Genomic DNA, 48,916 nt, shown 5'->3' on the forward strand with positions numbered 1-48,916 from the left:
AGTTCTGGGTAAATTTTACTCCAATCCATTTCCTCCTGTTTCGGTTCGAATGAAGAAAGGAAGAAGATAATCGCCTCTGTGGTCAAACCTACCCCGATCATGATATTGGCAAATTGCCAATCGAGGATCTTGAACATCGCACCGAGGATAACCACAGCTGCGCCAATACCATAGATTTTTGGCATTACGTTACTGTAGAACTTAGCTTTAAAGGAGTTACTGTTGCTGGCCATTGAAAATTATTAATTAAGGTTAAGGTTTTTTCGTTTTTTGAAATATTATCTTCTTGTTCTTTTGGAGGACTTCACATCCATGGATCCTGATCTACCCATAAAAGTCATGGTTGTTCTGAATCCTATATGAGCCTGAGCAACATCCTGATATTCATAAGTACGAGTGGAAGTTTCAAGGTAATGTGCAATATCTTTCCAGCTACCGCCTCTTACAATTTTCCTAGGTTCGTTAGGATCGTCATACACAGGATCCAAATCCCAGGTATCTACTCTTGAGGTTGTTTTATAAGCATCCAGCACCCATTCTGCCACATTACCAGACATGTTGTATAACCCGAAGCCATTTGGTGCAAATACATCTACCGGTGCAGTGTACGCAAAACCATCATCGATGTAATTACCACGACCGGGCTTGAAATTGGCCATCAGGCAACCTCTTTTATTTTTAAGGTAAGGACCTCCCCAAGGATATTTGGCGACGTCTTTTCCTCCTTTTGCAGCATATTCCCATTCAGCTTCTGAAGGAAGTCGAAAAGAGGGTACATCAAAATTTGATTCATCATTTGCTCTGAGGTGATAGGTCCTCCACTCGCAATATTGTTGAGCCTGATCCCAAGTAATCCCTACAACAGGATAATCATCGAAAGCCGGATGATCAAAGTAGAATTCCATTAGAGGATCACCGTAGTGGTAAGAGAAGCTTGTTGACCAAACAGTTGTATCTGGCTTAAGCTCGTCAAGATTGAATGTTGGAGGATCTTTCAAAGTGGTCGGAGTACCTGTCGCCAGTTCGCCATTTTTGACTGCTTCCAAAAACTGTCTGTATTTATTGTTGGACACTTCATATTTGTCCATAAAAAATTCAGAGATCGTGATTTGCTTATTCATCGCAGACTGCGTGTAGGCTATGTCTTCATCAGATTGGCCCATCCAGAAAGTACCTGCTTTCACGGGTACCATATCAAATGGAAGGTTTTGCTGCCAACTTGCCCGTTTAGCTACTCCGGTTACTTCACCTCGTCTATTGGCTTTTTCACTCGCAGAACCTTTCTTATTAAAAAGCCCACAACCCGGTAAAAGAGTCGCGACGGCCAGGCCTAAGGTGATAGGCACTAATCGGAGATTCATTTTTTTATACATAAATGACGTTTTTGAAATCATCAAAATTATTATCAAAGTAAAATCGATACGGATATCGAAATTTAGTCGAATTACGCGCAATAATGCAAATAACCTGCCAAATAATAACCTTTTTGTAAACGAACCGTAGCAGGCTTGTTTTTAATTATTTTACTGAAACTGTTCAAATTAAAATCTAAACCTTGGTGTTCGTTGGATTACTCGCTCTATTTCTCTACCGACCGTAGGTAGAACATACCGTAGCATTAGTTCGTGACTTGTGGGGGATTTAGCTTCTAATCCGCCCACCACTAAATCAAATGCATAACCTAACTTTAAAGAGTTGTCACCGAGGAGACTATATCCAAGAATTAAGGAAATTGATTCTTCTCCACGATAAGCTATCCCTCCAGTTATTTTATCCTGATGTGTTGCCATAACGCTCACATCGTATGAAAAATTATTTAAAGAGACTGTTTTAATAAGTAAACTTGGTTCGATTCTCAATTGGCCAATTGGCCGAACTCTATAACCAAATAGGAAATAGGAGTGGTTATTCAGTTGATTTGCAAATGCTCCGTCCCCAAAATCAAAGCCTGGCTCATTTAAGTGTTTGGAACTTAGACCTAGATAATATTTTCCGCGATCGTAAAGAATACCCGCACCAAAATCCAAAGCAATTTGATTTTCCCTTCCGCTTTGGGGTATGGGCTCCGGATTTACAAAGTTTAATTCATCATAATTTAAAGAGCTGGAAAAAAATCCCACATAGCCCCCAAAGCTGATCGTAGCTCGGTTTAACTTTTTATGATAACTCCCTTTCAGGTTTATTTCAAGATTTCCAACCGCCCCGATTTGATCATTTACAACAGAAAAACCATAACCTATATTCTTAGAATCCAATCTACCCTCAGCGGTAATTAACTGCGTGACCGGAGCTCCACCCTGACCTGAAGCGGTGGTATAATTAAGCCATTGGGATCGGTGAAGCGCAGAAAAACGATAGCCACCTTCTTTACCTGCAAAAGCAGGATTGTAAAACATGCCATTATACATGTATTGGGTAAACTGTGCATCTTGCTGGCCTTGAACTATTCCTACACTTAAGAGTAAAGGAAGCAAAAACCCAAGCTTTAAAAAGTTATTCAGTCGGCTTTTAGTAGTCATTTGGCTATGGTGTATCCAATTTTAAACTAGTGTATGAATTTAAACTGAAAAACCACAATAATTGATTTTTTGATTACAGATTATTGGCCTTTTTTATATAAAGCTCCAAAGCTCCTGTCATACTCGGAGCGTTTGGCATCGGGGCCTCAATGTCTAAAATCAAATCCAAATCTCTTACAGCTTGAGCTGTGGTTGGTCCAAAAGCCGCAATTCGAGTATTCCCTTGGACGAAATCAGGGAAGTTTTGTTTTAAAGATTTGATACCGGAAGGACTGAAGAAGGCCAAGATATCATATTTCACGTCTGCCAAATCAGATAAATCTGCCGCAACTGTATGATAAATTATCGCTTCCGTGAATGCGATACCGTGCTTTTCCATATATCCCGGAATATCATCCTTTCGGATGTCGGAGCAGGGGAAAAGATATTTTTCACTTTTATGCTTTTTGAAATAATCGAAAAGATCCTCTGCGGTCTTCTGACCTACGAAAAGCTTCCGCTTGCGGATGACAATATATTTCTGAAGATAATGCGCTGTCTGGTCTGAAATGCAGAAGTATTTCATCTCTGCAGGCATTTCAATTTTAAAGTCTTTGCAGATCGAAAAAAAATGATCAATCGCATTTCGGCTGGTAAAAATAATTGCCGTATGCTTTAGAATATCAATCTTTTGCTTTCTAAATTCCTTGGGAGGAACCGGTTCAACCTTGATAAACTGCCTAAAGTCGATTTTGATTTTGTACTTCTCCGATAATTGAAGGTAGGGAGAGTTTACATCGGTGGGTTTGGGCTGGGAAACTAGAATACTTTTTACTGGCTTAAAGCGATCTTTTGGAGCTGCACTCATGCTAGTTATTTCCTTAATTATAGGTTAAATTCCTTTACTGACCTAAATCCAAAATCCATTTTGACAGGATTAGAAAGGGGATCAATTCAGCGATGCAAAGGTAGGTAAATAAATGGTATTTCTTAAAACTCAGTCTATTCATCATAATCAGAAACAATCCCAGCACGCCAATGATGTATCCCCAAAATAATCCCGAGATCAAAATGTAGAAAACTGATTCAAGCCCTTGGTAGTCGTTAAAGACGAAATATGTGCCAAATAAAATCAACAGCGTACTCCCAAATACAATCAGTCTCAGAAGGTAAAAAAAATGGGAAAATTCAGCCTTGCCCAGATCAAATAAATAAGAAATTACCCGTATACCCATGAATTTCACAATAGTCAAAAATAACACCCCAAATGCTCCGAGCAACCAAATCAACACTAGCGATGAATAATCAAGGCCGATCCAGGTTTCCAACCAATCTTTTTTGAATACCACCAAACACAGTACACTTGCTTCGGAAATCATCATCCCAACAATAAACAGAAAGAACAGGACATCGACCGAGAAGAATTTTTGAAGATTCCCACTGTCCGAAAAATCCTCTGCACTGATGACAGCCAATGGCTGAAGCATGAGCCCAAGCATATAGGGATAAGCCATTTTATACAATGCCATAAAAAACAAAATCAAAACTAAGCCCGTGAAAAAAAAATCTTTCACCGGTTGCAGTACAAATCGTTGTCCTGATAAAATTTCTCCTGAAGGTTGAGCCAACTCATTTTGCAGGTCCGCTCCTACTACCTTTTTGACACTTCCGTACATTTTGCTAAGATTGGGACTCACCAGAGTAAACGTCACGGTATCTTTCTCAAACTCTGATCTTAATTCCTCCACTCCACGATAAATGACAGTATCCAGGGTACTCAAAAGCCACAACTTCTGATCGATGAAAACTGTGGATTCGGCAGGCAACCTAATTTGAAGCGCAGACTTGGGAAAGGAGTTTAAATTAAGCTTCAGCTCAATTTGATTATTGCTGCCAAGCCATGATTCTTCTTTGGCTGATTCCCATTGTCCGTCATAATTCTCCAAGACCTGTGCAAACGAGACATAGCTCAACAGCATGAAAAAAAGGACAAACAAAAACCGAATTTTTAACATAGCTCTTAGTGGCGCTAAAATCTGGCCAGATACCCAAAATGAATTCTGGAATAGGAAAACGATATGGGCTGGGCAGATGACTTCCCTATCGCCAATACAAAACTGAATAATCCTCCGTCAGTGTCCAAATTGATACCCGTACCAAATGAAAAAGGACGGTCAATTTTAGGAGAATTATATGGGTTTTCGACAATTCCAAGATCGGCAAATACTATCAAAAAAGAATTTTGATCAAAAAACAGGCGCTGTTCAAGATTGAGATAGCCAAAATTCTTTGCGAAAAAATTTTTCTCGTTAAACCCACGAATACTTTTCAGACCTCCAAGTCGATACAGCTCATTTAAAAACAAGTTCTGATTTTGAAGGAATCCGCCCACCCCTCTTATCCACATCCCCCAGGAAGACTTAATAAATACGTGTTTTTCTCCTGAAAACCATCCCTGGTACTGCGCCGAAGATTCCTCCAGCCCGGAATAGAGCTCCTCCGGCAATCCTGTATTTTGAAGAATCCGCTTGTTACCCAGTGAAAAAGTCCCCTGAAATCTGCTCCCCCTTCTAGGCGAAACCGGTGAGTCCAGTTTGTCCCAATCCAACCCAATTCCATATTGATTCCATCGGTAATCAATTGAGGAGGGCAATTCCTGATCAAGAGAAAGATCATCCGTAGCTAATAAATCGCCTGCTTGCCGCTTGTTGAAAAAATTAAGGTATCCATCGTCCGAAACCCGATACCCAAAGTCAAACTCAAACGATCTGTTGACAAAACTGGAATCCTGCTTCAGCAGGGAGAATCCTACCGACACATCCAAAGGAGAGCGAAATACAAATGATTCTTTTGCCTTCAGTTCCAAAGCCTGCGATTGGATGTTTAGCCGCTGCCAATTCAGTGAAAAATCCCTGCCTTTGCCACCGAGGTGATACAGCTGAAGATCAACTTCGCCCGTGATCAATACCTTACCGGATTCATTCTCATTTGGCAAAAGTCCCACAACTCCATCAAACACATTGACTCTGCGATCTTGAAGGGTGAATATGGGCCTCGCTTGTTGAGTTTGAAAAGTGAGCTCCGGCTCACCTGACAGCGAAAAATAAGGCGATCTCCGGATTGTCTGTGCAGCTTTTAGCAATTGCTCCTGTGAGAATATTCCTCCCGGAGTCAATCTGGAAACCTGCTGAAGGTAGCGAACATCGGTCTTGCTATCCCCTGATATCTCCAAACTATCCCATGTAATTCTCGGGCCGGCATCAAACACCATCACTCCTGAAAGTAAAGAATCGCTGATTGTGAGCCTGTCAATTCTCAATGTTGCAAATGGTAGGCCTTGATTTTCTGCATGGGTAAGGGCTCGGTCTATCCAGAGATAAGGATCGGGGTAATGTGATCCCGGCTTCCCTAATGATCTCAAAAAATCCTCCGGAATGCCTTCCAATTCTACTTTTTCCCAGCTAAAAAGTCTTCCAAAATTCCAAAGCAAGAGGAGGGTATCGGCTTGAGGTTTCTCCTGGAAAAATCCCTCCAAAAACCCCTGTGCCTGAAATACTCTGGAAAGGGAATCCGTTATTTTCTTTGATTCTTCCTTTTCATTGAAATCTCGGATCAGTTTAACTTTCGATGTCGGAACAGCGGTCCATTCCACCCGTATCAATTCCTGTCCATGACAGATGCTCTGCCCTAAAGCGATCCAACTAACTAGCGTCAAAAAAAGTGACTTCAAGGTGCAACACGGGATTGATTACCTTTGCAAGATAACTGAATTCACTTGGCAGGCATCTACATCCACATTCCATTTTGCAGGCAAGCCTGCCATTATTGCGACTTTCATTTCAGCACCAATCTCCGGCAGGTCGATCAGCTGGTTTTAGCCATTGGCAAGGAGCTGGAAATGAGAAAAGATTACTTGAAAAATCAAGCCGTCGAAACAGTCTATTTCGGGGGAGGGACACCTTCCTTGCTCTCGGAGAGACAACTGCACTTTTTGATGGAAAAAGTAAGAAAACTGTTTCCATCTGACTGGAAGGAAGTAACCCTTGAAGCTAATCCGGATGATCTTTCGGAGGAAAATCTCAGCATGTGGAAAGAATTGGGAGTGGATCGCCTGAGTTTGGGAATTCAGAGTTTTCAGGAGGAAGTCCTTCAGTTTTACAATAGAGCCCACACAGCGATCGAAGCCATGGAGGCTATTGCGAAAAGCAGAAATGCCGGATTCAAAAAGTTTTCGATTGATCTGATTTACGGATTTCCGAAAGATAATCATGCCATTTGGGAAAAAGATTTGGGGGAGGCGATCCGGCAGGATCCCGGGCACATTTCGGCTTATTCACTGACCATTGAGCCGAAAACTGCCTTGGGAAAATGGACAGAAAAGGGAAGTTTCCGCCCGGCTGAGGAGGATTTTGTAGCTGAGCAGTTTGAGTGGCTTCAGGCCGAGACAGAAAAAGCAGGCTACATTCAATACGAAATTTCAAACTTTGGAAAGCCAAACGAATTTGCATTGCACAATACCAATTATTGGAAGGGCGTACCCTATTTGGGTGTGGGGCCGAGTGCCCATTCATTTGACGGAAAAAATCGCGGTCAGAATCCCGCCTCAAATCCGAAGTATCTCAAAGCCATCAATACCAATAAAATTATTTTCGAAGTGGAATCTCTGACTCTTGAAGAACAGGTAAATGACCGAATTTTGACCGGATTACGAACGGTTTGGGGGCTGACTCCAGAGGAATTGAGGCAAGAATTTGCAATTGATATTTTGCAAAGCAAAGAAAAAGAGATCGTAAAATTAGAAAATCAGGGTTGGCTGATATGGGATGGTAAAACCCTATCTTTGAGCAAAAGGGGAATGCTTCTGGCTGATAGTATCGCATCGGAACTGTTTATCTAATTTCAGTAAACTGGGCAAGTGATTGGTATGACTGTTATTCAACCATCGATCCAAAAAATACAGACTTGAGGTAAGAGTCACACACTGAGATGCCTCGATACCGGGAAAACCAATCAAAATTCCAATCGCCTGACCGTAGCCAGTATTGACATCAAATAAACCACAGGAAAAACACATGAGCGAGTATAATACAGGAAGAAATAAAGAAGCTGCTCCCTTAGAAGCCGCATTTAATGAATTGCTAAAAGCTTACAGACTGGAGGACAAATTCAAAGAAAAGCAGCTGATTAGCTTCTGGGGGGAGATTGTAGGAAAAACCATTTCGGATCGCACTACGGCTGTCTTTATCCGCGAAAAGAAGCTTTTTGTAAAACTGAGCTCCGGGCCAGTCAAAAAAGAATTGATGCTCAATCGCTCCAAAGTATTGACCCTGATAGAAGAAAAAGTAGGAAAAGGAGTAGTGGAAGATTTAGTATGTCTCTGAATCTTTTACAATTTTTAACGCTCCAAAGACCATTGAATTAACCACAGATCATCAGGATTACATCAGTTTCAGTATTATTGCGATAGCATTCCGATGGTCAAACTACCCTCCATCCATATCGGCAAACTAAGCCTCCTTCTTTCCATCTTAGTATGGCTGGGGTTGCTATTTGTGGATTTGGTGCGGCTATTTGGGATGATCAATGAGATCAATTCGGGCATATCTGATGAGATTACCTGGATCCTGGAGATCCTTTTTTTCTTTACCTTATATGGATTTTACAGCTACTCGATTGGCAAAAACATCCAAAGTGACTTCCTAAACCTCCTTTGGAGGGGAGCATCTACAGGGATTTTTGCAAGCGGCGTCGCGCTTTTGATAGAACTTTTTTACCTATCCCTGGGAGACAACAAACTTGCAACGGAGCCTTTTTTAAAGAATTTTTTCTACCATGTCAATTTTGCGCTCACGACTGTTTTCCTGATTTCTTCAGCCCTTCTTTGGAAGCATTTGATTCTCTATCAGAAAAGCAAACAAGTGGTCAAACAATGGCAGGCTTTTGAATTTGCCATGCTGGTGGCGATGTTTTTTGTTTTTTTCAACAAAAACAATTTCGACTACAGCTTTCTTTTTGGAATGGTTATCCTGCTGGTAATTTCCGCAGTGCTTTCCGGAAATCTGAAATGGATTCCTTACCTGACATTCAAAGAAAAGTGGAAGTCCTTACTGTTCCTGTTTATTATTCTGATCTGTATCGGATATCTGTTCAGGCGCTTCATGGCCTATTCCGAGGCGGAAACTTATCAGGTTAACCTGACTGACAATTTATTCCTGATGGCCTTGTTTGGTTTCATTTTCATTTATGCCATTTTCAGTTTCTTGGTGACTCTGTTCAATCTACCGACTTCTTCGGTTTTTGAACAAAAACTGACTGAGGCGATCAATTTTCAGCGGCTCAGTCAATCGATTCAACCCGGAGAAAATGAAGAGCAGGTACTCGATATCCTGCTTGACAGCTGCATGAGTGCCTCTTACTCAGATGCTGCATGGATCGAAATCAATCCCGAAGAACAAAAAACAGGAGCAAATCAGCTTCGGTTTTTGGATGAACCTACCAAAAATGAGCTTTCTGAATTAATCAAAACCCACAAATCCGCAACGGAATGGGCCTCCACTGATCATCCTGAGATGCTCCAGGCCCTCGCCATCAGACTCGCACATCCCCGCTACGAATCGACACTCCTAGTCCCATTGGTAATAAATAAAACTGCCATCGGCCGGATCGTCCTTTGCAAAGAAGTGCGCGATGGATTCAACAAAGAAATGGTGAATATCATCAGCACATTTGTCCGACAGGCTTGCATTGCAGTAGAAAATCACAGACTTTTGAACCAGGCGATTCTAAATGAGCGATACCAAGAAGAGCTGAAGATTGCCCAACGGGTTCAAAAGGCCTTGTTGCCTACCAAACTGGATCATCCCAAATCATTTGAAATCTGCGCATTTTCCAATGCAGCCGATGAAGTCGGGGGTGATTATTACGACACATTTAAACTGGATGAAAACCGATACGTACTCATAATCGGTGACGTGTCCGGGAAAGGAACCTCGGCAGCTTTTCACATGTCCCAGATGAAGGGGGTTTTCCACAGTTTGATCCAACTGAATCTCAGCCCTTCGCAATTTATGATCAAGGCAAATTCTGCTTTGAGCAAATGCCTTGGGAAGAATCATTTCATCACTGCTTCAATTTTTATCATTGACACCGCTGAGAAAAAAATCTGTCACTCACGCGCAGGGCACATTCCTACATTGCTTTTTAAAGCGAAAGAAGCAACATCGGAATTTATGCTGTTTGATGGATTGGGTTTGGGGATTTTAAGAAACAAGCAGTACGAAAATCACGTTCAGGAGAAAACATTCACTTATGAGTCGGGAGATATTCTGGTATTGATCACTGATGGAATCGTAGAAGCTAAAAATCAAAAAGGTCAGCAGTTTGGCTTTGAGCGCATCCGAAGTTTGGTGGAAATTCACCATGCTAAAAGCCCAAATGAGATTCAAACCCAACTTATCGATTCACTCCACGTTTTTGTCGGGGGAGTCCGTATGATCGATGATGACTACTCAATGATGGTAGTTAAATTCAACAATGACAATTAGAAACATTTCGCATAAACAACCCCTAAGCCATGCTCCGTCTGGAAAAATCAACAGAAAACAAGATTGAAATCTTAAGCCTATTTGGTGAAGTCGATGCCAGTAACTCTGTGATCCTGGATGAAGCTATCCAAGAATTGGTTGATGGGGGTGCAAAATCGATTATCGTAGACGGAGAAAAGCTAGACTACATCTCCTCGGCAGGATTGGGAGTCTTTATGTCTTATCTGGAGGATTTTAACGACAAAGGAATCAGTATGAAAATCTGTGGACTGACTCCTAAAGTTCACGAAGTATTTAAGATTTTGGGATTGGATCAACTGATCCCAATTTACGAGGATAGAGCAGCGGCATCTGCCAGTTAAACGAATGAAGCACAAGCTTAACTTTGCTTGCCAGACCTCAGCGCTTTCGGAATTGAGGGCATTCCTACAAGGGGCAATGAGCGGCGTAAGCCTGTCAGAGATAGAAAAGCACCAAGTCACCCTTGCAGTGGAAGAGGTCTGCGCCAACCTGATTATTCATTCACATGGATGCAATCCTGAGGATTACATCCATTTGGAAATAAAAGATTCCGCTCAAAAATTAGTTTTCGAAATTTCCGATCAAGGGAAAGCCTTTAATATCTTGACCTATGAAGCACCTGATCTGAAAAAAGTCATGGTGGAAAAGCGAAAAGGTGGCTTAGGCATTATTTTGGTAAAGAAAATTATGGATGAAATTGAATTTGAATCAGAAAATGGCACCAATACCTGCCGACTGATCAAATGGTTTCACTCCTAATTTTGGTTAAATACCCGAAAAATAAGGGGTTCAACCCGAATTACTGATAATTTTGTAACATTGCATCTTACATTGGCATCTCTGTTCATGAATCACCGAACCATTTCGGCACATATAGTCATTCTTCAGTTTTCCTGCATGCTTGCATGGTCTATAAGCGCGGTGGCACAGGATAGAGATCAGGCTCTTTTGACGGTTGATGGCCGACCTGTAGACAAGGACGAGTTGGTCTACCTGATCTCCAAGGGCAAAAATACCGATACGCCAATGGCAGGTGTAAGTCGTGAAGAATTTGAGGAAAACCTCGATCTTTTTATCAATTACAAACTGAAAGTCCGCGAAGCGGAAGCCTTGGGATTGGATCGTACCGAGGAGTTTACCAAAGAGTTTGAATCGTTCAAAGAAACTCTGATTTACCCCTATCTGATTAAAAATTCCCTGGAAGAGGGGGAGCTCCGCAAAGCCTATTCCCGCATGCAGGAGGTAGTCAGAGCCAGCCATATCCTATTTCAATTCCCTCCAAACGCAAGTTCGGAGGATAGCTTGATTGTTCTCAAGATGGCATTGAAAGTACGTGGTGAAATCGAAAACGGTGCCAGCATAAACGAACTCGCCGTTCAATATTCCGATGATCCCTCTGCAAAAAAAAATAAAGGTGATTTAGGCTATTTTACCAGTCTTCAGATGGTTCAGCCCTTTGAAGATGCTGCCTACAACCTTCAGGTGGGTCAGCTTTCAGATCCGGTTTTATCCAATTTTGGCTACCACATTATTCAGGTTAAAGACCGTCAGCCAAACCCGGGACAGGTTCGTGTCTCGCACATTTTGGTTCGGTTTGATGCGGAAGACCCCACACAGGAAGAAAATGCGAGAAGAAAGATTTCTGATATTTATGCTGAAATTCAAAAGGAAAGCACCATTTGGGAAGATATAGTAAAAACATTCTCGGAAGATCCAGCCACCAATCAAAGGGGCGGAATACTGCCTTGGTTTGGAGTGGGAAATATGATTCCTGAATTTGAAATGGCCGCATTTTCACTTACCGAGATCGGCGAAGTCTCACCTCCGCTCAAAACCCAATATGGCTATCATATCCTACGCCTTGAGGAAAAAAAGCCCATTTCATCCTATGAAGAAATGGAGGAGACCATTCGGTCCAGAATTTTGAGAGACTCCCGATCCGGGATGATTCAATCTCAGGTAGTTGCAATCCAAAAAGCCCGGTATGGATTTGTCGAGGATGAAAACTCAGTGGCAAATTTAGCCCGAGTCTTAAATCCAATTACCAAATCATCTTTTGAATCTGCTTTGGAAGCCAATTCCTTGGAAGATTCTCCATTATTTACACTTCAGGGAAAAACCGCTACCGCCTCAGATCTTGCTGAATTTATGAAGAATGAAGAAATCAGCCCAAAGGTAAAAGGAGGAACTTTTGACATTTGGTACGACCGTTTTGTGGCAAATACTTTGGCGAAAACAGAAGAAAACGACCTTGAAACTAACAACAAGGAATACCAAATGCTCCTCAAAGAGTACCGGGACGGCATTTTGCTTTTCTCTCTGATGAATCAGGAAGTTTGGCAAAAGGGAATTACCGATTCACTTGGTCAAGTTGAATTCTACCGAAAAAATATTGATCGATACCGATGGAAAGACCGAGTTGAAGCATTCGTGGTGAAAGTACTGGATAAAAGTCACCTTGAAAATGCCCGGAAGGCTCTAAGTGGAAATGGGTACAATCAGGGACTCATCCAAGAATTCAACGCCAATTACAAAGCCAACACACCGCTTGCCTTTCAGACCGAGTCAGGCATATTCGAATACGAAGACCACCTAGTCCTGTCCAAGGCAAATCTGAATCAATCCTATCAGGAAATTGAGCTTAATGGAACGCTTCACCTAGTCATGCTTGGGCAAAAATTCCCGGCGGCATCGCGGGAATTTGAGGAATCAAGAGGCTTGGTTATCCGGGATTATCAGGAATTCCTCGACCAGTCCCTCATCCAATCTCTGAAAAGTAAGTATCCGATTCAGATTAATGCTCAGGTCAAAGAGGAAGCATTTCTAGCCCTGAATCAATAATTAAATGATTTCCAATCTTGGGAATTAACAATCACCTATTATCATGAAATTACTAAGCCGACTTATTTTCTGCCTTTTTGGAGCGATGGCACTGAGCCAGACTATCGCCCAGGAAGCTCCGCCTACAGGACAAGTCCTGGATAAAATTGTTGCCAAAGTAGACAACAACATTGTCCTGGAATCTGAAGTCCAGAAAACCTATGTCGAAGCCCTGGCACAAGCCCAGCAGGGTCTTCCGGCTCCTACTCGATGCGAGGTTTTTGAAAGTCTGATGATCAATAAACTGATGGTTGCCAAAGCGGAGATTGACTCGGTATTGGTAACCGAACCGGAAGTATTGCTTCAGGTAGAAAATCGCTTCAATACCGTTATGCAGCAATTTGGTGGAGATGAAAGTGTGCTTGTTCAGGTATATGGAAAAACCGCCGAACAACTCAAAAGTGAGATCGAAGATGTAATCCGAGAGCAGATGATAGTCTCCAAGATGAGATCCAGAATCACTGAAGGAGTCGCAGTATCGCCAGCCGATGTACGTGCATTTTTTAATAGCATTCCGAAAGATTCACTCCCCCTGTTCACCTCAGAAGCCTCAGTGGGCCAAATTGTCAAAAAGCCTGAGGTTAGCCCAGAGGTAAGAGCCCAGCTCATCGCTCAACTTACCCAATTCAAACAAGACATCCTGGATGGCAAAGCTGATTTTGCGGAATTGGCCAAGCAATACTCAGAAGATCCGGGGTCTGGTGCCCAGGGTGGAGATCTTGGTTTTTTTAGGAGAGGGGAACTGGCTCCGGAATACGAGGCAACAGCACTCGGGCTTCGTCTGGGAGAAATCAGCGACCCGGTAGAAACCCAATTTGGATTTCACATGATCCAATTACTTGAAATTAAGGGCACTAGCTTCAATACCCGACACATTCTTCGTATTCCCAAAGCCAGTGAAGCAGATATCCAAAGAGCCGAACGCTACCTGGATAGTCTAAAAAGAGAAATCGAAGCCGGAAAGATTGACTTTGCAAATGCCGCAAAAGAATATTCCGATGATCGGGCAACCTCAGACAATGGTGGATTTTTCGTTGATCCAACGACCAATTCAAAGCGCCTGTCGCTAAGAACTTTAGAGGACCCCATTCTCTATTTTACCATTGATACCATGGAGGTTGGAAGTATTACTAAACCTATCCGTTTTGAGGATCCACGTGAAGGAGTCAAGGTTAGAATCCTATATTACCAGGCAAAATATCCTGCTCATCGCGCCAATTTGGAAGATGATTACGAAAAAATGAAAGCCGCCACACTTCGAAAAAAAGAAGACGAGATCCTTGAAAAGTGGTTTGTTACGGCAAAGGAAGATGTGTTTATTGACATCGATCCGGTATACGATCGGTGTAATCCACTCGCCAGTAAATAAAAAAAGCCCCAAAAAAGCTAGACACTCGTTGGGGGCATTTTTTGTTATTTTTTACCAAAAAGTGCCTTAATTCCTGCAAAAATCTGCCTGAAACCGTCTTTGAAAAGCCCTTTCGACTCCTGAAACTTCGGTTCTAGTTCTTCTTTTTTCTCTTTAAATTCCCGCTCCAGCATTTCTTTACCTTTGCGAAGTTCTTCTTCAAGGGAAGTTTTATTCTCCTTTAGATTCTTGATCTTCTCCTCAATCTCCTCTTTGATATCAGCGCCTGCTTCGGCACCTTTTTGGATGAGATCTTCTATTTTGGCCCCAATTTCCTGAAGGACATCTTCTATTTCCTGAGTGGTTGATTTTTTATTTTCCATAGCTAAAAGTGATAAGTAATCCCGTCAAGTTAGTCGAAAATATTGAGAATCAGCGGACATTCTATTAAAAATCAATCCTCGACAGGCTCTCCCGATTGTGTTTGCTTTTCATAGAGGTCGGCATACACTCCTTTTTGATTCATCAACGAATCATGATTCCCTCGCTCTATGATTTTGCCATCATCAAGTACGATGATATGATCAGCAAGTTTTGCAGAAGATACCCGGTGAGAAATGATCACTGAGGTGCGATTTTCCATGATTTTGCGAAGGGCAGTCAGAATAGAATTCTCTGTCTTGGTGTCTACCGCAGAGAGGCAATCATCCAAAATCAGGATTCTGGGCTCTTTGGCTATAGCCCGGGCTATGGATACACGCTGCTTTTGTCCTCCGGATAACGTAATGCCCCGCTCACCCAGCATGGTTTCAAAGCCTTTTGGGAAGTCAATGATGTTTTGATAAACATCTGCATCTTTAGCGGCTTTTTCGATCAAATCCATATCCGGATGATCTATACCGAAAGCAATATTATTGGCTATAGTATCAGAAAAGAGGAATACGTCCTGTGGAACAAATCCCATTTGTCGGCGCAAAGACGAAATGTTATAATTCCGGATATCCTGTCCATCTACTTCAATCTTGCCAGAGGTGGGGTCATACATCCGCATCAGCAGATTGGCAATAGTTGATTTTCCTGATCCTGTAGTACCGATGATGCCTAAGGTTTGGCCGGCTTTGATTTCAAATGAAACCTGGTCCAAAGCCTGAATTCCAGACTCCGGATAATAGAAAGAAAGATTCTCTACCACAATTCTGCCCTGAATCTCTGAATCCAGATTCTTCAGGCTCACAATGTCATTTTTGATATCCAAAAATTCATTGATTCTCGTTTGCGATGCCGCCGCCCGCTGCACAATACTAGTCACCCAGCCTAAGGAGGTTACAGGCCATGTCAGAATGTTGACATACAAAATAAACTCCGCGATCACGCCATACCCGATTTCCCCTTGAATCACCTGAATACCGCCTACATAGACTGTAATGATGGTGGATATCCCAACCAAGGCCATAATCAAGGGAAAAAACAAGGCATTCACCCGTGTGAGATTGATTGACTTGATTTTATATTCTTCACTTGCTTTGGTAAACTCCCTTGCAGAATCCTCCTCTCGCACAAATGCTTTCAAGACCCGAATTCCGGAAAAAGCCTCCTGAACGAAAGTGCTCAGTTCTGATAGGCTTCGCTGTATTTTTTCCGATCGTTCATTGATCAGATTATTGACAAAGTAGATACTCACAGACAATATCGGCAATGGAAGCAGGGAATAGAGGGTTAATTCTGCATTCACAGAAATCATGTAAAAAATCACGAGAGGAAATAGGATCAGCAAGTTTAGCCCATACATGATCGCAGGGCCAAGATACATTCTCACCCGACTTACATCTTCGGTAATTCTTGCCATGAGATCTCCGGTGCTATTTTTCCGATAAAAGCTCAGGGGAAGGTCTTGATAATGCTCAAAGATTTCGTTTTTCATGTCATATTCCACTTTGCGGGACATGATAATGATCGTCTGCCTAATCAGAAAAAGAAAAAAACCTCTCAATAAGGCCATCACCAAAATCAAAACCCCAAAAATAAATACGACCTGTAAGAAATTTTCTCTGGCCAAATCCCCCATTCCACCTTGCATCAAAGGCCGGTAAAGCGAAAAACTCTCCACCACATAATCTATGGCTATTCGTACAAGTTGGGCCGGAATGATTACGAATACATTGGAAATCACAGTAAATACTATACCCAAAAGCAGCAACCCCTTGTATTTATATAAATACTTATTAATTCTCCAAAGTGGCTTCACCAAATAAAAACTTTAAAATCGAGGATAAACTTATAGAAACTACGGATGCAATTCCTTTGTAGGCTGATAAAAGTATTTAATTTTGTATCAGCCTTTTCACGAAGGCTACAGCCCAAATATAACATATTCTAAAAAGCTAAGTTCAGATGTTGGAGATTAATGCAACCGAAAGCGTGCGAGAGGGATCTATCTTTGGACAGATCAGCACCATGGATCACGAGCAGCTCGTGGTCTGTCACGACCAAGCCACCGGCTTAAAGGCACTCATTGGCATACACAATACAGTGCTTGGCCCCGCCCTGGGAGGCACAAGAATGTGGCCTTACGCCACAGAAGCCGAAGCCATTACGGATGTCCTGCGACTCTCCAGGGGCATGACGTTCAAAAACGCCCTCGCCGGACTAAATCTTGGAGGAGGTAAAGCGGTCATAATCGGCGATCCCAAACTGAAAAATGAAGCTTTCTTAAGAAGATTCGGACGATTTGTAGAAAGTCTGGGAGGTCGCTACGTGACCGCCGAAGATGTCAATATGAAGACCTCGGACATGGAATACATTGCCATGGAAACCCGTCATGTCACCGGATTGCCCCAGATCAAGGGTGGAGCCGGAGATCCTTCACCCGTGACTGCCTTTGGAGTGTACATGGGAATGAAGGCCGCGGCCAAAAAAGCATTTGGTTCGGACTCCCTGAAAGGCAAAAAAATAGGTGTGCAAGGGGTGGGTCAAGTTGGAAAATACCTGATCGAATACCTGGTAAAAGAAGGTGCTGAAATTCTGATCACGGATATTTTCGAGGAAAAACTCAAAGATATAGCCAAGACTACAGGTGCTACCGTGGTAGACCCCAATGTGATCTATGACCTTCCTATGGACATCTATGCTCCCTGTGCCCTCGGCGCAACAATCAACGATCAGACGATCGATCGTCTCAAATGTGCTGTGATCGCGGGTGGTGCCAATAATCAACTTCAGGATGAAGAAAAACATGGTAAAATCCTGATGAAAAAGGGAATCATCTACGCTCCGGACTTCCTGATCAATGCAGGCGGAGTGATCAATGTGGGTGCTGAATATTATAAAGAATACCAAAAAGAAACTGTTTTTGCTCAGACTGAAAAGATCTACGACACTTGCCTGGGTATTCTCGAAAAATCCGAAAAAGCGAACATTCCTGCGCAGCAAGCTGCAATCGAAGTGGCAAAAGCCAGAATCGAAGCCATTGGAAGAGTGAAACTTCCATTCTAACCAAAATCCACAATTTCATCTAAACCATCGAAGGAGCACTTTTCGGTGGTTTTTTTTGTCCAAATTTGAATGGGTATACCCCGCTCAAATTCCTTATATTTGCGATTCTTTTAAAACCTTTATGCTAAATAGAAGAATCCTCAGAGTCAAGGCATTTCAGAATCTCTACGCCTTTGAACAATGCAAAGGATCTAATCTCAATATCGCCAAAGACTTCATAAAGGAGTCTTTTTTGCCGGATCTCAACAGTATGGAAGTACAGGATAAGCCTGCCTTGATCAAAGATACGGAAGAAGCTATCAAGCTTTTTGATCAGAATCTGGAAAATCTGAGTTTACTCAAGTCTGCTGATCAAAAACCAAAAATAAAGCAGGTAGTACTGGAGGCTTTGAAGCAGTATCACACTGCCAATGAAAAAGACCGGGAGTTTATGCTCAAAAACATGGTCGCTTCAGCGGAAAGAATCCCCCAACTGTACCTTTTGGCAATTTCGCTTTTGCAGGCTTTTGCCAAACATGTTGAAAAAGAGATTGAAAAAAAGAAAAAATTCGCGGGAGACAATCCCATAGCCTATGCAAATGAGATGAACCTCGCCAACAATAAGGTGTTGAAAATCATCCGTGAATCCCCGACCTACCGGAATGCGATCGCGCGAAATAATGTCGATCTTGACGACATCGAACTTGAAATAAAGGAGTGGTTTAGAGATTACATCAAAACATCAGAAACCTATCAAGCCTATCTTCAAATACCCAATCCAACACTGGAACAGGATTATGAAGCTGCGGATGACTTACTGAAAAAGGTAATTTTCAAAAATGAGGTGATACTCAATTACTTCTCAGAGAAAGACCTGAATTGGACAGAAAACAAATCTGTAGTACGGAGCTTAGCGTCAAAAGTACTGAAAAACGCCTCCAATCCTGACCCCAAGGAATCCGAACAGCTACCTGAGATAGCAATCAACTGGGATGAGGATAAGGAGTTTTTTCAAAATATCTTTAACTTCACGATCGAAAACATTGATTCCAGCAAAGCAATGATTGCCCAAAAAACTAAAAATTGGGACATAGACAGACTGGCTTTCACCGACAAAATCATCATCTCGATGGCGATTGCAGAAATGAAAAATTTCCCAAGCATCCCGGTGAAAGTAAGCATCAATGAGTACATTGATATATCCAAAACATACAGTACGCCAAAAAGCAAGCAATTTGTAAATGGATTGTTGGATGTTTTGGCAAAAGAACTAACCGATAGCGGTCAAATCCGTAAGAGTGGTCGAGGACTTTTAGACAATAAATAAGGAAACCATGGGTAAAAGCACAAATACACTATTCGCATTCGCACTCGGCGCCGGAGTTGGCGCCGCTTTGGGCATATTATTCGCACCTGATACAGGAACAAACACCAGAGATAAACTCTCTTTCAAACTTTCCAAATACAAGAAAGAATTGGAAGAACTTATCGGTGACCTTGTCGAAGGTAAAGAACTGCATCTTAATGAGGCAAAAACCGAAGGAAAACGAGTCATCTCCGAGGCCAAAAACAAGGCAGAAAATCTGCTGAATGACGTAAATAAACTAATCGATCAAATCAATCAGGGAAAAAGCTGATTTGAAATATCCATTTGAACTTCTTCTTGAACAAGGAAGTTTTCATCAATTGTACTGATTCGATATTACACGTAAAAAACCAAACAATAAACAAATGAAAATCAAATTGCTAAGCGTTTTCGCCTTGGTGTTGGCTATGGCCAGCTCCTGCGACCAAAAAGATGACCAAGCTGCAAAAATTCAGGCATTGGAAGACAAAATCGCCCAATTGGAAAACAACAACACCGCTGTAACTCCGGTAAATGCCCAGACTACCACTGCAGCAGATCCAAGTACTTTGGGTCAATTTCAGTTTACTGAAATGGAATACGATTTTGGTACCATCAACGAAGGTCAAGTAGTAGAGCACATCTTTAACTTCACCAACAACGGTCAGTCACCTTTGGTCATTTCCAACATCACCGCATCTTGCGGATGTACAAGTCCTGACTGGACCAAAACTCCGGTAAATCCAGGGGAAGAAGGTTTTGTGAAAGTGGTCTTCAACTCCACCGCCAAATCCGGAGCTCAGGCACCCACCGTGACTATCCAGGCTAATACGAACCCAACTGTCACCCGATTGAGATTGAAGGGTTCAGTTACACCTAAGTTGGCAGGTGCATCAGCTCCAGCCGGACCATTGAAGCGATAATCATGATCCTTACCGTATTAGCTCAAGCCGCAGCAGGTGGCAGTGGTATTCTTGGCCAGGTATTTCTTTTCGGCTCTATCATTCTGATCATGTATTTCTTTATGATCCGACCACAGCAGAAAAAGCAAAAAGACACCAAGAAATTCATTGAAGAAATAAAAAAAGGCGATGATATCGTGACCATAGGAGGTCTTCACGGAAAAGTCTACAGTGTGGACGGTGATACCGTTCAATTAGAACTTGACCGGGGACTAAAGGTAAAAATCGAAAAATCAGCCATCTCATTGGACTTCTCAAAAAAGTCAACACCAACAAAATAAACTGAGCTTTGCCGGAAACCAAAAAATCCTCCGGAAGGATTTCTTCCAAAAGACTCTCAAACCTTAAAGTGGTAGTACTCTGCGTCGCAGCGGCTACCACTTTTTGGGTTTTAAATGCCCTGAATAAGGACAATTACACCACTATTGTAGATTATCCCATTGCCTGGGACTTTGACGAGTCCAAGTATATGGCCGTAAAACCCCTTCCCGAAAGTTTCCCAATTCAGATTTCGGGAAACGGATGGGACTTGCTTAGAAAATACTTCAAGCTAAACGAGCCCCCATTTATTATAAACCTCGCAGAACCATCGTCCAAAAACTTCATCCTTACCTCTGATTTGAAGCGTCCATTGGGTGATTTCATTACCCCCACTACTTTGATCGGGACACTGGAAGATTCCATTCATTATCAGATTGACAAAATCGAAACCAGAAAATTGGATTTGGCCATTGATACGACCAGGTATAGTCTGGGCAAAAACGTGGAAATCGATGGATTAATTTCTTTTAGTCCAAGCCAGGTTACTGTCAAGGGGCCAAGTTCCTTGCTTGATGATTTTGGGGGGAAATTTTATGTCGCGATAAATGAGAATCGCATCAGCCAGAATTTCCAGAAATCTGTCAATTTGGAAATCGAAAAAAAACTGGCCGATTTCATCAGTTTGGAAGAAGAATCAGTGGAAGTAAGCTTCTCGGTTATTCAATACTTGGAAGGAAACAAGCGACTGAAAATAAAGAAGATTAATTTCCCCAGATCAGTCACCCTCGAAGATGAAGAACTTACTCCCATGATTACGTATCTGATTGATGCCAGTAAAGTCACCGAAATAAAAGATGTCGAGTTTGATGCCATACTGGATTATGGGAAAAGAAACCGGAAGGACAGCACTATTTCGATTGAAGTAAGACCCAATCCAAGTTATATCAAGGAAATCAAAGTGGAGCCTGCTTTTGTGAAGTTGAAATATGAATAATTCGCGGCCAATCCGGGTAGGAATCACAGGTGGGATTGGTTCGGGTAAATCCACCGTTTGCCGGGTTTTTAAGATTTTGGGCATCCCGGTCTACGCTGCTGATGATAGAGCCAAGTGGCTGATGTCAAATGACTCAGATCTGAAACTCCAACTGACCGAAAGCTTTGGCCCCGGGACATTTCTTCAGGATGGCACATTAAATCGAGCTTTTTTGGCACAAAAAGTTTTTTCCGATCCGGAGCGAGTAAAAATGATCAATGCCCTCGTTCACCCGGCGGTGGGGAACGATTTCAAATCCTGGGCAGAAAAACAAACGGCTCCATACCTCCTCAAAGAAGCTGCTTTGCTGTTTGAAACCAATGCATACAAAGAACTGGATAAGGTAATCAATGTCAGTTCCCCACTTAAAATCAGAATGGCCCGCATACTGATGCGGGATCCGCACCGTGACGAAAATCAAGTCAATCAAATCATCAATCAGCAGCTCCCGGATGAAAAGAAGAATGAATTGGCTGATTTCGTGATAAAAAACACGGAAAATAAGCTCCTGATTCCTCAAATTCTGGAGATTCATAAAAAACTCTCTGACGAGAATTCCTGACTTTTCAATTCCTATCGGAACTTACATTTGGCCAAGCTGAACAAAACTTGCGCATCTTCAAAAATCCCTAACCCCACCACCGATGAAAGTTTACAATCCAAAAGACTGGGTCCAGTTGATTTTTTCGATATCAAAATCAGATACCCTTCTCAAATTGGCCCCGATGATCGCATTTGTCACGGTGTTTTCTTTTGTGGTTGTCTACATTGAACTCCATGTAATCAAAATCAGTGCTGACAGCTGGGTCAGAAATCTGCCACAGATGCATAGCTTACTCAGTTTTGTGATTTCACTACTCTTGGTGTTCAGGACAAATACTGCCTATGACCGCTGGTGGGAAGGCAGAAAACAGTGGGGAGAATTGGTCAACAACAGTCGAAACCTTGCGCTGAAAATCGCAGGAATGGTAGACCCCAGTAATGAAGCGACCCGAAGATTTTTTAGAAAAACCATCCCGATCTTTTCGTTTTCTCTCAAAGACCACCTTCAATCCAAAGTCACTGAATACAGTCTTGACGACGATGCAGGTGAGCAAAAGGAAAAATTGGACTTTGAGAAGCATGTGCCAAATCAAATTGCCAAGATCATGTTTTCCAAAGTAAATCAACTCTATGTTTCCGGGGGAATCACCGGCGACCAATTGATTCTACTAAATGGAGAAATTTCCTCATTTACCAATATCTGTGGAGCCTGTGAGCGAATCAAAAACACCCCGATTCCATACAGTTACAGTTCATTCATCAGGAAGTTTATTTTGGTCTATACCCTGACACTTCCCTTGGGCTATGCCTTCACTGTCGGCTATTTAGCCGCGCCTTTGGTAGCCTTTATTTTTTATGTTCTGGCCAGTTTGGAATTGATCGCAGAGGAAATCGAAGAGCCCTTTGGAGCTGATGAAAATGACTTACCCATGGAGAAAATAGCCGAAAATATTGATCGCCATGTGGGAGAAATTTTAGATTGAACTGAAGCTCATCTGGCTTTCTCATACCAGGTTTTGTGGACAATCTTCCATTTTCCATCCACTTTCATCAGCGTCAAAAAGTCATGGTAAAAGATCCCCGGCCAGTAAAGTTCTGTCTCAACCATAGCCGTGTATCCTTCTACTCGGATTGCCTTTATGGAGTTTTGAAAATCATCAGGATTTCTCAGAGACCCTGAGACTGTCCCTGCAGCCCAGATTTCAAAAGGAGTTACCGTAATCGTTTCTCCCCGATAGCCGATCAATCGGGCATCAGAATGAAAAGCTTCCTCCAGCATTGTTCGATCGCGCTGGATCATCCCCTCAAAGTACAGGTTGACCGTTTTGGTGATAGCTTCGATTTCATTTTGCTGCGCAAAGCTGAGACTGGAAACCACCATAAAAAGTACAAGAAATCCGGCTTTCATAATGGGTTGGAAATAAAAAACCGTTGAAATTTTCTCTGCAACGGTTTTATTTTGAAGGGGTTAAATGGAATCAAAACCCAAATACGGCCAAAGCACTTTAGGCATTCGAATTCCATCCAAAGTCTGATTGTTTTCCAAAATCGAAGCTACGATTCGAGGCAGTGCCAAGGCACTTCCGTTCAACGTATGAGCCAGCTGCGTTTTCTTATCCTCCCCTTTGAAGCGTAGTTTCAGTCTATTGGCCTGGTAGGTCTCAAAGTTGGAAACTGAACTCACCTCCAACCAGCGCTCTTGCCCTGCGGAATAGACTTCCATATCATACGTTAGCGCTGAAGTGAATCCCATATCCCCACCGCATAGTCTCAAAACACGATAAGGTAATTCCAGTTTTTGCAAAAGTCCCTGAACATAGCCACTCATGCTTTCCAAGGTGTCGTAGGACCTATCCGGATGCGTGATCTGCACCACCTCCACTTTATCAAATTGATGCAGCCGATTCAATCCTCTTACATGCGCTCCCCAACTTCCCGCTTCTCTTCGGAAGCAAGGCGTGTAACCGACATTTTTGATTGGAAGATCTTCTTCAGACAAAATCACATCCCGATAAAGATTGGTAATAGGAACCTCCGCGGTGGGAATGAGATACAGCTGATCTGCTGTCGCAAAGTACATTTGACCTTCCTTGTCCGGCAGCTGCCCGGTCCCATAACCGGAGTCCTCATTTACCAAAATCGGCGGCTGGATTTCAGTGTACCCCGCTGCCAAAGCTTCATCAAGGAAGAAGTTGATCAAGGCGCGCTGAAGTCTTGCGCCTTTACCTTTGTATACCGGAAATCCGGCACCGGTAATTTTTACCCCCAAATCAAAGTCGATGATGTCGTGCTTTTTGATGAGCTCCCAGTGTGGAAGTTTTCCTTCAAAAAGCACCGGGATCGTGCCGTGCTCCAAGACCACCTCATTGTCCTCTGCGGATTTCCCCTTGGGCACTGAGGTGTGTGGTACATTGGGAATCGTGTAGAGCAAAGCCTTCAAATCTTCTTCGGCCTGAGCATAGTGAGCCTCAAGCTCTTTGATCTGCTCTTTGATCTGGGAAGTTCGCTCACGGATAGCCACTGCCTCCTCAGCCCTGCCCTCTTTCATCAGAACTCCGATCTGCTTTGAAATAGTATTGGCTTCGGCCTGAATCTGATCCCGTTGTGATTGAGTGGATTTTCTCAAATCATCCAAAGCGATGACCTGATCCAAAATTGCAGGGGCATTGTGAAAATTTCGTTTTTGCAGACCTGCTACTACACCGGCGTAATCTTCCCGGATTTGATTAACTAAAAGCATGGATAAATCATTGAAATGATGTCCAAAGATAAGGACTTATCGGACATAGATTGTCTTGGACACGGTAGAGAATGGGCCTTCCAATTCTTTACCGTCACTTCTGACCAGTTTGACATTGATCCTGTAATCCCCAACCGGCAGATTGGTCACGCGGACGGGTGCCATGTGATCAATCTCATAGCCCAGGTCGTTTACTTTAATATGGACTTTCAGCCCATCTAGCTTCATGTCACCTCCCAAAACCAAAAAATCAATAATTAACTCATCCCCTACCTGCAAAACCTCTTCATTTCGGGGCAAATGCAGCGCGAGATAAGGCTCGGCCGAATACGGAAACGCTCTCGACTCCCCTACCATAAAGTCCCGATCTATATAGTTTCCGAAGCTTTTCAAGGCATGCCCTTCCTCATCGACCAGGTAGGCCACTACCCGATAGGTTCCTTCGGTCAGTTCACGTTGGAAAATGGGCGAAAAAAAACCCACTGGATCGCCCCCGTTGAAAATCAGGAAAAGTTTTGGGTTGGCGGAGACTTGCTCCATGATTGGGAAATTCTTGATATTAAATTCAAAAGGAACTTTACCCGGCCGAAAAACCTGATTGCCCAAAGGAGTATACAATTCCAGAATTGCATCGGGAAAGGAAGAGGAATCTTCATATTGGTAAAAGGTGACCTTGGGAATCCCGGAATCAGCAGAAAGTGAGTCCTCGCCCAGTTCAACCACAGATTCATTGATCTTCCGCTTATTTTCCGAACAGGCCACAGCTAACAAACCGACTACAAGACCTAGAGATAGTAATTTCTTCATTGACCAATCCGAATTGAGTTTAAAGATATTTAATTTTGAACAATTATATTGGCACCGTAACTAATCACTAAAACAAATGGACATCTTATTCGATGAAATTCCAAGTTTAGATCTAGCTGATTTTACTTCTGGGACCCCAGCGCAAAAATCAGCCTTTGTAAAAAAATTGGGTGAGGCATATCAAAACATCGGTTTTGTTGCGATCAAAAACCATGGACTTTCCAAAGATCTCCAAGATCGGCTTTACAATTCAATTAAGTCATTTTTTGCGTTACCGGATGATATTAAAAAGAAGTATGAAAAGCCGGAAATCGGATATCAGCGCGGCTATACAGGCAAAGGCAAAGAACACGCAAAAGGTCGAAATACCGGCGATTTGAAGGAATTTTATCATGTGGGACAGGAATTGAGCCACATTCCGGACACAGATCCTGTGAAGAATGAATACCCGGAAAATCTTTGGCCTGCGGAAATCGAAGGTTTTCAACAGGATGCCGTGGAAGCTTTTCAGACACTTGAAAATGCAGGGAAATCCATGCTCAAAGCAATTGCATTGAGTTTAGATCTTCCAGAAAATTACTTTGAAGACAAAGTAGCCTACGGAAATTCCATTTTACGGCAAATTCATTATTTCCCGATCGAAAACCCGGATGAAGTACCTGCAGATGCGGTCAGGGCAGCGGAGCATGGGGATATCAATCTCATTACCCTGCTCATGGGCGCAAGTGCGGACGGACTACAGGTATTGCGAAAAGACGGCAAATGGATCCCGATAACCGCCCTTCCGGATCAGTTGGTTGTGAATGTGGGCGATATGCTGGAACGATTGACCAATAAAAAACTTAAGTCAACCATTCACCGGGTAGTCAATCCTCCACGTGAGCTGATGAACACCAGCAGATTTTCGATTCCTTTCTTCATGCATCCCAGATCTGAGATGGATCTGACGTGCCTCGAAAGTTGCATCGACGAAAATCATCCGAAGCAATTTGCAGATGCCACAGCTGGTGAGTTTCTGGATGAAAGACTGCGGGAATTAGGTTTAAAAAAATAAGATGTCGGTCCGCCAAGTCCGATATTATGTATTCCTCAAAGATGTCTTCGCGCTGTCTGTAACGGCTTTTGGGGGACCGCAGGCATTTCTGGCGATGCTCTTGGAGCGGATGGTGAAAACCCGATCTTATATTACAGAAGAAGAACTCTGGGAGCTAAATGCCCTCTGCAATATTCTCCCGGGTCCTTCTTCTACCCAACTGGTTTCTGCCATTGGATTCCGGGTTGGAGGCCCAAATTTAGCATATTTAGCACTGCTGGTCTGGATCCTGCCTGCCACATTGCTCATGACAGCGACAGCAGTGCTGATTAGTTTTTTGCAGGAAAATACACCGGGAGCATTGGGATTTGCCCGATTTATCCAGCCGATGGCGATTGGTTTTATCATTTTTGCTGCGCAAAAGACGATCAGTAAAATGATAAAAAGTACAGATGCGATGATTTTGATGTTGATCTCGGCATTCGTCTCTTTCTTCTACAGTTCTCCCTATATTTTTCCGATCATGCTGGTCCTTGGGGGACTTAGTACCTCAATAAAGTATAAAAATCAGCCTAAAGTGGCTGATGACAAACCTTTAACCATCAAATGGGCGAATTTCTATCTCTGGGGTGGAGTATTAATTTTGGCTGCGGTAGCAGGTGCGATTACCAAATTCCAACCTATCCTGCTTTTTGAGAACTTCTATCGAAATGGAAGTTTGATTTTCGGAGGTGGCCAGGTATTGGTTCCCTACCTTTATACCGAGTTTGTAGATTTTAAGCATTTTTTGAGCTCAGAGGAATTCCTGACAGGATATGCTATTTCTCAGGGGATTCCGGGACCGACTTTTTCCATTTCATCCTATGTCGGAGCGCTTTCCATGCGGGAATTTGGATTAATGGGGTTTCTCATGGGGGGGCTTATTGCAGCTGCGGGGATTTTTCTACCGGGCATATTTCTGATTTTCTTTGTCATTAGATTTTGGGATCAGCTGAAACTATACAGACCCGTACGCGCTGCACTCGAGGGAATCAATGCAGTTTCATGTGGAATGTTGATTGCGGCTGCATATCTGCTTTTTGAACCGCTGGAAGCCAATATACTTCACATCATCTTTATCCTCGGAACTTACTCTTTGCTCCAATTCAGCAAGGTATCCTCCCCCGTAATTATTTTGGCGGGTATTGTTCTGGGTATTTTGGCAAATCACTTTATGATTTGATTTTCGCAGAAAAGAACTAAAAGGAACAAGAATAGCCAAGAAAGCGTTTTGTGTTGTAAATGGATTTCCTAACTTTCTTACATGCAAGCCTACGAATTTATTAATAATCTGATACCACCGCTCAAACTAACTGATCGGGCAGGGATGGCGTTAGCTTGGATGGAGGAGATTCGTATCGATTCCCTACCGGTAACGGATCAAGGGAGATTTTTGGGATTCATCAGCGATGAGGTGATTTTTGATCTAAATGAACCGGAAAAACCAATCGGATCAATCGAGCTGGAAGCGGGTTCTTGTTGGGTTTATTCCAACAAACACATCTACGATGTACTCAGAGTGGCCTCAGAACATCAGTCAAATCTGGTAGCGGTCTTGGACAGGGAAAATACCTACTTGGGGGTCGTAACCATGGAAGACGCCATTTCAGCTTTTGCAGACAGTCTTTCCATCAAGTCCCAAGGCAGTGTCTTAATACTTTCCCTGGCGATGACAGATTACCACTTGTCCGAAATTTCCAGGTTAGTAGAGTCGGAAAACACCAAAATACTCAGCTCTTTCATTACCAATGATCCATTGGATGACAGCAAAATCAAGCTCACTCTTAAGCTTGACAAACCTGAATTGAGACATGTGAAAGCTACTTTGGAGCGTTTTGGATATTGGGTGATAGATCATTACCAGGAAGAAACCGGCGTCAGTGGCGAGGAAGACCGAATCGGTAACTTGCTTAGATTTTTAGATATTTGACCCATGAGTATGCCCTTGAGAAGGTTTTCAACTTTATAAATGATGATGAGCAGGGGCATTACAACTGGTTGAAGGAAGAAGGGAATGCCTGACGGCAATCGGTTGTGATCATTAAAGACTATGTTAAACAGATGAAATCGAGCATGCCCCCCTCGGTGACACACAGAGGGATGATTATAATTCATGCGAGATTCTCCCGAAGAAAAATCGGGACAGGCTATCTGACCAATAAAAATCAAGTTATAAACACATGAAAATCGCCCTGCACGGTCTGGCATTTAAGGCTGAGTATATCTCTGACATCGAAAAACTCTTCCAAGAGCTGACAAATCATCAAATCGAAATCCGTGTAACTGAGCCGCTCGATCGGGCAATTAAGATGTCAGGTAATAAGAATTTGAGCTATTGGCTTATTGAAAATCAGGAGGAACTTGAAGCGGTAGATTTTTTAATTTCAATTGGGGGAGATGGCACTTTGCTGGATGCCGTCTGCTTAGTTGGAAGCCTTGAAATACCCATTTTAGGACTCAATACAGGGAGATTAGGTTTTTTGGCCACAGTCGCTACGGACCGAATCGGAGAAGCCATCCAACAGCTTGTCAATGGAAACTTCCAAATCGAATCACGGTCTCTGATCTCATTGGACGCAAGTCGAAAACTGTTTAATGGGTTTAATTTTGCATTAAACGAGTTTACCATTCACAAGCGAGATACCTCTTCGATGATTACCGTACACACCTACATTGATGGAAAGTATTTGAACTCCTACTGGGCAGATGGCTTGATCGTATCCACTCCCACCGGATCTACGGGCTACTCCTTGAGCTGTGGCGGACCATTAATTACACCTGACACCAAGAGTTTTGTGATTACTCCAGTGAGTCCGCATAACCTCAACGTGAGACCGATTATCGTTTCCGATCACTGCGAGATCAGTTTTGAGATTGAAGGAAGATCAGAAAAATTCCTTGTTTCTCTGGACTCCAGATCTACCTCCATTTCCTCAGAAATAAAACTCAGCGTGAAAAAAGAGCAATTTTCAGCAAAATTGGTCAAATTGCCCCACTATCATTTCTTCGATACGCTGAGACAAAAACTGAATTGGGGTTTCGATATGAGAAATTAAAAAAAGCTCCTGATTGAGCTTAACATTAATTAACCCGTTAAATACAAAAGGGCGTTTTTTAAACGTTAGGTACTTCATAACTTGCACCGTCTTGAAAAAGATCAATTTTCAGATTATCAAACACTTACTGGTATTTAGCTTTGTCTTGTCCGGCTATCTTATTCCGACTAAGGCTCAGAAATACGAAATAGGTGGAGGTCTCGGAGTAGCAACCTATTCCGGTGACATGATCCGAAAAATTGATCCCCGTCAATTAGGACTTCAAGGCACGTTGTTTGGCAAGAGAAATTTTGACAATGTATGGAGCTTAAGAGTTGCAATCAGCGCCGGAATCCTACAGGCAGAAGACAGCCTTAGGCCATTGGACCCTGCTGCAAGAATAAGAGACGGCAGATTTCGAGGTGGTGTGATTGAAGGGAGTGCGGTGATGGAATTTAATTTCTTGGATTTTCTGAGAAATGATTCAGAATTCAGGTGGTCACCTTATGCATTCTTCGGTTTGGGATTTTCACATTTTATAATGAAAGGAAATACCTACCAGTTTGTCCCTTCAGAGCGGTATAACTTGAGTTCTGTGGTCATTCCCTTCGGAGGCGGGGTTAAATACCGGCTCAATGATCGATGGACCTTGGCTGCCGAACTGGGATTCAGACCTACGATGACAGACCTCCTGGATAAAATTGACAGTTCGCTACCTGCCATACCCAGGTACCCGCAAGCAGCAGATCCTACGACCGGGCGGATTCCTCCCTATGGTATCAACTTTGGAAATCCCAATACCAACGATTGGTACTATTTCCTGGGTCTCACCATCAGCTATACCATAGCCAATGTAAAGTGCTTTGCCTATTAATTAATTGAAGGCTAGGGCTGATTATTGGAAAAGAAATAGCATTTTTGTACCTCCAAAAATGTAGGTATCCGACCCATTGGAATGAAGGAAAAACTAGACCTAACTAACATCCCCAAACATCTCGCAATAATCATGGACGGCAATGGCCGTTGGGCCAAAAAGAAGGGCGCCATGAGAATATTTGGACATCGACACGCAATCCAAGCGGTCAAAGATGCCATCGAAGGTGCTGACAACCTAGGAATAAAATATCTGACGCTATTTTCATTCTCCACAGAAAACTGGTCCCGGCCTCAGGATGAAGTCCGAGCCTTGATGGAATTGTTAGTCAAAACCATCATAGACGAAATCTCCCTGATGATGAAAAACAACATTCGGCTGATTTCAATTGGAGATGTTTCGAGTCTTCCCGGTTCTGCTCATGAAAAGCTACTGGAAGCCCAAAGACAGACGGAGACCAATACAGGGCTCACCGTCATCTTAGCACTCAGCTACAGTGGGAAATGGGAACTGACTCAAGCTGCCAAGCGCATTGCTCAAAAAGTCTCTGAAGGAAAATTAAAACCTGAGGAAATCACGCAACAGACTATTGCAGATCATTTGGAAACGGCCGGTATACCCGACCCTGAACTGATGATCCGCACGAGTGGAGAGTATCGAATCAGCAATTTTCTATTGTGGCAATCAGCCTATACGGAGTTGTATTTTACTCCGATATTGTGGCCGGATTTCAGAATAGAGCACCTCTATGCTGCCATTGAGGATTATCAGAAGCGTGAAAGAAGATTCGGGAAGACCGGGGAGCAAGTTAAATCTTAAGTTGTCATTGAATTTCTGCTTGACCTTGTAAACCTTCGGTAATAGAATGATAATCAAGCAGGCAAAATTCCTCCCGATAATTATCGGGATGGCCTCTACAGGTCAAATTATAAGTATATGAAAAGAAGTTTATTCATTCTGTTGTTTTTGATCGGTTCCTTCCCGGCCTTTTCCCAGATTAGACTGGGGCAAAGCCGCTATGCCTCTTCAAAACCAATCGATATTCTGGAACTGAACTATGCCAAACCGCAGAAATTCAGAATAGCAGAAATCAAAGCAATGGGTCTGACCACATTGGACGAGATCGCCATCATATCCTTATCCGGACTGAAGGTAGATGATCGAATCGATGTACCGGGAGACGCCATCTCCAATGCTTTAAAAAAACTCTGGAGACAAGGAATCATCGGAGACGTAAAAATCCTGGTAACCAAAATTGAAGGGGAAGACATTTACCTATTATTGGACCTCACCGAGCGTCCAAGATTCTCTCAGGTAGAATTTAACGGCATCAACAAAACCCAGGAAGGTGAGCTCCGGGACAAAGTCAACATCCGGGGACGGGTCGTTCGGGATGATGTACTAAATACCGCGAAGCGAAATATCGAAAAATACTACCTGGACAAAGGTTACCTCAATACTGATGTCAAAATCTACCAGGATCGCGATACCACACTTCCTAACAGTGTCAAGCTTCGATTCGATATTGATATCAACTCCAAAGTACAGATTAATGAGGTCAAATTCTACGGTAACGAGGAAATCAGCGACCGTGCTCTGAAGGGCAAAATGAAAAAAACCAAGGAGCATGCACGTGTGGCCATCTTCAGAGATTTGCACACCAGAATCACCGATGCAGATGCTGAAAGCGTAAAGAATTCAATTTTCCGTACAGACTCTGCGTCCAAAGAGGATGCAAAAAGCTACATCAGCAAAAACTTCAAACTTAACTTTTTCAGCGGATCGAAGTATATCCCCAAAGAATACCGAAACGACAAAGACAACGTCATCAATTTCTACAACAGTCGTGGATTTCGGGATGCAAAAATCCTCAACGATTCCGTCTATAAATTTTCAGAAGACAAAATCAATGTGGACATCGATGTGCAGGAAGGAAGAAAATATTTCTACAGAAACATCACGTTCACGGGAAATTACATCCATAAAAGCGACGTTTTACTTGCCAAATTAGGCATTGAAAAAGGGGATGTCTATGACAAAGAAACACTGGATAAGCGCCTGAACTATGACCCTCAAAAAGGCGATGATGTGAGCTCACTCTATCAGGATAACGGATACCTGTTTTTCAGCATTGATCCTGTAGAAGTAAATGTAGTAGGTGATTCGATTGACCTGGAGATGAGAATTTTCGAAGGTCCTCAAGTCACGGTAAACAGCGTGAGTATCAAAGGAAACGACCGGACCTCAGATCACGTGGTCATGCGGGAGATACGGATCCTTCCCGGGCAAAAGTTTAATCGAAGCGCATTGGTCAGGACCATTCGAGAACTTTCCACATTAGGGTATTTTGATCCTGAGAAAATCAATCCCGACCTCAGACCAAACTTTGAAGCAGCTACGGTAGATATCACTTTTGAACTGGAAGAAAGGCCAAATGACCAAATTGAGCTCTCAGGTGGCTGGGGTGGATTCTATGGATTCGTAGGTACGGTTGGCTTGGTGTTTAATAACTTCTCAGTAAAAAACATCGGAGACTTCAGCAAGTGGGATCCCCTGCCAGTGGGTGACGGACAAAAGCTTTCCCTACGGGTTCAAGCCAATGGCCAAACGTTCCAAAACTATTCCTTGTCCTTAACCGAACCTTGGTTCGGGGGCAAAAAGCCAAATGCCCTGAGCTTTTCATTCAACCATTCTATTCAGCGGCAGGTAGATTTCTTCAATCAAGCAAATTTTGGGAATTCGCTGGGCTTCTTCAAGATCACAGGGGTGACTTTGGGATTGGCAAAGCGGGTGACCTGGCCTGATGACTACTTCAGTATCAGCAACTCTCTGCAATTTCAAAACTATGAGTTTGACCAATTTGGGACCTCTTTTGGCTTGAGTTACCCTACAGGAAATTCGAAGAGTATCACCTTTAATACCACTGTTGCCAGGAACAACGTGGACAATACCATCTATCCGAGACTGGGATCGAATATTATGCTCTCTATGGCATTGACTCCTCCATACTCATCCATGAATGCAAACATCAACGATGAATCTACTGATCAGCAAAAATATAACTGGTTGGAATATCACAAATGGATGTTTGATGCCTCATTCTACACGCCACTTCTGGGATCTACCAAGTGGGTGGCAAGTGCCAGAGCTCACATGGGCTTCTTGGGATCCTATGGTAACAAAATCGGCATCATTCCTTTGGAGCGATTCGTGATGGGTGGAGACGGGATGACCTTCAATAATTTCGCCCTTGGGCAAGAGATTATCGGCCTGAGAGGCTACGAAAATCAGGTAATCACTCCGGGAAGAGAAACCAGAGGTACGGAGAACCCGGAACCTTATGGTGGAGTGGTCTATAACAAGTTCGTGACGGAATTACGATTCCTCGTGTCTCCAAATCCATCCGCTACTATTTTCTTGCTGGCTTTTGCAGAGGCAGGAAATAACTGGGGGTCCTACAAGGATTACAATCCTTACGATCTGAAGAAATCAGCCGGACTTGGAGCTCGAATCTTTATGCCGGCATTTGGACTGTTAGGAGTCGATTGGGGTTATGGATTTGATACCGCACCAGGTGTACGGGAGCGTAGCGGAGCTCAATTCCACTTTACCATTGGGCAGCAATTCAGATAAGCTTGAAATCAAGTATTCGTTTAGTTAATTTATGCAAAAAATTAAGCCTCAATTTTACTGAATAAAGCCAACTGAAATCTAAACGGAGACATGAATAAATCGCTGAAAATTGTACTTTTGCTGTTCTTTCTGATCCAGGGTGGCACTTTAACCGCCCAAAAGATCGGATACATTGACTCAGAATACATCCTAAACAAGCATCCGGACTACAAAGTCATCCAAGATCAGTTGACGCAGTTGGGTTCAGATTGGAAGAAAGAGGCACAAAGTTTGGATCAAGAGATCAAAGAACTGACCACTCAGCTGAAGGCGGAGGAGGTTTTATTGACAGAAGAGATGTATCAGCAACGACTGGATGAAATCAAAACGAAACAAAAAGCCTCGCAAGAATTCAACAGTCGGATCTTTGGGATCGACGGAATGTATTACCAAAAGCAGGCAGAACTGCTCCAACCCTTACAATCCAAGATTTACGAAGCCATCGAGCGGGTATCAAGAAGGAACAACCTAGGTTTCTTATTTGACAAAGCCGCAGGTCCATCCGCGATCATTTACACTGATCCAAGACATGACTATTCTGAGTTTGTCCTGGAAGAATTGGGAATTGAAGACAACAATTAAATACAAACACAAAATGAACAAATCGAGCAGGTCTCAGAATATCACTCTTCGGAAAACCTAGGTACTGCGAGATTCCATATTACCATTCAAAAACAAATTTTATGAATATGAAAGTAAAAGTTATCCTATCGGCAGTTGCGTTGCTATTCGTAGGATTCGCAGCTCAAGCTCAAGAAGTAAAGATCGGCTATACGAGTGTGGAGTTTATCATGGACCTGATGCCAGAAATGGAACAAATCGGAGCAGATATTCAAGATTACCAAACTCAGTTGCAAACCAACATCCAAACAAAAGGTGCTGATTTTCAAAAACAGGTACAGGCGTATCAGCAAGCTGCCCCTACCATGACTGAGGAGGCAAGGGCTGCAAAAGAGGCAGAGCTTCAAAAAATTCAGGGAGACCTTCAAAAGTATGAGCAGGATGCTCAGGTATCCTATCAGCGTAAATTGGGCGAATTGCTCGAGCCAGTACAGACTAAAGTAATCAACGCGATCAATGCTGTAGCTGCTGAAAACAACTACACACATATATTCGCAGAGACTGCAGGTCAGTCCCCGGTTTTATTATATACTAAAGAAGAAGACAAATTCACAGAATTGGTCGTGGCAAAACTTGGCTTGACGATGCCAACTCCTCCAGCTGGAGCTCCAAACGGAAATTAATTCTACCAGTTTAAATCCATTTCAAAGGCTGCCTTTTCAAAAGGGCAGCCTTTTTTATTTTGTAATTAAACCCTGAGTTTATTGTCTTGTATCTTGTGTCTAGATTCTAATATCTCAACTATGCCCAAAAAGAACCCCAAAGCCATCATTTCCCAAAGTCAAGACACCATTTTGGTGGATTTCTATGCGGATTGGTGCGGTCCCTGTCAGACCATGAATCCGATTTTAGATGAGGTTTTGGTAGAATTAGAAGGGAAAATCAAATTGCTTAAGCTAAATGTGGACAAGCATCCGCAGCTCGCTCAGCAATTTGGTGTACGCTCCATTCCCCATTACATTCTTTTCAAAAGAGGCAAAATCCTCTGGAGAAAAGGGGGTGTTTTGACAAAACGGGATTTAATGAATGCATTGAAGGGTTTTTAGAATTAGAGTATTCATTATGCTGCATTTTGACTTCGATCAATGTGACAAGCAACAGTTATGAGACAGCCGCCACAGCTGCTTAAATTTTTCCTTGATCCATACTATGTTTGACAAGATGTAATTTAACGGACAAATAAGTTTAGAAATAAGATCCCGAAAACACCATTCACACTATAACTTTTTAAACAACTTTTCTTTTACAATTCATTGCAATATTCTTTATAGTAGCCCACTAAATTGTACTCAGCCAAGAAAAATAATCAACTTTATAAAGTCCTTTATTCTGAAATTAAATCCTTCGTATATCAAGCACCGCTTAAAACAGGTTTAAATCGGATTTCGAATTCAATATTTTGTAACTATATTAATCTTCAGTAAGGACTGTTGGTTAAACTTCAAAAAGTACAAACATTCTCGAGTCACGCATATTTTGAGTAACATCAACTGGTAAACAGCTGTTAAGAGCCAATTGATTAATCCTATGGAATCAAGCCCTACCGATTACAGTAGCCTTTTTTACTTAAGCCCATTTCCCAAATGGGTGTATGATGTAAGTTCTTTCGAAATCCTGGATGTGAATGAATCAGCGATTCAGCACTATGGCTATTCCCGGGATGAATTTTTAAAACTGACCATCAAAGACCTCCGGCCCAAGGAAGAGATCCCAAAATTGGTCGCCGCACACAGTGATATTGATTCCAAATTCGGAAATATATATTTCGGGGTATTTACCCATCAGAAAAAGACCGGTGAAAAAATCAGGATGAAAATCAATGGACATCGGGTTGATTTTCAGAGCAAAAAATGTGTCGTAGTAGTTTGTCAGGATATCACAGAGGAAGAAAAGCAGGCAACGGCCATCAAAGAATCCGAAGAGCGGCTCAGAGCGGCCTCATCCATTGCTAAATTAGGTTATTGGAGATTTGATTTAGAATCTCACGCCATTACATGGACCGATGAAGTCTACAAAATATGGGGAAGACAAAAAGAAAGTTTTGAAATAAATTTTGAGAATCTGCTCAAAACCATCCCTGCAGATGAACATCATGCATTCAATCTGGAAGATAGGGAGGTACTTTTTGGAAGAAAAGATGTGGATATAATCCATCGGATCATCTTACCCGACCACAATATCCGCTGGGTCCACGTACTTGGAAGGGTGAAAACATCAGAAGGAGGAAATCCCCGGATTTTTGAAGGCACTGTTCAGGATATCACGATCCAAAAAGAATCCGAACTCCAACTAAACAGGATGAGTAAACAGCTCATCGAAAGTGAAGCCAAGTTCAGAACTATTTTCGAGATCGCCTCTTTGGGGATTGCCCAAGTTGACCCCACCAAGGGCAAAATAATTTTGGTCAACTCATTCTATGAGACCATCACCGGCTATAGCACGGAGGAACTTCTGCAGATGAATTTTGTGGAACTCACCCACCCCGATGACCGGGAAAGAGATTGGGAATTATTCAGCCAAGCGCTCAGAGGCGAAGGAGAATACCGAAATGAAAAACGCTACATAAAGAAGGATGGCTCTTTGGTATGGGTTCGAATTCATATGGCTTTTATTAAAGACGAACTCGGGAAACCCATCCGAACTGTTGCGATCTGTGAGGATATTTCTTACCGGAAAGCTGAAGAACATCGGCTCAAACTGCTGGAAAGTGTCGTCACCCACACGTCTGACGCCATCCTGATCACTGAGGCAGAGCCCTTTGATCAGCCCGGCCCACGCATTGTCTTCGTAAATGAGGCATTTACGAAAATGACCGGATATACTGCAGAAGAGGTGATCGGCAAAACTCCCCGAATCCTACAAGGCCCCAAGTCAGACAAAGACGAATTGGCAAAACTCAGCAAGGCCATGCGCAATTGGGAACCCTGCGAAATCACCACCCTCAACTATAAAAAAAACGGAGAGGAATTCTGGATTAATTTTTCAGTGACCCCTGTAGCCGATGAGAAAGGTTGGTTTACGCACTGGATCGCCATAGAGCGGGATGTTACTGACAAGAAAAATCGGGAACTGGAGCAGGATTTATTGAGTCAAATCAGTTTGATCTTCAATGAAGAAAAAAAGCTAACAGAGGCTAGCAAGAGAGTTTGCGAGACGTTTGCAGACTTTGGTGATTTTGATTTTGTGGAGATTTGGACTCCCAATCTGGAAAACACCAACATCCAGTTATTGAGTTACAGCACCAATTCGCCACAAGCGGCTGATTTTTATGGCCACACCTTGGCATACCGAAGCTTTAAATACGGGGAGGGGGTACCCGGAATAGTATGGGAAACCAAACAACCGCTACTCTTAAACTCCACTGACAATTCTGAAATTGTACCCCGAATTAAAGCCGCACGGCAAGCAGGCTTAAAATCCTTTTTGGGACTGCCTCTTTTGTTTAACGAATCCCTTGTGGGCGTACTGGTTTTTGGGAGTTCCAAAGATCCTCAGAGCATGGATCGCTATGTCAGGCTTTTCCAGCGATTGGAGACCTTTATAGGATCAGAAATCAATCGAAAGTCATTGGAAACCAACCTTCAAAATTTATTTGAAGCGATTCCGGATATCATTTGCCTGGCAGATTTTCAGGGCAGATTTCTCAAAATGAATACCGCCGGCTGTAAGCTCCTGGGATACAGCGAGGAAGAACTAGTCTATCATTCCTTTGATGAATTTGTACATCCGGAGGACAAAGACATCTCCACCAAAGAAGTGATGAAACTGGGCGAGGGAGAGACTACCTTCAAATTCGAAAACCGGTACATCACCAAAAAAGGTGAGATCGTCTGGCTAAGTTGGACCTGCAATTCCGAAGTCCAAGCTGGCCTGATCTACGCTTCGGCAAAAGACATCACCAAAGAGAAAAAACTAAGTCAGCTCATAACTCAATCCACCACCCTGGCAAGAATCGGAAGCTGGGAAATCGACCTGATCGAACAGAAACTGTTTTGGTCGGATATGGTCCATAAATTACATGAAACAGATCCCGAATTATTTTTCCCTGACCTGGAAACAGGCATTAATTTTTACCGGGAAGATTTCCGTAAGCTAGTTCAAGAAAGTGTAAGCGCCTGCATCTCCCGGGGTACACCCTTTGACTTTGAAGCAGTAATAGTAACAGCAAAAAAACATGAACAATGGGTCAAAGTCATTGGAAGTGCCGAAATAATCAATGGGAAATGCATCCGGGTTTTTGGTAGCTTCCAAGACATTCATCAAAGAAAGGAAGCTGAAAACAGGCTCCAATCGCTGGCTGACAATTTACCGGGCGTAGTATTTAGGTATTTGATCAATCCTGATGGTACAGATGCCATGAAATATGTCAGTCGTGGGGCCAAAGAAATCTGGGGATACACCGCAGAGGAGTCCATTACTGACAATAATCTCATCTGGAATGGAATCAAGGCCGGGGGTGATTTTGAATCTGTCCAGTCAAGTATCATTGAATCTGTTAAAAATAAAACGAAATGGACTTCCTCTTGGAGGTACATGATGCCAAACGGCGAAATCCGATTCCATATCGGTCACGGTTCTCCGGAATACCTCACGGATGGAACCGTAGTGTTCAATTCCTTGATTCTGGATAACACAGAGGAGAGAAAAAATGAGGAATTGTTGAATCAAGCCTCCGCCATGGCACAAATTGGCAGTTGGGAGCTAGACCTGGTAAATCAAACCGGGGATGCGATGTTTTGGTCTTCCATGACCCGACAAATCCTCGGTGTCGACGACGACTATAATCCTACCCTCACCGGAGGCTTTGAATTTTATACCGCGGAAAGTAAGATCCGAATCCAAAATGCAGTTGATTTATTAATCAGGGAAGGAAAGGAATTTGACGAAGAACTCCACATTACCACCGCCCATGGGGATGACCGATGGATTCGCTGCATCGGAAGAGGGGAATGGGCCCGAGGCAAATGTGTCAAAATCTTCGGAAGCTTCCAGGATATCAACACGACCAAATCCCTGCAACTTCAACTCAGCGAGATTCTGGAAAGTATCTCGGATGCTTTCTATGCAGTGGATAAAGATTGGAACTTCACCTATTTCAACAAAGAGGCGGAGAACCTACTTCTTAAAAAAGCGGATGAAGTGCTCGGCAAAAGCATTTGGGAACTGTTTCCTGCCGCCATTGGTACTCCTCTTCAGGAAATTTATTATCGGGTGTCTCAGACGGGACTACCGGAGTCCTTCGAATACTTATTTCCGGGCGATGGCAGTTGGTATGAGCTCAACGCCTACCCTTCCAATGGAGGAGTCTCAGCCTATTTTAAAAATATTGACGAACGGAAACAGGCTGCAGAACAACTCGAAAAAGCCTTTTTGGAAAAAAACAACATCATCGAAAGTATTGCAGATGCATTCTTCACCATGGACCGAAACTTTATTGTTTCCTATTGGAATAGAGCCGCAGAGGAAATAATAGGAGTAAAAAGGGAAGAGTTGATCGGAAAAAATCTATGGGGGGTTTTCCCGGATGCAGTTTCGCTTCCTTCGTATACCCATTACCACAAGGTCCTGGAATCCGGACAGTCCATAACTTTTGAGGACTATTATGATGGCATCTGGCTGGAAGTCAATGCCTACCCTTCCGAGGAAGGAATCACCGTCTTTTTCAGGGACATTTCATTGAGGAAAGAGGCAGATAAGCGCCTATTAGATGCTTTTGAAGAAAAAAATACCATCCTCGAACGAATTACCGAAGCATTCGTGGCACTTGATGCAAACTGGTGCTATACCCATATGAATAAAAAAGCCGGAGAGATTTTCAATCGGGATCCGGAGCAAATGATTGGCAAGCATATCTGGACGGAATTTCCCGAGGGTCTCAACCAGCCCTTTCATCTGGCTTATGAAAAAGCAATGGCAACCCAGCAGTATGTGCATGTAGAAGAACACTATAAACCTTACGATTTGTGGTTTGAAAACCATATTTATCCCTCACCCAATGGGCTTTCGATTTTCTTCAGGGACATTTCGGAGCGAAAACGAAGCGAAGAAACCCTTCGCAAGGCCAACGAACGCTTTGAAAAAGCCACCGAAGCTACCAATGATGCGATTTGGGATTGGGACATAGAAAATCAAACTTTTCTAAGAAGCAATGGCATAGACAAATTCTTCGGTGAAAACACACACAAATCTCTGAATGAGGATGAATTTTGGACCGATCGATTTCATCCGGACGATCTCCCCATAATCCAACAAAGTATTCAACTGGCGATCAATGATCCCCTGGTCTCTCGCTGGGAGATGGAATACCGAATCTTAAAGCAAACTGGTGAAACAGGGCATGTCGTAGACAAAGGAATCATCATTCGAAATCAGGATGGAAAAGCCATCCGCATGGTAGGTGCGATGACCGATATTTCGGATCGGAAGCGGCATGAAGTGGAATTGTTGGAACTCAACGAATCACTCAAAAAACATGCGCACGAGCTCGAACTAACCAATGAACAGCTGGAGCAATTTGCCTTTATCGCCTCCCATGACTTGCAGGAGCCCTTGAGGATGATCTCCAGCTTCTTGGATCAGCTTAGGCGAAAGTATGAAGGACAGCTGGACGATAAAGCGCATAAATACATCCATTTCGCTACGGATGGGGCAAAGCGGATGAAGCAGATCATATTGGATCTGCTCGAGTATTCCCGTGCCGGAAAATATGAGGAAATTCTGGGAAAGGTTGACCTTTCGATTATCCTGAATGATTACAAATCTCTCAGAAAGAAAATAATCCAAGAAAAATCGGCTGAATTCATTTATTCAAAACTTCCAATTATTGCCGGATACAGAGCTCCGATTACACAAGTAATCCATTGCCTGCTGGACAATGCGATCAAATATTCCAGAGATGGTATTTCGCCCCGAATTGAACTGGATGTAGTGGAGAACCCAAGCGAATGGGTGTTTACAGTTCGGGACAACGGAATTGGGATAGCACCGGAATTCTTTGACAAAATCTTTGTCATTTTCCAACGATTACACAACCGTGATCAATACAGTGGAAGTGGTATCGGACTGTCCATTGTCAAAAAGCAAGTCGAATCATGGGGAGGAAAAGTATGGCTGGAATCTACCATCGGTGAAGGTTCTAATTTCTATTTTACCCTACCCAAAACACCTGTATCAAATGACCTATAATTTTCCGATCATCGGTATTGGTGCCTCCGCCGGAGGTCTTGAGCCTTTGGAGTTGTTCTTCGAATTTGCAAAACCTACTGCTGATTTCGCCTATGTCCTGATTCAGCATCTGGCGCCCAACCACAAAAGCCTGATGGATGAGCTGCTGGCACGACATACCAAGCTCCCCATTCAGATCATCCAGCACAATATGCCTTTGGAACGGGGCAACATCTACCTCAATCCCCCAAAGAAATTTGTCGAACTCCATGAGGGTAGATTTGTCCTGAGTGAGAAGGAAGATCGAAAACTGAGCTTCCCGATCAGTACATTTTTCAATTCACTGGCGGAACAAGGGCATGAAAAAGCCTGTGCCATCATCCTGTCGGGAACCGGAAGCGATGGCTCTGAAGGCATCAAATTCATCAAAGAAAAGGGCGGGCTCGTGATCGCCCAAAATCCGGAATCATCAAAATTTGACGGAATGCCAAAAAGTGCCATCCTCACCGGCGCGGTGGATAAAGTCTGTGCGGTCGAACAAATGCACCAGGAATTGGAGTCATTCTTTTCTAACACCGTCGAATTGGACCGACAAAAACTGGATTCGAAAGACTCCAAAACAGTCATCGCCTCCATTCTTGGCACAGTCTACCAGCAGCTTGCGGTGGACTTTACCGATTACAAATACACCACGGTTTCCCGAAGGATTGCACGCAGAATGAGCCTTTTGGGCTATTCTGAAATGGCCGAATATTTGGATTTTCTCAAAGTACACCGAGATGAGGCTCAGCTCTTATCCAAAGAATTATTGATAGGAGTAACCCGGTTTTTCAGGGATGAGGAAGCATTTGAATACCTCAAAAACTCCGTAATCCCGAAATTGATTGCCGAAAATCAGGAGACCAAGTCCATGCGAGTTTGGGTGCCGGCTTGCTCCACCGGTGAGGAAGCTTATTCCATTGCGATTCTGATCCGGGATTACCTCCGCATTCATAAACTACAGTATGAGGTCAGCATTTTTGCGACAGACTTGGACAAAGAGTCAATCAAACTGGCCGCAAACCGGATATTCCCGGAAAATATTTCTTCGGAAATCCCCCCCGAATACCTTCACCTGTATTTCATTCCTCAACGGAAAGGATTCACAATCTCAAAGGAGATCAGGGAAATGATCATTTTCTCGGTTCACAATGTGGTTCAAGATCCCCCCTTCAACAAAATTGACCTGATCAGTTGCAGGAATTTCCTGATTTATTTGAATTCCAATTTGCAACAGCGCCTGTTTTCACTGTTCCAATATTCGTTGAGAACTAATGGCTTTCTTTTTCTGGGATCCAGTGAGTCACTTGGAGATGCCAGCGATGACTTTCTCGAAATCGACAAAAAGAATAAGGTTTTTGCCAATAAGCAAAACAAAAAAATGATTCAACAACTTCGGTTTTCGGGTAAAAAATCACTCTCTGCAACCGAATTTATCGAAAATCCTATTGCTACGGGATTCGGCACCACTTCCAATTCCACCAAAAACAGACTGCTTGCCGAGATCCAAAATGCCTTAATTCAGGAATATGTACCGGATTCCTTGGTTACAGACGAGAATTTCAATCTTCTGCATACCACAGGCAATGCACACCGCTGGCTCACTTTACCCCCGGGGGAAATCAGCACCAATGTCCTGAAAATGCTTCCTGAATCCTTAGCCTTACCTTTTGAAGTAGGGGCCAATAAGGTGTTGGATACCGGCAATCCTGTTCGGGTCAACCAAATCGAAATCGCCGGGCCGCTAAAATTCTTTTATGAAGGGCAAAAATTCCTTCGCATTCTCATCCGAAGGACCCAACTGATTGAGGGGTCGTTTCAGTTGATTGCCACTTTTGAACCGGAAACCAAACCCTCGGATTACTCCCCTTCGGAAGAAATCGACATGAGTGCCGCTTCCAAAGAAAAAATCAATATCCTGGAGCGGGAACTGCGGATCAACCGGGAGAACCTCCAAACCACCATTGAAGAACTGGAATCCAGCAATGAAGAATTGCAGGCCGCCAATGAGGAACTCCAAAGTTCCAATGAAGAATTGGAATCTGTCAATGAAGAACTCTATACTGTCAATGCAGAATTTCAGCAAAAAATAGTAGAACTCTCTGAGTCAAACAATGACCTCAACAATCTCATTCAGAGTACCGAGATTGCCCTGCTATTCCTGGATGCCAACCTCAACATCCGAAGATTTACTCCCGCCATTAAGAAAATACTGGATCTCCTCCCCCATGACGTCGGTCGAAACATCAGCCATTTTCGAGGCAAAGTCCAGCTGGACAACTTCATTGAGCACATCGAGACTGTATTTGAGAAATTAATCCCCTTCGAAACCCAACTTACAGACAGTCGGGGGGAAGAATACCTGCTGAAAATTTCCCCTTTCAAAACTCAAAAAAATGAAATTCAGGGTGTCGTCTTGGTCTTCATCGATATGGCGCACACCAGCAGGATGGAGCGGGCATTGGAGATGTCAGACAAGGCACTTTCTGAGCTCCACAACAAGCATGATCAACAGAGTGAACTTTTCGAATTTATTGCCAATAACTCCCGGGACATGATCACAATCATAGATCTGAACGGCAAGTTGAAGTATTGCTCCCCTTCAGGCTCAGAAATCACCGGTTTCCCGTCCGAAAAAATGATGGAAATGAATCTGCTGGATCGAATACCGGACCCTGGGCATAAGAAACGTTGGCAAAAAGCCATGGAGGTTATCTTGGAAGGGAAAACACCAAGTTTGATTCAGTTTAAGTTTAAAACCTGGAATGGGATCCTCCGCTGGATGGAATCCAACCTGAAGCCTCTGAAACTATCGACCGGAGAACCGGGAAATATCCTTATCACTACCCGTGATATCCATCAACGCATGCTCCACGATGTAGAGATGCGAAAGCTTGCCCTGATCGCCGAGCAGACAAGTAACGCGGTGATTATTACGGACACAGCAGGTAAAATCACTTTTGTCAATGAGGCCTTTGAAAATATGTCAGGCTATAGGGAGGAGGAAGTGTTGGGCAAAAAACCAGGCCATCTTTTGCAGGGTGAAGAAAGTCCCAAGGAAATGATAGAACGAATGGCTCAGGCGATCAAAAACAGATCCACCAGTGAAGTGGAAATGATCAACTACACCAAATCGGGCAACAAATACATGGTCAGAATCCAGACTGAACCCATGTTTGACAAAAATGAAGAATTGATCGGTTTCTTCTCCATACAAAACGACATCACCAATCAGAAAGAGCAGGAAGAGCACATATACAAGTTGAATCAAAAGATCAAAGAACAAAACCGGAAGCTGGAAGAAGTCAATAAGTCTCTGGAAGAATTTGCTTATGTGGCATCACACGATCTAAAAGCACCTGTGCGAAATATCAGTGGGCTGCTCGACCTGATAATGAAGAAAGGTGACCGGTTGGATCAGGAAAAGCGGGATCATTATTTTGAAGTCATTCGCTCCTCCTCGAAAGAATTGGGGCGCCTGATCGAAAATCTGCTGGAATATTCCCGATCCGGTAAATTGCAGGAGGAACAGCAAATCGTCCCTCTGGAAAGAATATGCACTGAGGTGATCCAACAATTCGAACAGGAACTCATCCTGCTCAAGGGTAAAATCACTCTTGAATTAGACATTGCGGAGATTGAGGTCTATCCCATTTTATTCAAGCGACTGCTCACCAATCTGATCAGCAACTCACTGAAATACAGAAGTGAACAAAACCCGAAGATAAAAATCTCCTGCAAGTCCACCCTCGATTTCACAGCGTTCAGTGTCAGTGACAATGGAATCGGCATTGCCAAACATCATCAGGACGAAATATTCAAAATCTTCAAAACCCTCGGCCAGCATACTGACAGCAATGGAATTGGGCTTTCGGTTTGTAAAAAAATTGTGGAATTACATGGAGGACGAATTTGGGTCGAATCAGATGGACAAACCGGTTCTACCTTTATATTTGAGATCAAACACCGAAACCCCTAACTCACTATGAAACCCGCACACATACTTTTGGTAGAGGATAATGAAGGAGATATCATCCTGACACTTGATGCCTTCGAAGAAAGCAAAATCAAAACCGATATCAGTGTGGTCAAAAATGGTCAGGAGGCTTTGGATTTTTTGTTTCAGAGAGGCGAGTATGCAGAAGTCGAGAAACCGGATCTGATTCTTCTGGATATCAATATTCCGATATACAACGGGCATGAAGTATTGAGACAAATCAAAACAACCGATTCGCTAAAAAAAATACCGGTGATCATGCTGACCACTTCCTCCAGCCAAAAAGACATCAACCTGGCCTATGAGAACCACAGCAACAGCTATGTGAAAAAGCCGCTGGATATGGAGGAATTTCTTCAAGCAATTCTAAAAATTGAAGAATTCTGGTTGCAGTTATCCAAGTTGGCAGTTTGATTAGTGCCCTAAAAAAAGGGAAAGATCGCTCCTACCCTTTTTCTCTTTTGCCTGTTTAGTTCTTTACCACATCAGCACCTCGTCCTTGGCGAATTTGTTCTTGACATTGTCCCTGAACAGGTTCAGTACCACCGTGAACTCATGCGTGCTGCCCGGCAGCAGGTAGCTTCTGCCCATCGGGAACTCGTACAGGTAGCCGACTCGCATCCGTTTGGTTAAGAACCCTGCCTGCAAGTTGCTCGCATAGTCGATCCGGTGCCCTGCACCTACCCAGACTTTGTCCATCAGCAAGGCTTTGAAATTCATCTCGATCACATTGGGCAGGTCCCTGCGACTTCGGAAGAAGGCATTCGTGATGATCGCCAAGTTCGGTGTCAAGGCCTCCCGAAAGCCTGCCTGCACAAACTGCTCTGCCGGGTAGCCTTCCATAAAGTTGTCTCCACTGCTCGCCCTGCCCCCGTTGATCCGGTGGATGGCATAAGACACGTAGTATTGCCGGTGTGTCAGCGCGATGCCGATATTGGCATCCAGAAACTGCATGTCTGAGAACGATCCAAAATACTGTCCCATCGTCGGGTCGTTCTGCTCTTCGGTGGTCATCGCATTCCCATCCAATCGCACCGTCTGATAGTTCACTCCAACTCCTAATCTAAGATTATGATTTTCTGTCAATCTCACACGGCTTGCGTAACTGATCATTATTTCATTGTCCCGAAAGGCACCATAGGTATCGTGAAGCAGGTTGACCGAGATCGCATTCTTGCCCATCAAAGCAGGATCTGCTTCTCCGGCGATTTCCCCAAAGTCTATCTCGGTGCTGAAGAAGAAGGTTTGTGGTGCTCCCTCGAATCCCGCCCATTGGTTCCGGACAAAGCCCCGAACCGTCGAGCCTTCGTAGCCCGTCAAACCAGGATTGAAGTAGCTCTGAAAGTGGGAAAACTGGGAGATGTTCTTGCGGGTCTGGGCTTGGGCAGTAAGCCCTGACAGCAGTAAAAAAGCAAAGAGCGGAATATAGTTGAAGTTTCGCATGGTTAGCATGGTTAGTCTGTTCTTGGAAGATTCTTAGCGTGTAAAGTGGAACCGGGCATTCTATGCTGCCCGATCCCCCTTTGGATTTAATTTTTAAGAATAGTCAGTATTCCTCTTCGCACATTTCCGGTTTCGATCACCTCTACCACCCAGAAATATGTACTTACCGGCATCTCCTTGCCCTTGTAAGTTCCGTCCCAACGGGTATCCGCATCCTCGGTGTAGAAGAGTCGCTCTCCGTTGCGGTCAAAGACCTGTACCCGCACGCCTCGGAAGTAGCGCAGATCCGGCACTCCCCAGGTATCATTGATGCCGTCGCCATTCGGCGTGAAGCTGTTGAATATTTCCAATTCGGTAATGTCAGTTCGCCCTCTGTTGATTGTGAAGGATTTTTCGATCACATTACCGTCTCGATCTGTCACCCGAATGACTACCGTAAACTGGGTCTTGCCGGATACTTCCTCAGCACTGCTCCAGAACAGAATGTCTTCTTTGACTTCAAAATATTGGTTATCTCCTGCTCCCGGTACCAAGGTGATGGTATGCTCCTTGTCTATCGGATCGATCACCGTGAAGTTGCCAATCACCTGGAAGTAATTCTTTGGATCCGGATCAAAGTCATTGTTGCTCAAGATCACATCCTGCGGTGCCGGCTTCGCCAAAACGCCGACCTCCAGGGTAGAATTTAGGTTCTCCGGATTCAAGATGCCACTTGGCAAAGTGACGGTTCCTGTCAAGAAGTAGGATCCACGCTTGTACAGGTTGAGCGGTGCCTGATTCCAGGTTACCGTCAATGTCAGCACCTGCCCGTCTGCTGTTACTGCACTTAGGCTTGTTGGCAAATTCGGGCTAACCGACCAAGGAGTCGTGATCGGGTTCGGATCGGAGATTGCAATCAGCTGGGCCGGGATAATCTCGAATTGAGCTGAGGTGAACTCGATTAGATAGTTGTTGGTAGCCGTTAGCGTACCCAAACCGATGGTGTAAACATCCACCTGCTCGCCCGGTGTTCTGTCCAGCTTTCCTGAAATCGAACTCATATTATCCGTGCTTTTAAAGCCTGTGGCGATAAAGGTCAGCACTGGGTCGCTTGAACCAAAGATTTTGCTTTGAGCAATCGCCTGGATTTTCAGCGTTGCCTTGGTTATCGTCAGCGTGCCGTTCACCAGCGTGATGGCGTAGTTCTGATCTTCACCACCGGTCAAGGCGATTGGGTACGTTCCTACAAATGAGTTCACAGTCGCAGTCGTACTGATGCTTGGTTCGTCCGCTACTTTCTCATCGTCATTGACTAGGCCAGTGTAAGTGAAGGTCAAGGCTGGATTCGCTTCACCGTAAACTTTCTGCTTGTCTTCAGCTGTGATGGTCAGATCCCTTTTGCCGATGGTCAGTGTGCCATTTACCAAAGTGATCGTATAGTTGTCATCCGAACCGCCTTCCAAGGTGATTGAGTAAACTCCAACTCCTGAGTTTAGGGTAGCGGTCGTTGCGATGCTTGGTTCGGTGGTCACTTTCGTGTCTCCGTTAACTAATCCGCTGTAGCTGA

41 protein-coding genes (1 of these 41 cut by a window edge) are annotated in these 48,916 nt (G+C 43.4%); 28 read left to right on the top strand and 13 right to left on the bottom strand.

Annotated features, from left to right (window positions below; all coding sequences use genetic code 11):
• The 6 genes from porL to C4S61_RS09690 form a co-directional block, all read right to left on the bottom strand.
• On the bottom strand, window positions 1–233 hold the start of the coding sequence (porL, locus tag C4S61_RS09665) for a type IX secretion system motor protein PorL/GldL (protein WP_103924592.1). The gene continues 550 nt to the left of window position 1, outside the view; the window shows 233 of its 783 coding nt (coding positions 1–233); the start codon lies at window positions 231–233; its stop codon lies beyond the left edge, outside the window.
• Between the two features lie 45 nt (window positions 234–278).
• Window positions 279–1,373, bottom strand: a complete 1,095-nt coding sequence (porK, locus tag C4S61_RS09670) for a T9SS ring complex lipoprotein PorK/GldK (protein ID WP_103924593.1) — start codon at window positions 1,371–1,373, stop codon at window positions 279–281.
• A 168-nt stretch (window positions 1,374–1,541) separates the two neighbouring features.
• On the bottom strand, window positions 1,542–2,519 hold the full coding sequence (locus C4S61_RS09675) for a PorP/SprF family type IX secretion system membrane protein (RefSeq protein WP_103924594.1): 978 nt from the start codon (window positions 2,517–2,519) through the stop codon (window positions 1,542–1,544).
• Between the two features lie 73 nt (window positions 2,520–2,592).
• On the bottom strand, window positions 2,593–3,366 hold the full coding sequence (locus tag C4S61_RS09680) for a uroporphyrinogen-III synthase (protein ID WP_103924595.1): 774 nt from the start codon (window positions 3,364–3,366) through the stop codon (window positions 2,593–2,595).
• A 34-nt stretch (window positions 3,367–3,400) separates the two neighbouring features.
• Window positions 3,401–4,513 (bottom strand): DUF4271 domain-containing protein, encoded by a 1,113-nt coding sequence (locus C4S61_RS09685; protein ID WP_103924596.1) that lies wholly within the window; start codon window positions 4,511–4,513, stop codon window positions 3,401–3,403.
• 14 nt (window positions 4,514–4,527) lie between these two features.
• Window positions 4,528–6,228 (bottom strand): BamA/TamA family outer membrane protein, encoded by a 1,701-nt coding sequence (locus C4S61_RS09690; protein WP_103924597.1) that lies wholly within the window; start codon window positions 6,226–6,228, stop codon window positions 4,528–4,530.
• Between the two features lie 45 nt (window positions 6,229–6,273).
• Between C4S61_RS09690 and hemW the strand changes: the two genes are divergently transcribed.
• From hemW to C4S61_RS09725, 7 genes are all read left to right on the top strand, one after another.
• Window positions 6,274–7,395, top strand: coding sequence for a radical SAM family heme chaperone HemW (gene hemW, locus C4S61_RS09695; protein WP_103924598.1), 1,122 nt, complete (start codon window positions 6,274–6,276; stop codon window positions 7,393–7,395).
• A gap of 175 nt (window positions 7,396–7,570) precedes the next feature.
• Complete coding sequence (locus tag C4S61_RS09700) at window positions 7,571–7,879, top strand: DUF721 domain-containing protein (RefSeq protein WP_103924599.1); 309 nt, start codon at window positions 7,571–7,573, stop codon at window positions 7,877–7,879.
• A 93-nt stretch (window positions 7,880–7,972) separates the two neighbouring features.
• Window positions 7,973–10,042 (top strand): GAF domain-containing SpoIIE family protein phosphatase, encoded by a 2,070-nt coding sequence (locus C4S61_RS09705; protein ID WP_103924600.1) that lies wholly within the window; start codon window positions 7,973–7,975, stop codon window positions 10,040–10,042.
• Window positions 10,043–10,071: 29 nt separating this feature from the next.
• Window positions 10,072–10,404, top strand: a complete 333-nt coding sequence (locus C4S61_RS09710; protein WP_103924601.1) for an STAS domain-containing protein — start codon at window positions 10,072–10,074, stop codon at window positions 10,402–10,404.
• 4 nt (window positions 10,405–10,408) lie between these two features.
• Window positions 10,409–10,822 (top strand): ATP-binding protein, encoded by a 414-nt coding sequence (locus tag C4S61_RS09715; protein ID WP_103924602.1) that lies wholly within the window; start codon window positions 10,409–10,411, stop codon window positions 10,820–10,822.
• An 87-nt stretch (window positions 10,823–10,909) separates the two neighbouring features.
• Complete coding sequence (locus C4S61_RS09720) at window positions 10,910–12,904, top strand: peptidylprolyl isomerase (RefSeq protein WP_103924603.1); 1,995 nt, start codon at window positions 10,910–10,912, stop codon at window positions 12,902–12,904.
• Window positions 12,905–12,947: 43 nt separating this feature from the next.
• Complete coding sequence (locus tag C4S61_RS09725) at window positions 12,948–14,312, top strand: peptidylprolyl isomerase (protein ID WP_103924604.1); 1,365 nt, start codon at window positions 12,948–12,950, stop codon at window positions 14,310–14,312.
• Window positions 14,313–14,356: 44 nt separating this feature from the next.
• Here the strand turns inward: C4S61_RS09725 and C4S61_RS09730 are convergent, their stop codons facing one another.
• Entirely contained in the window at window positions 14,357–14,674 is a 318-nt protein-coding gene (locus C4S61_RS09730; RefSeq protein ID WP_103924605.1) for a hypothetical protein, read from the bottom strand.
• A 71-nt stretch (window positions 14,675–14,745) separates the two neighbouring features.
• Window positions 14,746–16,536 carry an ABC transporter ATP-binding protein gene (locus C4S61_RS09735; RefSeq protein ID WP_103924606.1) on the bottom strand — a complete coding sequence of 597 codons (1,791 nt, stop codon included), beginning with the start codon at window positions 16,534–16,536 and terminating at the stop codon, window positions 14,746–14,748.
• 146 nt (window positions 16,537–16,682) lie between these two features.
• Between C4S61_RS09735 and C4S61_RS09740 the strand changes: the two genes are divergently transcribed.
• The 8 genes from C4S61_RS09740 to C4S61_RS09775 all read left to right on the top strand — a co-directional run bounded on the left by C4S61_RS09740 (window position 16,683) and on the right by C4S61_RS09775 (window position 22,889).
• Complete coding sequence (locus C4S61_RS09740; RefSeq protein WP_103924607.1) at window positions 16,683–17,783, top strand: Glu/Leu/Phe/Val dehydrogenase dimerization domain-containing protein; 1,101 nt, start codon at window positions 16,683–16,685, stop codon at window positions 17,781–17,783.
• 121 nt (window positions 17,784–17,904) lie between these two features.
• Window positions 17,905–19,089 carry a transcription antitermination factor NusB gene (gene nusB / locus C4S61_RS09745; RefSeq protein WP_103924608.1) on the top strand — a complete coding sequence of 395 codons (1,185 nt, stop codon included), beginning with the start codon at window positions 17,905–17,907 and terminating at the stop codon, window positions 19,087–19,089.
• 7 nt (window positions 19,090–19,096) lie between these two features.
• On the top strand, window positions 19,097–19,399 hold the full coding sequence (locus C4S61_RS09750; RefSeq protein WP_103924609.1) for a YtxH domain-containing protein: 303 nt from the start codon (window positions 19,097–19,099) through the stop codon (window positions 19,397–19,399).
• A 94-nt stretch (window positions 19,400–19,493) separates the two neighbouring features.
• A complete protein-coding gene (locus C4S61_RS09755) occupies window positions 19,494–20,030 on the top strand; it encodes a DUF1573 domain-containing protein (RefSeq protein ID WP_103924610.1) in 537 nt (178 codons plus the stop codon).
• Between the two features lie 2 nt (window positions 20,031–20,032).
• Window positions 20,033–20,350, top strand: a complete 318-nt coding sequence (yajC, locus tag C4S61_RS09760; protein WP_103924611.1) for a preprotein translocase subunit YajC — start codon at window positions 20,033–20,035, stop codon at window positions 20,348–20,350.
• Between the two features lie 8 nt (window positions 20,351–20,358).
• On the top strand, window positions 20,359–21,324 hold the full coding sequence (locus C4S61_RS09765; protein ID WP_103924612.1) for a YbbR-like domain-containing protein: 966 nt from the start codon (window positions 20,359–20,361) through the stop codon (window positions 21,322–21,324).
• Window positions 21,317–21,925: a dephospho-CoA kinase gene (coaE, locus tag C4S61_RS09770; protein WP_103924613.1), complete on the top strand. Its 609-nt coding sequence runs from the start codon at window positions 21,317–21,319 to the stop codon at window positions 21,923–21,925. Before C4S61_RS09765 ends, coaE begins: the two co-directional genes overlap by 8 nt.
• Before the next feature lie 82 nt (window positions 21,926–22,007).
• On the top strand, window positions 22,008–22,889 hold the full coding sequence (locus tag C4S61_RS09775) for a bestrophin family protein (RefSeq protein ID WP_103924614.1): 882 nt from the start codon (window positions 22,008–22,010) through the stop codon (window positions 22,887–22,889).
• A gap of 8 nt (window positions 22,890–22,897) precedes the next feature.
• On the opposite strand, the gene C4S61_RS09780 is transcribed toward C4S61_RS09775, so the two are convergent.
• The 3 genes from C4S61_RS09780 to C4S61_RS09790 are packed head-to-tail and all read right to left on the bottom strand — an operon-like array spanning window position 22,898 to window position 25,453.
• Window positions 22,898–23,314: a nuclear transport factor 2 family protein gene (locus C4S61_RS09780; protein ID WP_103924615.1), complete on the bottom strand. Its 417-nt coding sequence runs from the start codon at window positions 23,312–23,314 to the stop codon at window positions 22,898–22,900.
• 60 nt (window positions 23,315–23,374) lie between these two features.
• On the bottom strand, window positions 23,375–24,646 hold the full coding sequence (gene serS / locus C4S61_RS09785; protein ID WP_103924616.1) for a serine--tRNA ligase: 1,272 nt from the start codon (window positions 24,644–24,646) through the stop codon (window positions 23,375–23,377).
• Between the two features lie 36 nt (window positions 24,647–24,682).
• A complete protein-coding gene (locus tag C4S61_RS09790) occupies window positions 24,683–25,453 on the bottom strand; it encodes a hypothetical protein (RefSeq protein WP_103924617.1) in 771 nt (256 codons plus the stop codon).
• A 76-nt stretch (window positions 25,454–25,529) separates the two neighbouring features.
• On the opposite strand from C4S61_RS09790, the gene C4S61_RS09795 reads away from it, so the two are divergent.
• The 13 genes from C4S61_RS09795 to C4S61_RS09855 all read left to right on the top strand — a co-directional run bounded on the left by C4S61_RS09795 (window position 25,530) and on the right by C4S61_RS09855 (window position 46,341).
• Window positions 25,530–26,507, top strand: coding sequence for an isopenicillin N synthase family dioxygenase (locus tag C4S61_RS09795; protein ID WP_103924618.1), 978 nt, complete (start codon window positions 25,530–25,532; stop codon window positions 26,505–26,507).
• A gap of 1 nt (window position 26,508) precedes the next feature.
• On the top strand, window positions 26,509–27,708 hold the full coding sequence (gene chrA / locus C4S61_RS09800) for a chromate efflux transporter (protein WP_103924619.1): 1,200 nt from the start codon (window positions 26,509–26,511) through the stop codon (window positions 27,706–27,708).
• Window positions 27,709–27,789: 81 nt separating this feature from the next.
• Window positions 27,790–28,455 carry a CBS domain-containing protein gene (locus tag C4S61_RS09805; protein ID WP_103924620.1) on the top strand — a complete coding sequence of 222 codons (666 nt, stop codon included), beginning with the start codon at window positions 27,790–27,792 and terminating at the stop codon, window positions 28,453–28,455.
• Between the two features lie 250 nt (window positions 28,456–28,705).
• Window positions 28,706–29,581, top strand: coding sequence for an NAD kinase (locus tag C4S61_RS09810; protein WP_103924621.1), 876 nt, complete (start codon window positions 28,706–28,708; stop codon window positions 29,579–29,581).
• Window positions 29,582–29,672: 91 nt separating this feature from the next.
• Complete coding sequence (porG, locus tag C4S61_RS09815; RefSeq protein WP_103924622.1) at window positions 29,673–30,434, top strand: type IX secretion system protein PorG; 762 nt, start codon at window positions 29,673–29,675, stop codon at window positions 30,432–30,434.
• A gap of 81 nt (window positions 30,435–30,515) precedes the next feature.
• Window positions 30,516–31,253: an isoprenyl transferase gene (locus tag C4S61_RS09820; RefSeq protein ID WP_103924623.1), complete on the top strand. Its 738-nt coding sequence runs from the start codon at window positions 30,516–30,518 to the stop codon at window positions 31,251–31,253.
• Between the two features lie 117 nt (window positions 31,254–31,370).
• Window positions 31,371–34,067 (top strand): BamA/OMP85 family outer membrane protein, encoded by a 2,697-nt coding sequence (locus tag C4S61_RS09825; RefSeq protein WP_103924624.1) that lies wholly within the window; start codon window positions 31,371–31,373, stop codon window positions 34,065–34,067.
• Window positions 34,068–34,157: 90 nt separating this feature from the next.
• Window positions 34,158–34,688: an OmpH family outer membrane protein gene (locus C4S61_RS09830; protein WP_103924625.1), complete on the top strand. Its 531-nt coding sequence runs from the start codon at window positions 34,158–34,160 to the stop codon at window positions 34,686–34,688.
• 107 nt (window positions 34,689–34,795) lie between these two features.
• Window positions 34,796–35,350: an OmpH family outer membrane protein gene (locus C4S61_RS09835; RefSeq protein ID WP_103924639.1), complete on the top strand. Its 555-nt coding sequence runs from the start codon at window positions 34,796–34,798 to the stop codon at window positions 35,348–35,350.
• A 120-nt stretch (window positions 35,351–35,470) separates the two neighbouring features.
• Window positions 35,471–35,773: a thioredoxin gene (gene trxA, locus C4S61_RS09840; RefSeq protein ID WP_103924626.1), complete on the top strand. Its 303-nt coding sequence runs from the start codon at window positions 35,471–35,473 to the stop codon at window positions 35,771–35,773.
• A gap of 481 nt (window positions 35,774–36,254) precedes the next feature.
• A complete protein-coding gene (locus tag C4S61_RS09845) occupies window positions 36,255–41,912 on the top strand; it encodes a PAS domain S-box protein (RefSeq protein WP_103924627.1) in 5,658 nt (1,885 codons plus the stop codon).
• A complete protein-coding gene (locus tag C4S61_RS09850) occupies window positions 41,902–45,909 on the top strand; it encodes a CheR family methyltransferase (RefSeq protein WP_103924628.1) in 4,008 nt (1,335 codons plus the stop codon). The genes C4S61_RS09845 and C4S61_RS09850 overlap by 11 nt, the downstream gene beginning before the upstream one ends.
• 6 nt (window positions 45,910–45,915) lie before the next feature.
• Complete coding sequence (locus C4S61_RS09855; RefSeq protein WP_103924629.1) at window positions 45,916–46,341, top strand: response regulator; 426 nt, start codon at window positions 45,916–45,918, stop codon at window positions 46,339–46,341.
• 63 nt (window positions 46,342–46,404) lie between these two features.
• Here the strand turns inward: C4S61_RS09855 and C4S61_RS09860 are convergent, their stop codons facing one another.
• Both C4S61_RS09860 and C4S61_RS09865 read right to left on the bottom strand, forming a co-directional pair.
• Window positions 46,405–47,370, bottom strand: a complete 966-nt coding sequence (locus C4S61_RS09860; protein ID WP_200820561.1) for a PorP/SprF family type IX secretion system membrane protein — start codon at window positions 47,368–47,370, stop codon at window positions 46,405–46,407.
• An 86-nt stretch (window positions 47,371–47,456) separates the two neighbouring features.
• On the bottom strand, window positions 47,457–48,916 hold a 1,460-nt coding region (locus C4S61_RS09865), incomplete at its 5' end, for an MBG domain-containing protein (protein ID WP_146064374.1).

The sequence above is a fragment of the Algoriphagus boritolerans DSM 17298 = JCM 18970 genome, from assembly GCF_900108085.1.
In the GTDB taxonomy this organism is placed as follows: Bacteria; Bacteroidota; Bacteroidia; order Cytophagales; family Cyclobacteriaceae; genus Algoriphagus; species Algoriphagus boritolerans.

What these genes read in the sequence shown, in the direction of transcription:
- C4S61_RS09810 (WP_103924621.1), top strand. Translation starts at nt 28,706, where the DNA reads ATGAAAATCGCCCTGCACGGTCTGGCATTTAAGGCTGAGTATATCTCT.
- serS (WP_103924616.1), bottom strand. Translation starts at nt 24,646, where the DNA reads ATGCTTTTAGTTAATCAAATCCGGGAAGATTACGCCGGTGTAGTAGCA.
- porK (WP_103924593.1), bottom strand. Translation starts at nt 1,373, where the DNA reads ATGTATAAAAAAATGAATCTCCGATTAGTGCCTATCACCTTAGGCCTG.
- C4S61_RS09820 (WP_103924623.1), top strand. Translation starts at nt 30,516, where the DNA reads ATGAAGGAAAAACTAGACCTAACTAACATCCCCAAACATCTCGCAATA.
- C4S61_RS09730 (WP_103924605.1), bottom strand. Translation starts at nt 14,674, where the DNA reads ATGGAAAATAAAAAATCAACCACTCAGGAAATAGAAGATGTCCTTCAG.
- C4S61_RS09725 (WP_103924604.1), top strand. Translation starts at nt 12,948, where the DNA reads ATGAAATTACTAAGCCGACTTATTTTCTGCCTTTTTGGAGCGATGGCA.
- C4S61_RS09740 (WP_103924607.1), top strand. Translation starts at nt 16,683, where the DNA reads ATGTTGGAGATTAATGCAACCGAAAGCGTGCGAGAGGGATCTATCTTT.
- C4S61_RS09685 (WP_103924596.1), bottom strand. Translation starts at nt 4,513, where the DNA reads ATGTTAAAAATTCGGTTTTTGTTTGTCCTTTTTTTCATGCTGTTGAGC.
- chrA (WP_103924619.1), top strand. Translation starts at nt 26,509, where the DNA reads ATGTCGGTCCGCCAAGTCCGATATTATGTATTCCTCAAAGATGTCTTC.
- nusB (WP_103924608.1), top strand. Translation starts at nt 17,905, where the DNA reads ATGCTAAATAGAAGAATCCTCAGAGTCAAGGCATTTCAGAATCTCTAC.
- C4S61_RS09715 (WP_103924602.1), top strand. Translation starts at nt 10,409, where the DNA reads ATGAAGCACAAGCTTAACTTTGCTTGCCAGACCTCAGCGCTTTCGGAA.
- C4S61_RS09795 (WP_103924618.1), top strand. Translation starts at nt 25,530, where the DNA reads ATGGACATCTTATTCGATGAAATTCCAAGTTTAGATCTAGCTGATTTT.
- trxA (WP_103924626.1), top strand. Translation starts at nt 35,471, where the DNA reads ATGCCCAAAAAGAACCCCAAAGCCATCATTTCCCAAAGTCAAGACACC.
- yajC (WP_103924611.1), top strand. Translation starts at nt 20,033, where the DNA reads ATGATCCTTACCGTATTAGCTCAAGCCGCAGCAGGTGGCAGTGGTATT.
- C4S61_RS09680 (WP_103924595.1), bottom strand. Translation starts at nt 3,366, where the DNA reads ATGAGTGCAGCTCCAAAAGATCGCTTTAAGCCAGTAAAAAGTATTCTA.
- C4S61_RS09835 (WP_103924639.1), top strand. Translation starts at nt 34,796, where the DNA reads ATGAAAGTAAAAGTTATCCTATCGGCAGTTGCGTTGCTATTCGTAGGA.
- C4S61_RS09705 (WP_103924600.1), top strand. Translation starts at nt 7,973, where the DNA reads ATGGTCAAACTACCCTCCATCCATATCGGCAAACTAAGCCTCCTTCTT.
- C4S61_RS09710 (WP_103924601.1), top strand. Translation starts at nt 10,072, where the DNA reads ATGCTCCGTCTGGAAAAATCAACAGAAAACAAGATTGAAATCTTAAGC.
- C4S61_RS09855 (WP_103924629.1), top strand. Translation starts at nt 45,916, where the DNA reads ATGAAACCCGCACACATACTTTTGGTAGAGGATAATGAAGGAGATATC.
- C4S61_RS09850 (WP_103924628.1), top strand. Translation starts at nt 41,902, where the DNA reads ATGACCTATAATTTTCCGATCATCGGTATTGGTGCCTCCGCCGGAGGT.
- C4S61_RS09830 (WP_103924625.1), top strand. Translation starts at nt 34,158, where the DNA reads ATGAATAAATCGCTGAAAATTGTACTTTTGCTGTTCTTTCTGATCCAG.
- C4S61_RS09825 (WP_103924624.1), top strand. Translation starts at nt 31,371, where the DNA reads ATGAAAAGAAGTTTATTCATTCTGTTGTTTTTGATCGGTTCCTTCCCG.
- C4S61_RS09750 (WP_103924609.1), top strand. Translation starts at nt 19,097, where the DNA reads ATGGGTAAAAGCACAAATACACTATTCGCATTCGCACTCGGCGCCGGA.
- C4S61_RS09790 (WP_103924617.1), bottom strand. Translation starts at nt 25,453, where the DNA reads ATGAAGAAATTACTATCTCTAGGTCTTGTAGTCGGTTTGTTAGCTGTG.
- C4S61_RS09860 (WP_200820561.1), bottom strand. Translation starts at nt 47,370, where the DNA reads ATGCGAAACTTCAACTATATTCCGCTCTTTGCTTTTTTACTGCTGTCA.
- C4S61_RS09845 (WP_103924627.1), top strand. Translation starts at nt 36,255, where the DNA reads ATGGAATCAAGCCCTACCGATTACAGTAGCCTTTTTTACTTAAGCCCA.
- C4S61_RS09805 (WP_103924620.1), top strand. Translation starts at nt 27,790, where the DNA reads ATGCAAGCCTACGAATTTATTAATAATCTGATACCACCGCTCAAACTA.
- C4S61_RS09720 (WP_103924603.1), top strand. Translation starts at nt 10,910, where the DNA reads ATGAATCACCGAACCATTTCGGCACATATAGTCATTCTTCAGTTTTCC.
- coaE (WP_103924613.1), top strand. Translation starts at nt 21,317, where the DNA reads ATGAATAATTCGCGGCCAATCCGGGTAGGAATCACAGGTGGGATTGGT.
- C4S61_RS09755 (WP_103924610.1), top strand. Translation starts at nt 19,494, where the DNA reads ATGAAAATCAAATTGCTAAGCGTTTTCGCCTTGGTGTTGGCTATGGCC.
- C4S61_RS09775 (WP_103924614.1), top strand. Translation starts at nt 22,008, where the DNA reads ATGAAAGTTTACAATCCAAAAGACTGGGTCCAGTTGATTTTTTCGATA.
- C4S61_RS09675 (WP_103924594.1), bottom strand. Translation starts at nt 2,519, where the DNA reads ATGACTACTAAAAGCCGACTGAATAACTTTTTAAAGCTTGGGTTTTTG.
- C4S61_RS09700 (WP_103924599.1), top strand. Translation starts at nt 7,571, where the DNA reads ATGAGCGAGTATAATACAGGAAGAAATAAAGAAGCTGCTCCCTTAGAA.
- C4S61_RS09780 (WP_103924615.1), bottom strand. Translation starts at nt 23,314, where the DNA reads ATGAAAGCCGGATTTCTTGTACTTTTTATGGTGGTTTCCAGTCTCAGC.